This is a genomic window from Bacillus sp. FSL K6-0268, assembly GCF_038005425.1.
Taxonomy (GTDB): domain Bacteria; phylum Bacillota; class Bacilli; order Bacillales; family Bacillaceae_G; genus Bacillus_A; species Bacillus_A thuringiensis_S.
Map to the genome: position 1 here is coordinate 4,546,982 of NZ_JBBOTF010000001.1, position 57,671 is coordinate 4,604,652.

Sequence of the window (57,671 nt, forward strand, 5' to 3'; positions counted from 1 at the left end):
AATTTGATCATAGCACGAAGTAATAAGTGCTTCCAGATCTTTTAAGTCATTAACGTTATCAATAAAAATTCTACTCACTCCCTGTGATTTTGGGGCTTGTTCAACCACAAAATTAGGGCATAGCTGTTTCGTAGCTTCTAAATCGAGTCTTACAACTAAGGATTTTGCATCGCCATCAAGGAAGAGACGTATAAACCATTTTGTGATTACACGATTCATGATACAAAAATAACTAATGGTATCTTTATATTTGAGGTTACTGATATCTCTTTGATGCTCAGTTAAAATCTCTTTAACAATGTTAAATGCGGTTAGTTCATTTTCTGTAGTGAAAACTCTATCTGTTTTGTCTTCTTTGTTAATGTCTTCAATTATTTCGGTAGAAGCAGCTGCAACTAGGCTTGTTTCTATTTTCTCCGATGTTTTTGTTTCTTTTGGTGTTAAACCATCACTGATTATTTCTAATAGTGTTCGATTAATTGCTTTTTTAACGATTGGTCGGAATCGCTCTAAAACGTTATTTGTAATTCTAGTTGAGCTAAAGTCTCTAATTAGAAAACGAAGGAAGTCATCTGAAGGATTTTTAAATAGTTCTTTAATTGTAGAGTTTAAATTGGTCATATAAATAAGCTCTTCAGCATATTTTACGATTTCTTCAGCTTCAAAATTTTCTTTTGTAAAAGTTTCAATCGTTTCAATATCTAAATTAGTTAAATTATCCATGCTGAATGTGAAGAAAGGTTTTTCATCCATCACATTGTCATTTGTTAAATCAGTATAAAACTTGTATTCTACACCATTAGTTAGTACCCCTACTTTGACATCAGGTAAGGCATTGAAATATCTAGATAGTTGCGCATCGTGTTTAAGGAGATTTTCTGTTACAGATTTTGCCTCGATTAAAATAATTGGAACCCCATTTTTAAAAACCGCATAATCGACTTTTTCTCCCTTCTTAGTTCCGAAGTCTGCAACATACTCAGGTCTAACTTCTAAAGGATTAAAAACGTCATAACCTAGTTTTTGAAGAAAAGGAATAATTAATGATTGCTTGGTCATTTCTTCATTAGTTATGTACTCTGTTCGTTCTAAAATTTGGTTAGCTATTTTGTTTATGTCATTTCTGAATTCCATATCAATGTCTCCTCGTTATAAAGTTTAAAAATCTTTAATATTATTGTTATTCCGTGAAAATTCATAATATAACAGAGTTCTTTATGGAAACAGGGAGGTTATTCTTTTTGTTTTAGATGGGAGTATAGGGTATTGGGATTTTTATGTTATGTAGGATATAAAAATAATGGGGGAATTGAAAAAAGCCAATCCACAGGATTGGCTTTTTGTCATTAACGAGAGTAGAACTCTACGATTAATGCTTCGTTGATTTCAGCTGGTAACTCAGCACGCTCAGCGTGACGAGTGTAAGTAGCTTCTAATTTGTCAGCATCGAAAGTTAAGTATTCTGGTACGAAGTTGTTAACTTCGATCGCTTCTTTAACAACAACAAGGCTGTTAGATTTTTCGCGAACGCTGATAGTTTGGTTAGGTTTTACACGGTAAGATGGGATATCTACGCGAGCGCCATCAACCATGATGTGACCGTGGTTTACTAATTGGCGAGCTGCACGACGAGTGCGAGCTAAGCCCATACGGTAAACTAAGTTGTCAAGACGAGCTTCAAGAAGGATCATGAAGTTTTCGCCGTGCTTACCAGGCATTTTACCTGCTTGGTCAAATGTGCGACGGAATTGACGCTCAGTCATGCCGTACATGTGACGAAGTTTTTGTTTCTCTTGTAATTGTAAACCGTATTCTGAAAGTTTCTTACGTTGGTTAGGACCGTGAGGACCTGGTGCGTAAGGGCGTTTTTCTAATTCTTTTCCTGTGCCGCTTAGAGAGATTCCAAGACGACGAGACAGTTTCCAAGCTGGACCTGTATAACGAGCCATAGTTGACTCCTCCTTTAAAAATGTTTTTATTTACGTAAAATAAAAACAGACGTAATCGATATTTACGGGCATTTTGTTTTCATGTACCTTCGCTCCAGCAGCAGGGAGTTACGAGATACACCTCCGTAGAGGAACAAAATACAAACGATAAACTCACATTACAAGGCTGCCTTTTTATTTTACACAAACGCTATTATATCTTTTACCCAGAGTTTCGTCAAGCGAGTACGTTTTTGTTTTATGCATATAAATTTTGGAAATTAATATAAGAAGGAATTTAAAACAATATAAAAGAAGAGATAGAAACACAAATAAAACGCTTACATAAAATGTAGTAAAAACGTTCATCAGTTTTTATTGGTGAATATGCGGGATAAAAACATAAAGGGGATGTTTTTATGAAAAAGAAGCATATGGAGACAGCGTTAATTCATCACGGTTATACACCTGAGGAACATAAAGGAAGTTTAACACCACCTTTATTTCAAACTTCTACATTTACATTTGAGACTGCGCAGCAAGGAGAGGCGAGTTTTGCGGGAGTGGATCCATCTTATATTTACTCCCGGCTTGGAAATCCAACTGTGAAATTATTTGAAGAACGTATGGCGGTGTTAGAAGGAGGAGAAGAGGCACTTGCCTTCGGATCTGGTATGGCAGCTATTTCAGCAACTTTAATTGGTTTTTTAAAGGCTGGAGATCATATTATTTGTTCAAACGGATTATATGGGTGTACGTACGGTTTTTTAGAAGTGTTAGAAGAAAAATTTATGATTACGCATTCGTTTTGTGACATGGAGACAGAGGCTAATATTGAAAATAAAATTCGTTCGAATACAAAGCTTATTTTCGTTGAAACACCGATTAATCCAACAATGAAATTAATCGATTTAAAACAAGTGATTCAGGTTGCGAAGCAAAATGGCTTACTTGTCATTGTTGATAATACGTTTTGTTCGCCTTATTTACAAAGACCGCTTGAGGTTGGTTGTGACGCTGTTGTGCATAGTGCGACAAAATATATTGGTGGCCATGGTGACGTTGTAGCGGGTGTAACGATTTGTAAAACGAAAGCGTTAGCTGAAAAGATTCGCCCGATGCGAAAAGATATCGGCGGTATTATGGCGCCGTTTGATGCGTGGTTATTATTACGCGGGTTAAAGACGTTAGCAGTAAGAATGGATCGTCATTGTGATAATGCAGAAAAAATTGTATCGTTCTTAAGAAAACATGATGTGGTAGAAGATGTTTGGTATCCAGAAGGGGAGTTAGCATCTCGTCAAATGAAACGCGGGGGCGGTGTTATTTCTTTTTCAGTAAAAGGCGGAAAAGAAGAGACGCAAGCGTTTATTAATGATCTTCACTTTATTACAATTGCGGTAAGTTTAGGCGATACAGAAACATTAATTCAGCATCCAGCAACGATGACGCACGCTGCGATTCCGGCTGAACTAAGAAAAGAAATGGGCATTTTCGATAATTTAATACGCTTATCGGTCGGTTTAGAATCGTGGGAGGATATCGTTTCTGATTTAGAGCAGGCATTAAAGAAAATATCTACTGTTAATCAATAAAAAAAGAGTGAGCTATCGGTTTTGTACAGGACGTACTAAGTCGATAACTCGCTCTTTTCTTTTTACATATGTTTTAGGAGTGTCTCCACAAACTTTTCTAAATAGCGCTGATCTACTTCATCAAAACGATTTTTTTCAGGACTATCAATGTCAAGTACACCAATGACAGCTCCTTCTTTCACAATCGGTACAACGATTTCCGAATTAGAAGCACTATCGCAAGCGATGTGACCTGGGAATTGGTGAACGTCCGCTACAAGCTGAGTTGTTTTCGTTTCAGCTGCTACGCCGCAAACGCCTCGTCCAAATGGAATGCGTACGCAAGCAGGCATTCCTTGGAACGGTCCAAGGACAAGCTGATTTCCTTCTGTTACATAAAAGCCAACCCAATTAACGCGATCTAAAAATTGGTTTAATAATGCGGACGCATTTGATAAGTTTGCGACTACGTTTGATTCGCCAGTTAATAACGCATCCAGTTGTTTAATTACTGTCTCATATTGCTGCACGCGAGATCCTGCATAACTTTCTTTAGTAAACATGGAAACAGCTCCTTTTTTATCGAGATGTGTAAAATATTAGCAAAATACGATGTATTTCACATGACTTTGTCGATAGAAAATTAAAGGAATTTGTCTTAAAAGTCAAGAAATTTAAACTATAGCTGTTCATTGAGAGGAAGTGAGCGCATGAAGCAGACGAAACAAAAAGTAATTGATGCGGCAATATCGTTGTTTAATACGAAAGGTTATGATGGAACGTCGGTGCGAGACATTGCAAAGCGAGCGGATGTGAATGTAGCGAATATTTCATATTATTTTGCTGGGAAGCAAGGTTTATTAGAACAGCTTATTACTGATTTTTTAGAAGGGTATATTCATGTGATTGAAATTTCGTTTGAACAGAGAGAGTATTTGTCGGCTAAAGATGTGATGGTGCAAATGGTGCGTGGGATGTTACGATATCAATTTGAAAATAGAGAACTAACACGTTTCTTCTACCGAGAGCTTTCGCTTGATACGACATTAATTCGTGAAGTGATGACCGTTTATTTTTCTAAAGAAAGATATTATATAGAGCAAATTATTAGGCAAGGACAAATAAAACAAGAATTTCAGAAAGTATCATTTACAATGTTTATGACGCAATTAAAAGGCATGATAAATATGCCGTTTTTATATCCACAATATATATCAGAAGTACTGCATTCTTTCCCGTCTGAGACATTTTTCATAGAAATGTACACGAAAGAGATTGAGCAATGGATGGAACAAGCATTATGTAAAGCGAATATGTACCATGAATGGCCAAGAGCTGTTCATATGTGAAGAATCCCCACCTAACGAACTGAGGTGGGGAGTTTTATGTTTATTTTTCTTTGCCATAAATTGTTACATAATAGCGCGATAATTGTTAACGTTGCTCCAGCGATTTCAATTTTATCGACTGTATAACCTCGAAAGATAGAACCGATCAGTGCAAGAATAGGAACTAAATTCATAAATAATATGCCGTTAATAGATGAAATATAGCGATTTCCCATATTCCAGCAAAATACAGCGATAACTCCTGCGATAATCGACATATAAAAGAGCTCAAAACGAACGCTCACAACTTTACGCAGTGACGGCATAGTAACTATATTTGTGTACGTTAAGAAAGTAACAATAACGATGAGTGAAATGGAGCCAAATAAACAAGTTAATGTCGTGTACCTAAGTGGTGACCAGGATTGAAAACGAGCACCTCCGTTTGTATAAATGACCCAGCAAGTAACGCCGCATAGCATTAATATGTTTGTCGATAAGTGGCTTGCAGCTCCAAATAATAAGTGAATATTTCCTTTTGAAATGACAAGCATCACACCAAGTAATGCAACGAACATACAAAGAAATGTGTAGTTTTGTGGGCGACGATTTTTCGTTACCCATTGCAGTGATAAGGCGATCAGTGGCATAAGAGACTGAATCATAGCTGCATGAATTGCTCCGGAAGGTCCAGCAAGTTGTTGTCCGTAGAAAACGAGAAAACCATATCCTGCGAAACCGACTGTCCCGTAAAAGAACAGAGAAAGTGTTCTTTTTTCTAAGCGGAGTGAAGTCTTCCCTTCAGTAATTAATAGCAAAATAAGAAAAATAATAGCTGCTGATCCATAGCGAATCGTTGTGAAGAAGAACGGATCGATAAATTGCAGAGCATTTGGCATTACAGGAAACATAAATCCCCAGGCAGTGACGGCGAGTAAGCATAGAAAGGATCCGAGTAGCATTTGTTTTTTGTTCAAGAGTATCTTTCCCCTTTGCATTTCGTTATAGTAAGTTGATGAAATAAGTATAAAGAGTAATTGTTTATAGGAGGAAATATCGATTTCTTATAACGGTTATAACTTTTTGTTAGAGGTGTGTACGATGGATTTGGAGGCAGTACGATCGTTTATCGAAGTGAAGCATACGCGAAGTTTATCAAAGGCAAGTAAAATTTTACATATATCTCAACCAGCGCTTAGTAAGCAAATTCGAAAGTTAGAAGCGGATTTAGAGGTTACTTTACTTAAGCGTTCTGCGCAAGGAGTGGAGTTAACGGAGGCAGGAGAGTTATTTATAAAAAGAATGCTACCGATTTTGGAACAAATAAATGAAGTGAAAACAGAAATGAGGGGGTATCAAGAGAACCGAAAGTTTTCAATTGGTATACTACCGAGTTTAGCAGAGCATTACATATTAGAGTGTAAAGATGTATTAGGTGATGAGCTCGAAGTAGAGTGGCAAATCGGACATACGGAAGTATTAAGAGATTTATTTAAAGCGCGGGAGATCGACGCGATGTTCATCGATTCAGTAGTAGAAGGTGCTACGTATATAAAAGAAGTGCAACAAGAGAAAATTGTTTGTGTCATTTCAAATAATCATCCGTATAAAGAGAAGAAAGTCATTCAAATAGAAGAGCTGCAAAATGAAAAATTAATTGTATATCCAGAAATATGCGATGTAAGGAAAATGATTATGAACATGTTTCATGAGATAGGTGTAAAACCAACTATAGCTGTGGAAACATCTTACGCAGAACCGATGCTTGCAATGGTAAAAGCTGGCCTTGGCATTACTTTACTTCCAGAAAGGGCAGTAGAGCAGTCTGTAAGGCAGGGAAATGTACATGGAATTTCTGTTGAACCACCACTCATGCGGAAAATTTATTTCGTATCTCATACGAAAGATTGTTTGTTATTACAATCATTTGAGGATAGGTAGTGAGGTAGGCGGAATATTGAGAAAGATTACAATCGCATTGAAAGAAACATGAAATTTTAAAAAAAACTAGGTCAAAAACAAGCCATTACATGGTATGATTAGTACATTGTTAGTTGTTAAATATAGGGGAATTCCCTTTTTATACATAATGCCTTCCATTTCATAAACGGAACGGACAAAAAAAGAGATATAACTAGGAGGCTTTTTTGCATGGATTCTATCCTGACGATCGTTATCATTGTAGTAAGCTCTATTCTAGTGCTGCTCATGATAGAGCTTGTGATAAGAAATCGTTCATATAAAGATATTGAAGCACTGGAGCAGTGGAAACAAGAGATAAAAGATAAACCTGTGGCAGATGAACTAAAACGGGTAAAAGATTTAAACATGACGGGTCAAACAGAAGAACTGTTTGGTAAATGGCGTGAAGAATGGGATGAAATTGTATCAACAACCCTTCCGAAAGCTGACAAAGATTTAGCGCAAGCGCGAAAATTCGCCTCGCAATTCTCCTTCCGAAAAGCAAAGCATGCGATGAACGAATCCATAAGTGGTTTAGATGACGCTGATAATCGTATTACAGGTGTTTTAAATGAATTACAGCAATTGTTAGAAAGCCATGAGAAAAATAGCTCGGAAATTGAAGGGTTACGTGATACATATCGTAGTATGAAAAAGAGTGTTCTTGCTCATAGACATATGTATGGGGCAGCAGAGCAGAAAATCGAAGAGATGCTAGACGCTGAATCTAATAAATTTAAAAGTTTTGAAGAAGCAACAGATAATGGTGACTACTTAAAAGCGAGAGAAATTGTTATTAGTTTAGAAGAAGGTTTAGCTGGTTTAGAAATCATTATTCACCAAATTCCAGATTTATTAGTAGAGTGTCAAGCGACGCTACCAGTTCAACTGGAAGATTTATTACAGGGTCATAATGATATGGTAAGACAAGGTTATGTATTAGAGTATTTGGAAGTCCCTAAAGAAGTTCGTGATATGACGACACAACTAAACACATGTTTAATGGATATACAGGAGCTTCATATAACAGAAGCGGCTGAAAAAGTGGAAGACTTAAAAACTCGTTTAGATGGTTTCTATGATCAACTTGAGCAAGAGGTGCATGCGAGACATTATGTGGAGCAAAAAACACTTTCTGTTTATGAAGACTTAGAAGAAATACGTATCGAAACGATTGAAACGAAAACAGAAACACAACTTGTGAAACAAAGCTATCAATTGCAAGATAAGGATATTGAATCTCAAAAAGTAATTGAAAAGCAAATGCACATTTTAACGAAACGTTTTGAAATGCTACAATTACGCGTTGCTGAACAAGATATTGCCTTCTCTATTATTCGTGAGGAACTAGAAGAGGTTTATGAGCAATGTGAAACGTTAAAAATACTTCATGCAGAATATAAAGAGATGCTGCAAACGATGCGTAAAGAAGAGTTTGAAGCGCGTGAGAAGTTACAAGAAATGCGAAATACTATTTTCGAAACGAAACGCTTTATGCAAAAGTCGAATTTGCCAGGTCTTCCAGAGAGTATTATGGAAGATTTAAAAAGAGGGCAAATGGCAATGCAAGCTGTATATGAACAATTAGAAGTGAAGCCGTTAAATATGAACGCTGTAAATAGCAGTTTAGAAGAAGCATACACAACTGTGAACGGTGTAGCTGAAATGACAGAAGAGTTAATTGGACAAGCGTATTTAGTTGAAAAATTAATTCAATACGGTAACCGTTACCGCAGTCATGATGAAAGCCTTGCAGAAAGCTTAAATTATGCGGAGAAATTATTCCGTGAATATCAATACGATGCAGCTTTAGAACAAGCAGCTTCTGTACTAGAGCAACTTGAACCTGGTGTTGTTCAAAAAATAGCTGAATATGTAGACAATGAACAAACCCTTTCATAAAGGGTTTGTTTTTTTGTGTAATTTTGCAGGCGATGTTGCTATAATGAATAGCGGAATACAGTAAGGTTATTCGTTTCAAAATAAAGTGAAACTGTAATCAGTGGGGGGATCTCACTAATTATTATTATTCACTAATCGGGATAAAACGGAACCTTTGCGTAGTCTTAGCGTAATGACACGTATTTATGATATGATTATATGATGTGATAGCGCTGAAAGGGGAAGAACCATGATCTATTTTGATAATAGTGCGACGACGAAGCCATATCCAGAAGCCCTTCAATCGTACGTGACGGTTGCTGGGAAATATTTTGGTAATCCTTCTTCTATTCATTCGCTTGGAGGAGAGGCAGAGCGTCTATTAACACAATCAAGAACGATTGCAGCGCAGCTTCTTCACGTTAAACCTTCTGAAATTATTTTCACATCAGGTGGAACGGAAGGAAACAACCTTGCGATTAAAGGGATAGCAATGAGGAATCGTTCGCGCGGCAAACATATCATTACAACAAATATTGAACACGCGTCTGTGTTTGAGGCATATAAGCAATTAGAAGAACTCGGATTTGATGTAACATATTTACCGGTTAACGAGCACGGTGTTGTATCGGTAGAGGATGTAAAACGAGCAATTCGTGAAGACACGATTCTTGTATCAATTATTCATGTGAACAACGAAACTGGAGCAATTCAGCCCGTTGCTGAAATTGGAACTTTATTATCGAATCATCCGAAAATAAGATTCCATGTAGATCATGTACAAGGGATAGGAAAAGTACCGCTTGATTTATATGCTTCTCATATTGATCTTTGCTCAATATCTGGACATAAATTCCACAGTGTAAAAGGAACGGGTCTTCTTTATATACGTGATGGCGTAAGATTAGATCCGATTTTATCAGGTGGTCAACAAGAGCTTAAGTATCGCTCTGGTACAGAGAATTTACCTGGCATTGTAGCGATGGTGAAAGCACTTCGCATGACAATGGAACAAGTGAAAGAAAAGGTAGCTCATTTGCAAGGTTTACAAGCGGAGCTTGTCAGCTTCTTTAAAGAGATGGAAGATGTGACGATTAATACATCGCTTGCATATGCAGCACCGCACATTTTAAATGTATCATTTGTTGGTTTAAAACCAGAAGTAGTCGTTCATGCTTTAGAAGAACACGGTGTATATGTGTCAACGAAATCAGCTTGTTCTTCAAAAGCAAATGAAGTAAGCAGAGTGTTAGTGTCGATGGGAGTGCCGCATGCAGCAGCTGCAAGCGCTATTCGTATTAGTTTGGCACCAGATAACACGATGGAAGAAGTAAAACAATTTGAAGGTATTGTAAAAGAGACAATGCCAAAATTATATGAAGTGATGAGGTAAAGAAATATGATGACATATGAATATATTTTAGTGCGTTACGGAGAAATGACGACAAAAGGTAAGAACCGTTCTAAATTTGTAAGCACATTAAAAGATAACGTGAAGTTCAAACTGAAAAAGTTCCCAAACATTAAAATTGATGCAACGCATGACCGTATGTACATCCAGTTAAACGGTGAAGATCATGAGGCAATCTCTGAAAGATTGAAAGACGTATTTGGTATTCATAAGTTTAACTTAGCGATGAAAGTACCATCAGAATTAGAAGACATTAAAAAAGGTGCATTAGCAGCTTTCTTACAAGTAAAAGATGATGTGAAAACATTTAAAATTACAGTGCATCGTTCTGATAAGCGCTTCCCAATGAAGACGATGGAGTTACTTCCAGAAATCGGTGGGCACATTTTAGAAAATACAGAGGATATAACAGTAGATGTTCATAATCCAGATGTGAATGTACGTATAGAAATTCGCAGTGGTTATAGTTATATTATGTGTGGTGAGCACATAGGAGCTGGCGGTTTACCAGTTGGCGTTGGTGGAAAAGTAATGGTACTTCTTTCTGGTGGTATTGATAGCCCGGTAGCAGCGTACTTAACGATGAAACGCGGCGTATCTGTGGAAGCAGTTCACTTCCATAGCCCACCTTTCACAAGTGAGCGTGCAAAACAAAAAGTAATCGATTTAGCACAAGGGTTAACGAAATACTGTAAACGTGTAACGCTGCACCTTGTTCCGTTTACAGAAGTGCAAAAAACGATTAATAAAGAAATCCCATCTAGCTATTCAATGACGGTTATGCGCCGTATGATGATGCGTATTACAGAGCAGATTGCTGAGGAGCGTAACGCACTTGCAATTACAACTGGTGAAAGTCTTGGACAAGTAGCAAGCCAAACATTAGATAGCATGCATACGATTAACGAAGTAACAAACTACCCAGTTATTCGTCCGCTTATTACGATGGATAAATTAGAAATTATTAAAATTGCTGAAGAAATCGGCACGTATGATATTTCAATTCGTCCATACGAAGATTGCTGTACAGTATTCACACCAGCTAGCCCGGCGACGAAGCCGAAGCGTGAAAAAGCAAATCGATTTGAAGCGAAATACGATTTCACACCGTTAATCGAAGAAGCTGTAGCGAACAAAGAAACAATGGTATTACAAACGGTTGAAGTAGTGGCGGAAGAAGAAAAATTTGAAGAACTTTTCTAAAACCATAAATTACCATATCTAAAACGTGTATGAAGTCATGTTGTTTATCACACTCTATACTCACAAGGAGGTGATACAACATGTCACGTAGCACAAATAAATTAGCGGTTCCTGGTGCTGAATCAGCATTAGACCAAATGAAATACGAAATCGCTCAAGAGTTTGGTGTTCAACTTGGAGCTGATGCAACAGCTCGCGCTAACGGTTCTGTTGGTGGTGAAATCACTAAACGTCTAGTTTCACTAGCTGAGCAACAATTAGGCGGTTACCAAAAATAATCCCATATGATGGCTTAGAAAGAGCGGGTTCTCTCGCTCTTTCTTTTTGTTGTTCATATTAGTATAAATTCATTTCGACAAAAGCATAAAAAAATTGTCAAAAGAAGAGGGTTCAAAATTTACTGAAAATTCTTTATTATATAAGGGAGGCATAAAGAAAAAGGAGGATGTTTATGAAGAGAGAGGAATTGTTGGCACCACCATCTTATAATTTAGTTTCAGAAATAGAGAAATATACAGACGATAAAGAGAAGCTTGCTTTAATTTGGCAAGATGATAAAGGGAATAGACGAGAAGTTACATATTTTGAATTAATGCAAGGTGCAAATAAAATTGGAAACGCTTTTATAAAAAGTGGCTTACAAAAAGGGGACAAGCTCCTTATTATGATGCCGCGTTTAATTGAAGCGTACATGACGTATATCGCTGCGATTAAAGCAGGATTTGTCGTAATTCCAAGTTCGGAAATGTTGCGTAAAAAAGATATCGAATATCGAATTGGACATGGCGAAGTAAAAGCGATAGTAAGCTATGAGCCGTACATTGGACAGTTTGATGATATAGAAGCAATGGAATCTCTTCAAAAATTCGTCCTGAGCGAGCAGTCAGTAGACGGATGGATCAATTTAAAAACAGCATTAGAAACAGAAAGTGACATGTTAGAAATGGCGAAAACAGATAAAGAAGATATGGTCTTTTTATCTTACACGTCAGGGACGACAGGAAACCCGAAAGGTGTCGTTCATACTCACGCGTGGGCATACGCTCATTTACGTACAAGCGCCCCGAATTGGCTCGGAATTGAAGAGAATGATGTTGTATGGGCAACGGCTAGTCCAGGGTGGCAAAAGTGGATTTGGAGCCCGTTTTTAGCAACTCTCGGTTCAGGGGCAACAGGATTTGTGTACAACGGCAAGTTTGAACCGAAAACGTATTTAAATTTATTAGACGATAATAAGGTGAATGTGCTTTGTTGTACACCGACTGAGTATAGATTAATGGCAAAGGTAGAAGATTTAAGCCAGTACAATTTAGAGGCGTTACATAGCGCTGTATCCGCAGGTGAGCCGTTAAATAGAGAAGTTATTGGAACGTTCCAAAAGCACTTTGATATTACAGTAAGAGACGGCTATGGGCAAACGGAAAATACACTACTTGTTGGTGTAATGAAAGGGATGGATATTAGACCAGGATCAATGGGGAAACCAACGCCAGGTAACCACGTCGATATCGTAAATGAGGAAGGTATTCCAGTTAAAGTAGGCGAAGTTGGTGATATTGCAGTTCACATTGAAACGCCGGCACTCTTTAAACAATATTATAAAGACGATGAGCGTACAGCGATGCAATTCCGCGGTGATTATTATATTACAGGTGATAAAGCGAAGAAAGATGAAGATGGCTACTTCTGGTTTGAAGGGCGTGGTGATGATATCATTATTAGCTCTGGTTATACAATCGGGCCGTTTGAAGTAGAGGATGCGCTTGTAAAACATCCTTACGTAAGAGAATGTGCGGTTGTCGCAAGTCCTGATGAAATTCGAGGAAGTGTCGTGAAGGCATTTATCGTATTAAGAGAGAATATAGAAAAGAACGAAGAAACATTAATTCCAACACTCCAACAACACGTCAAAGAACTCACTGCACCATATAAATACCCTCGCAAAATTGAATTTGTAGATGAACTACCAAAAACGATTTCTGGAAAAATTCGCCGTATTGAACTTAGAAAACAAGAGATGGAGATTCCGTCAAAATAATTTTGAAAACAGTGAAGTAAATAGTTGAATGAAATGCAAAACAATGATAATATAAAAACGAACACAAGTTCGATTTTATAAACTTAAAAAAGAGGTGTCCGTATGATTTTAGGTATTAATCCGTACTTAGTTTTAGATGGTAGTGGGCAAGAAGCTGTACAGTTTTATAAAGAGGCTTTAGATGCAAAAGTAGAAGTCATGCAAACTTTTGGTGACATGCCTGAAAATCCAGAATACCCGATTCCAGCTGAAGCGAAAGAGCGCGTTTTACACGCTACTTTAAAAGTTGGTAATACGGATCTTATGATTTCTGATACATTCCCAGGTCAAGGGCATGCAATCGGATCTCAAGTAACAATCGCAATTCAAATTAGTAATGCAGAAAAAGCAAAAGAAGTATTCGATAAGTTACAAGAAGGTGGAGAGGTTATCATGCCACTTCAAGAAACATTCTGGAGCCCAGCATACGGACAAGTAAAAGATAAATTTAATATTGAATGGCAAGTTACAACGTCTACTACTGAACAAAAGTAATTTTTAGAAAAGCACCATGTTTTGAAATGGTGCTTTTTTTTATACAATAAAATAAAGGAGATGGGATATATGAGAGAAATTTGGTATGGCGGCATCATTTACACAATGCGAGAAAAGAATGAAAAAGTAGAAGCTATTTATGTTGAAAATGGCATAATCGTTGATGCTGGGAGTAAGGAAGAATTAGAAAGTAGATATTCAAACGTTAAGTTGCAGGACCTAAAAGGAAAAACAATGATTCCGGGTCTCGTTGATAGCCATATGCATCTTATTGGGCATGGGGAGAGATTACTCCGTCTAGATTTATCAAATTGTACATCTTATGGTGAAGTGCTTACTCTTGTTCAGAAGCGAGTGGAAGAAGCACCAAAGGGATCTTGGGTTATTGGAGAAGGATGGAATGAAAATAACTTTACAGATACGAAAGATGTTCATGCGCGTGATTTAGATGAAATTTCGAAAGAACATCCCATTTTATTAAAGCGAGTTTGTCGTCACGTTACATGGGTGAATTCATACATATTGCAAGAAGCGAACATAACAGAAGCGACGCAAAATCCAAAAGGCGGGAAAATTGGCAGGGATTCATCAAATAAGTTAACAGGACTTTTATATGAACAAGGGCAAGAATTAATTAAACACGTTCAGCCAGAAATTGATGAAGCTTATTTACAAAGAGCTCTGCAAACAGCGATTAAAGATTGTTGGCAATATGGACTTGTTGGCGGGCATACGGAAGATTTAAATTACTATGGTGGCTTTAGAAAAACGCATAATGCGTTTTCTCACGTTATAAAAGAAATGCCATTTAAAGCACATTTGCTCGTTCATCATGAAGTAGCACAAGAACGAAAAGAATATGAAAATGAACATTATATTGAATTTGGGGCAATGAAAATTTTTTCTGACGGTTCTTTTGGCGGAAGAACAGCATTATTAAGTGAACCGTATGAAGATGCGAAGGAAACGAATGGGGTTGCAATTTTCTCACGTGAAGAACTTGCAGAATTAGTGAAGAAAGCACGAGACTTACATATGCCAGTTGCGATTCATACTATCGGTGACTTATCGCTTGAATATGTCATTAATGCACTCGAATTATATCCACCAGCAAAAGGGTTACGTGACCGTATTATTCATTGTCAGCTTGCTCGTGAAGAGTTGATTGAAAGAATGAAAAACTTGTCGGCTATTATCGATATACAGCCGGTCTTTCTTTCCTCAGATTTCCCGTCAGTCATTGAAAAACTAGGCGAGCGTCGTCTTCGTTATGCATACGCTTGGAAGACGTTACTGGAAGCAGGATTACGCTGCAACGGTGGGTCTGACGCACCAATTGAACAAGTGAATCCATTTTTAGGCATATATAGCGCTGTTACACGTAGAAGTTTTATTGACGATGTATGCTATATGCCTGAGGAAAGATTAACGGTATATGAGGCTGTTTCTCTATTTACAACAGGAAGTGCCTATGCAATCGGAAAAGAAGCGAAGCGAGGGCAAATTATAAAAGGATATGAAGCAGACTTTACGATATTAGACCGTAATATTTTTGAAATTGAGGCAGAAGAAATGAAAGAAGTACAAGCAGAAATGACCGTAATAGATGGCCAAGTTGTCTATAGAAAAGGTATGTAAAAATATATGAGCGATTATTGAAATATATCGACTTACCGACAAAAATAGCAACTAATAGTTAGAGAAATAAACAACCGCAGAATTATGGAATTCCATAATTCTGCGGTTGTTTTAATTCTATAAAAACGTTCTTTGTACTTTTTCCCAGAAAGAGTTGTTTTTTAATTTAACTGTTTTAATTTGTTTATCGCTTAAGCGTACAACAGCTTTTTCCACTTGTTTAATGCTAAGCGCTTCGTTATCCATGCCGATAACAGGATAATCGTTACCGTCTGGTCTTAGTTTTAAAGTTAATGTACGTTCGTGATTTAAAATGAACGGAGAACCGAGCGTACGGTAAGTGTTGTTGTTTAAAGATGCTAGTTCGCTTACTTGGAAACATGGAATAAGTGGGTCAACAACTGCACCATGCAATGATTTATTGTAAGCTGTACTTCCTGTTGGGGTAGAAACTACTAAACCGTCCCCTCTAAATGTTTCGAAGTATAAATCATCAACGTGAACATCTACAACGAATGTTTTAATAATGCTAGAACGTAATGAGAACTCATTTAAACAATAGAAAGATGTACCATGATCTACATCTACCTGAATTGTTGGATATTTGCGCACTTCAATTTCATTTTTTGTAATTTCTTGAAGGGCTGTATCAATGTGATCAATGTGAAAATCGCAGTAGAACGAAGTTTCATCTTTCGTAGAAATCCCTGCGTATAAGCAATCTTCTCTAAAACCAGTTTTACGAACGGCTTGTAAGAAGGTTGCATCATCTCCAACACTGACGATAGCGTTTGCATTTTTTGGATGATCTAATATGGTAAATCCATTCTCTTCTAAAATACGATAGATTGGTTTCATTTTTTCAACGAGCGTTGCTTTGTCATCACCATAAAAGAAAAATAAATTGCGACGATCTGCCATTATGTATCCCTCCACTGCAGTTAAATTTTCTGTTTTTCGTGCTGCATATCATTAGAGTCCGTTCCCTGATGATATGTTCAAATAATATATTTCGATATAAATTGTCAAAATACCTTTTTATTTTTAGAAAAATTTTTATATTCAATCTTATAAAACTCTGTTTAACGATGAATAAACTTGTCGATAATGGGTATGGAGTGAAAGGATGATACGTATGAAGTGGCTCGTAATTGGAATAATAATTCTTCTCCTTTTTATTTTGCTTATACTATTGTCGAAAATATCGCTTAAGGTGACATTTTTATATTCAGAAATGGAAAAGCAATGTTTATTTCAAGTGAAAATATGGATGATTCGATATACATTTGATGTGTTGGAAAGAATTGAAAAACAGCAGAAAAAGACAGGACAGAAAATCGAAAAAGCTGAAGAGGACGGCGGACTAGATAATAAAATTATGGCGCAACTTGACAGTATTGGGGAACTGATAAAAAGGCTTCAAAAAGTTCATACTATCGTTAAAGATTTTCTCAAACGAGTGAAAATCAATGGTTGGAAATGGCATACGCAAATTGGAGCAGGCGACGCAGCTAGTACTGGAATTGTCACTGGATATGCATGGGGGACAAAAGGTATGGCTGCTGGAGTTGTCGGACAATATATGCATATTGTCGATGTACCAGAATTTGAAATTACTCCTGTTTTTCAAGGGAAGGGATTTGCATCAAGATGCGAGTTAACAGCATCTTTTCGTATATTCCGCACTATAAAAACAGCGATGAAATTGCTCATATTTATGAGGCAGCAAAAATCTGGTATGACAGAAAAATCTGTTCAAGCATAGGGGGGATATAGAATGGACCATCCAATTCAAGGTTTAATGACAACAGCAATGCAGCATTTAAAACAAATGACTGATGTAAATACAATTGTTGGTGACCCAATTAAAGCGGCAGATGGAAGTGTAATTCTTACTGTTTCGAAAGTAAGTTTCGGATTTGCTGCTGGTGGAAGTGAATTTGGTAGAGTAGAACATTCAGGCCGTCATCCATTTGGCGGGGGAAGTGGTGGAGGAGTTTCTATTAATCCTGTTGCCTTTCTTGTTATAAATGGAGATGGTGTGAAAGTATTGCACTTAGATAAACAAACACACGTCATCGATAAAATAATTGAATTAGCGCCACAAGCTGTTGATAAAGTGAAAGAAATGATGGATAAACGAAAAGAAGATGATCCTGAATTTCAAATTTAACGAATAAAGAAGCTAATCAATAGGTTAGCTTCTTTTATTTTTTTGTAAATAAAGCGATTTTATTTGCATTATCGATAGGGACAAACTATCATTTACATTGTACATATTTTGTTTAAATAAGGGAGGATTTTCAAGTGGCAAACGTAACTTTTAAAGGTAATCCAATGACTTTAGTTGGAACAGAAGTTAAAGTTGGCGATCAAGCGCCAAACTTCCAAGTATTAGCAAACGACTTATCTCCAGTAAGTTTAGAAACATACAAAGGCGAAGTAAAATTAATTAGTGTTGTACCTTCAATCGACACAGGTGTGTGTGATGCACAAACACGTCGTTTTAACCAAGATGCAGCAGGTATTGAAAACGCAAAAGTATTAACAATTAGCGCTGATTTACCATTCGCTCAAAAACGCTGGTGTGCAGCAAACGGTTTAGAAAATGTTGTAACACTTTCTGACCACCGTGACCTTTCATTCGGTGAAGCTTACGGCTTAGTAATGAAAGAACTTCGTTTACTTGCTCGTGCAGTATTCGTAGTAGATAGCAATGACAAAGTAGTTTACGTAGAATACGTAGGCGAAGGTACAAGCCATCCAAACTATGAAGCAGCATTAGAAGCAGCTAAATCTGCAAAGTAATGTGAAGGAAATGACCTCTTATAAAGAGGTCGTTTTTTCTCATATATCGCTACGTAACGGTGCCGATATATGAGAAAAAACGTTATATCATATATAACTTGAGAGGGAGCTCTTTACAGGAGGTCGCTTTTTCTTTTTGGAAAAAATCACTTTGTGGTATGATATAAGTTATGTGTAAAAGAGAGAAGGAGGAATGTACGTGAGTCAGACAGTGGAAACATTATTTTCTATTTTTGATTCTTCTGCGGTAGTTTTACGTAAAGAATTAGATGTGACATATTTAGAGGCGCTTGTAGAAACAGGTGATAACTTGTTTGAGGGAGCGATTTTACAAGAGGAATTATCCGAATCAGCAATTGAAAGGCTGAATCGTGAATATAGTACGTTTAATGAAGAAACATATAAAGGTGAAGAAATTCGTAAAGCATTTCAGTTAGCCATCTTAAAAGGAATGAAAGAAGGCGTACAAGCGAATCATGAAATGACGCCTGATGCAGTTGGGATGTTCATGAGTTACTTATTCCATAAATTTATGCAAGGTCAAAACGAAATTACAGTTTTAGATCCTGCAATTGGAACAGGAAATTTAATGACTACAGTGTTTAATAGCGCCAAAGAAGGACTAACAATGAGTGGATTTGGTGTAGAAGTGGATGAAGTGCTAATTAAACTTGCTTTAGTAAATGCAAATTTACAGAAGCATGCAATCGAATTCTTCCATCAAGATGGACTAGCACCACTTTATATCGATCCAGTTGATGCAGTCGTTTCAGACTTACCGATTGGTTACTATCCAAACGAAATCGGTGCCAGTGAATATAAATTAAAAGCAGATGAAGGAATGTCGTATGCTCATCACTTATTTATTGAACAAAGTGTGAAACATACGAAAGAGGGCGGGTACTTATTCTTCTTAGTACCAAACTTCATTTTTGAAAGTGATCAGGCACCAAAATTACATGCATTTATTAAAGAAACATGCTTTATTCAAGGGTTATTACAGCTTCCTGTTTCCATGTTTAAAAACGAGAAAAATGCAAAAAGTATATTTGTTCTCCAAAAGAAAGGCTCTAATGTAACAATGCCAAAACAGGCGTTATTAGTGGAGTTGCCTAAATTCTCTAACATGAAGGCGATGGAGAACATTATGGATCAATTAAATACTTGGTTTGCAACACATAAATAAAGCTGGGTATATGTAACAGAGTTAGTGATTCATGTAGTACAGTTTTATATAATATGTCATATTTTTAAATATATACTAGATTTAACTGAATTTTTTTGAAATCTGTAATATATATTTTTTCTTGGTGTTACAATTTTTTCACTTGAAATATATGTCGGACGATGTTTAAATTAAAATCGTGAGTATAAAATTTGCTAATGATGAAACGTTTTCATATTTAGTAAATTTGATTAGATAAAATCGAGCGGTTTGTGGAAACATCCACACAACTACCAAGAGAAAAAGGGGCGAAAGACTAGATGTCAAAAATCATCGCGATTAACGCAGGAAGCTCTTCCTTAAAATTCCAATTATTTGAAATGCCAAGTGAAACAGTATTAACAAAAGGTTTAGTAGAACGTATCGGTTTAGAAGATAGTATCTTCACTATTACTGTAGATGGCGAAAAACAAAAAGAAATTACAAACATCCCAGATCACGCAGTAGCAGTTAATATGCTTCTTAAAAAATTAACTGAAAACGGAATCGTTAAATCTCTAGATGAGATTGGCGGTATCGGTCACCGTGTTGTTCACGGCGGCGAAAAATTTGCTGACTCTGTTTTAATTACTGATGAAGTATTAGCTGATATCGAAGAATTAAGCGATTTAGCACCACTTCATAACCCAGCAAACGTTGTTGGTATTAAAGCATTCCGAGAAGTATTACCAAACGTACCAGCAGTAGCAGTATTCGATACAGCATTCCACCAAACAATGCCGGAATCTGCATTCCTATACAGCTTACCATATGAGTACTATGAAAAATTCGGCATCCGTAAATACGGTTTCCACGGAACTTCTCATAAATATGTAACTGAGCGTGCGGCTGAATTATTAGGTCGTCCAATTGAAAGCTTAAGCTTACTTTCTTGTCACTTAGGTAACGGTGCAAGTATCGCAGCAGTAGAAGGCGGTAAATCTATCGATACTTCTATGGGCTTCACTCCACTTGCTGGTGTAACAATGGGTACACGTTCTGGTAACCTTGACCCTGCGTTAATTCCATACATCATGGAAAAAACAGGCCAAACAGTAGAAGAAGTAGTTAACGTATTAAACAAGAAGAGTGGTATGTTAGGTCTTACTGGTTACTCTAGTGACCTACGTGACATCATTGCGAAAGAAGAAGAAGGCGACCACCGTGCGAAAGTAGCACTTGATGTATTCGTAAGCCGTATCCACAAATACATCGGTTCTTACACAGCTCGTATGAAAGGTGTAGACGCAATCATCTTTACAGCTGGTGTAGGTGAAAACAGTGCGATTATTCGTGAGCGCGTATTAGAAGGCCTTGAGTACATGGGCGTATACTTCGATGTAAAACGTAATAACGTATTCGGTGAAGAAGCATTCATCAGCTTCCCACACTCTCCAGTAAAAATTATCGTAATTCCAACTGACGAAGAAGTTATGATTGCTCGTGACGTACTACGTCTTGGAGATATTGGTTAATATATAAAAAGAAAGACGAGATCCTATAGGATTTCGTCTTTTTTCTTTTGGATGTATTTTAAAACACCATCCGGATATAATATTTTTTCTTTCTGAATGAATGCCTTAATAGGAATCCATTTCGCATACGTTACTGCTTGCTCATCTTGTATATTTAATATTTCCATTTCATATAGTGAGATAATATGAAGTGACCTCCTAGATTATCAAGTCAGGGATTTTAGCCCATAATAATGAGTGAAACAAACAGTATAACTGGGTTTATACCCTATGATAATAGGAGGCCACTATGGAAAATATAATCTATATTGGGATGGATGTCCATAAGGAAAGCTTTAGCTTATGTGCACTGCACGGAACAACTGGGGAAATTGTAAGAGAAGCACGATGTGCTTCAAATGTATCTCTCGTAAAAAAATTCGTTGAGAAACTGAAAACAAAATATGGTGAAGATATAAACATTAAAGCTGGATATGAGGCGGGTTGTTTAGGGTATTCACTTCATAATCTTCTTGAACAAAACGGGATTGATTGTGATATTTTAGCTCCAACAACAATGTATAGTTCATCTAAAAATAAAATGGTGAAAAATGATAAATTCGATGCCAAAATGATCGCTCTTAATTTAGCGAATGGCACTTATAAAGAAGTATATGTTCCAGAAGAAGAGGATGTTGCCGTGAAAGAGTATATCCGCATGCTAAGTGATTTTAAAACATCATTGAAGAAGATGAAACAACAGATAAAATCATTCCTTTTAAGGCAGGGTTGTGTGTATGAAGGGAAATCAAGCTGGACAATCGCTTATATGAAATGGTTAAAAAATCTTGATTTACAAGGATTGTTTAAAGAAACGTTGGATGAATATCTATTACAGTATGATGTTCTAGTTGATAAAATTGAGCGCTTTAGTCTGAGATTAGAAAAATTATCTCATAGTGAAAGATACGAAGAACCAGTCGCGAAGTTAAGATGCTTAAAAGGGATAGACACAACCGCAGCAATGATTGTTCATATAGAAATTGCAGACTTCACTCGTTTTCCCACAGCTAAAGCATTTATGGCTTATCTAGGATTGACGCCAAGCGAAAGTTCAAGTGGAGAGAAAATCAGTCGAAGTTCGATTACAAAACAAGGAAATTCGACCGTTAGGTCTACACTTGTAGAATGTGCAAATGCGCTGGTAAAAGGAACAATCGGATTAAAATCGAAACGAGTGAAAGCAAGACAAAAAGGGCAACAAAGCGAAGTAATTTCCTATGCAGATCGGGCAGTAGAAAGGTTACAAAGAAAATATCATCGCATGATGTATCAAGGGAAGCCCAGAAATGTTGCCCTTACAGCGATTGCAAGAGAACTTGGGTGTTTTATCTGGGGATTAGAAACAGGAAAAATTTAAAAAATTAAAAAGGGATATGAAGGGGCTGCATTCATAGTTAGAGATCCAAAGTATCAATCGATTGATGGTATAGATGAGCTTCAGAGATAATGAATTACAGGTCTGGCTATCTATGTTGACACCTTTCTGGCACAGCTGAAGTTCTGATAAACAAGCTATTTATTAGAATGTGAAAAGATGTGAACCACGTAATGAGATTATAAGAGCCTAACGACGGACCATTAACCTGAGGTAACCAATCCACGAATAACAGAGTGGTTAACTGTCGATAGATCTTATTTCTGAAGCTTTTGTATGCCATCAAGAAAAATATTATGGGTGAAAAACTATTGACAAAGGTCACTTCATAACAGGTGTCTAATAAACGCAAAGAATATAGTTGAATGATTTCATGACCAATGCCCCCATCTAGATGAAAGACATTTTCTAAGCAACCTAAATAATTGGTGATTTCTATCTCCGTATGAAGCTCTTCTTTAAACTCCCGAATAACAGTATGTGCTGATTTTTCACCAAGTTCAATGGAACCGCCAAGAGGACGATAATATGTTTCGCCTTCTGTATAATATTCTTGTACGAGAAGGCGATCTTGATGTACAGCAAGACCGAAAGCTTTTGCACGTGGATACATAATAGAATCACTCCTTATTTGTTTTGTATAAGGAAGATTATAATGTATGGTGTGATAAAAGTATTCTGTATTTAAGTGTGCGGTCTAACTGTAATTCCATCAAATAAGTCTTTCCAAAATGCTTCATTGTATTGGTATACATCCATAATCGGGCATTTCATAACGCAAGTATGTTGTAATCCCCAATCTTCTTGAGTGATAGTTGGTATATCGGCAGGAATTAGTAACAGGACAGAGAATGTATGTGTAATTATTTGAGATGAAATTTGTTCTAGGGAACATGCTTCTTCGTATGTTCCTCCAGTTCGAATAAATAATATGGATTCTGCCGTTTCAATTGTAGTTAGAAAACGATTAGTTCGATGTTCGTAGTTTAACTTAATTTCTGTATAAGAAGGCCAAGTAGTTGGTGTGTTTACATCTGTTTTAAAGTCATGACAGGAGTCAATTTCATAAAGGTTGCCCCTTCATCTTAATTTTGCATCATCATCCCAAAATGAGATGAAGGATAAATTTTCTTAATTTAAAAAGCGGTCAAATCGATTTTGGAATAATAAATTTACTTTCGCTAATGAAGGACTTAGCATAAAATCAATAACGCCAAAAAATGGTGATAATTCTAATTGATATAATGCCCAAGTAGGGCAGCAGTTTTTTTCTAAGCTGAATTCTGCGTTATAATTTTGTTTTAGATTGGATAGATTCATGTGAAGCATCTCATCCTTTTTGCTATTATTTTATGTCACTCATAAAGGGTATATAAAAAGAGATATACAAGCATATTTGTAAAGAATAAGCAGAAATATGTTACAATAGAAAAAAATCGAACGAGGTGGTTGTTACGATGCGATCGAAGCGAGAACAAGCCATTTTAGACAATATAAAAGAATGGGAAGCGCAATTAGTTGAGCAAGAAGCGACCGATTTTCAAAAAGTGTTTGATAAATGGTTACATACTACAGTTGCGAAATTACCTGAGAAAAAGCGAAAAGAATTCTTCACGAAAGCAGATGGATGGCTCTTTCATTTGCATGCATTTATTCAAAGTTCACAAGCACAGTTAGATGCACGTAATCGGATTTTAGGAACATCGAGATTATTTGATGAATCGATTGAACAGCTTGAAGATTTGAAAGCATTATCTATTGATCAGTTAACATACATAGCAGAGCAGCAAACAGCACGTCATCGTCTATATTCGTTTGTGCAAGGCGGGGCGACAGGTGCTGGAGGTTTATTATTATTAACGGCAGATTTTCCGGTTATGATCGCGTTAAATGTGAAGGCAGTCCAACTTATTGCAACATCATTTGGGCATGATGTGAACAAGCCTTATGAAATGATGCTTGCGTTAAAGGTGTTTCATGCGTCATTACTACCAGGAAGACTTCAGCAATACGCATGGTACAATTTATTGCAAGAGCTGGAGCAAGAAGATTCGTTCTTTTATGAAGGAGACGAAGCAGTGTTGCAAACAGCTTCTACTGAAGTTGTGTTAAAACAAATTTTGAAGACATTTTCGATTTATGCTCTTCGTCGTAAATTATTCCAAGGTATTCCGGTAATTGGAATGGCAATTGGATCTACAGTGAACTATCGTTTAACAAGAAACGTTACTGAATTTGCAAATAGATTTTATCAAGTGCGCCATATAGTCGAGAAAGAAAAAAGAGCATAAAAAAAGCGAGAGGCCGAAGCCTTTCGCTTTTTTAATTTGTTGCATGTTTTTTGGACATTGGAACAGATACTGGCTGCTTTTCTGCTGTTTTTTCTGTTTTTGGATAATAAATTAAATCCAATGTTTTTGCCTGTACGGCAATCGAAAGAATAGTAAAAGCAATTTCTGTCCAATTTAAATAATATAATGAAAGCGCAAGAACAATCGCGTCAAAGACGAAGAAAATTTGCCCAATTGTAAAACGAGTTCGTTTACTTAATACAATTGTTAAAATATCGTCTCCACCGGTTGCACCGCCAAATCGCAATATAAAACCGAGTCCAATACCAGCTAACGCACCGCCAACTATTGCAGCTATAAATAAATTATTTGATAAATCTACCGTAAATGGAGAATAATTTTCCATTAAGGAATAAAATAATCCGAATGAAATAGAACCTAAGAATGAATAGCCAACCATTTTTCTACCCAAAAATGAAGCACACAGTAAAATAATTGGGATATCCATTAATACAGTTGAAATAGATGGTGAAATATCATAAAAGTTTTGAATGAATAGTGCAATTCCTACAAAGCCACCTTCTGTTAAGTGGTTTTGGAAGTGAATGTGATATAGCGCTGCTGCTAAAATAAATGAACCGATTAAAACCATAAAAATTTCTTTAATAATTTGCCGACTTTGGATGTTCCTCATCGTTATTCCTTCTTTCCGTAGTTAGTAGTCCTTTTTGTGTTGTAAACTAACTACGAGCTCACATGTAGCTTTCAGTTAGTTTACGAAAAAACTAACTACGCTATATGTCGCTGAAGAAATAACGAATAATCCTCTCGTCCATCAATTCTCCCTACCTTCGTTTTAGTTTAAGTCTTAAAACGACTAAACAAAACGTGGAGTAGGATTCGTCATTTAGCAATCCTGCTCTTCTTTGTTTTGTTTAGTTAGTAACAATTAAGTCCTAAACAAAACGCTATGTGTAAGAAGAGTCTTTTTTTTGCCAAATTATCCTTCGGGCAATCATAATTTCCCCACTCTCGTATTTTTTTCGCTAGACTAAAGTATCTGAGCTGAAAAATACGCTATGTGTATGATTCGTCAATACGATGCCACATGCTCCTTCGAGCGATCATGATATCAAAATCCCTTCCTTCAAGATTTATACTATTATATCATACTTTTAAAAAATGTATGCGGATGGAAACCGACAATAAACGGAGGGAATCTACAAAAAATGTTATGTTTAAATATTTTTGTAGCAAAGCCTAAGTTATTTCAGAGGATTGGACAGTTTGTAACGGTTTGTCCAATAAGCAAGAAAAAAGGGTTTTATTCCGTTGTGTTCTTTTCATCACTTTTATCTTTAAAAAACGAATCTCAACTAATTACACTTAAAAAAGTTAAAGCGATAATAACGAAAGCACGCATAAGCTTTAGACCTCCTTTTGTACATAGTATATGAATCATTCGATTCGAAATGTGTCATTTTTTTTACAACTCTTAACTATTATGAGAGTATATTAATATAGATAGATGAAGGGGAGAGTGAAGATATGCTAAAAGACATGTTCAAAAGAAAAGAATTAATATGCGTTTCATGTCAGAAAAAAATTCAATATGAAGAAGAACTTGTTGCTTTTGTAAAGTTGCCGAAAGAAAGAAGTATATTAGTTGGTCCATTTGATGTGTGTTTGGCGAAAACAGCACAAGAGATATATTGTAAATCATGTTACGACAAAAAAGCATGACCCAAATTAATTGAGGGGCATGCTTTTTTCATTGGTGTGCTTTCCCCTCAGATACATTTTGAGTGAGTCGATACCAAAGCCAAAGGTCATTAATGATGGAAGCAAGATCGGCAATTTCTGAATTTAGTTTACAAGAAACTTCGAAGTCTTCTTCGTTATTTAAATGATGTTGTTTTGTATTAATATAGTGCTCAAGTTCTTTTATACGATCAGGAATTTTCCCGCGAATTTGTTCCCATTTTAGTAAAATAGCATGCTGCATTTTTTCGGGGATATCTTCCCAATCTTCTTGTAAATGCGGAATTTCAATTCCTAGATGATTATCGTATAAGAAATACTTTTCCATAAGTTCACCCCCGTTTTCCTGCTTATATTGTACAGAAAAACAGAAAAAAGTTCGACGAAATTGTTTGAAAAAATTTGAAAATGACTCTTGATACATTTTGTAAAAGGTGTTAAAGTTTGAATTATTATAAAAGAAAATGAATATTTATTCTTTAGGGGGATGCAAAATGGAGAAGAAAAAAGTTGTATTAGCATATTCCGGAGGTCTTGATACTTCCGTTGCAATTAAATGGTTACAAGAGAAGAATTATGATGTTATCGCACTTTGTTTAGATTTAGGGGAAGGAAAAGACTTAGGGTTTGTGAAAGAAAAGGCACTTTCAGTTGGTGCAATTAAATCATATATGGTGGATGTCCAAGAAGAATTTGCGAATGAATATGCATTGATGGCGATGCAAGCACACACATTATACGAAGGGAAATACCCTCTTGTCTCTGCATTATCTCGTCCGCTTATTGCGAAGAAATTAGTAGAAATCGCAGAACAAGAAGGTGCAACTGCAGTTGCACATGGATGTACAGGAAAGGGAAATGACCAAGTTCGTTTTGAAGTTTCTATCCAAGCATTAAATCCTTACTTAGAAGTGATTGCGCCTGTACGTGAATGGAAGTGGTCACGTGAAGAAGAAATTGCATATGCAAAAGAAAACGATGTACCAATTCCGATTCATTTAGATAGCCCGTTTTCAATCGATCAAAACTTATGGGGACGCAGCAACGAATGTGGAATTTTAGAAGATCCATGGGCAGCACCACCAGAAGAGGCATATGAGATGACATTAGCATTAGAAGATACACCGAATAAACCAGAGTTTGTAGAAATCGGATTTGAAGCAGGTGTACCGACGACTTTGAATGGTACTGCATATTCACTTGCAGAATTAATTAAAACGTTAAATGCACTTGCTGGAAAACATGGCGTTGGACGTATCGATCACGTAGAAAATCGTCTTGTCGGTATTAAATCTCGTGAAGTATACGAATGCCCAGCAGCAATGACGTTAATCACTGCACATAAAGAGTTGGAAGATTTAACACACGTAAAAGAAGTAGCACATTTTAAACCAGTGATTGAACAGAAAATAACAGAACTTATTTATAACGGTTTATGGTTCTCTCCTTTAAAACAAGCGCTTCATGCATTTTTACAAGAAACGCAAAAGAATGTAACAGGTACAGTGCGTGTAAAATTATTTAAAGGTCATGCGATTGTAGAAGGACGTAAATCTGAATACTCTTTATACGATGAAAAATTAGCAACATATACTGCTCAAGATGAATTTAATCATGATGCAGCAGTTGGATTTATTTCATTATTTGGTTTACCGACGAAAGTATACAGCCAAGTGAATCAAAAGAAGGTGGAAGCGTGAGCAAACTTTGGGGCGGACGTTTTACGGAAGAAGCGGAAGCGTGGGTTGAAGAGTTTGGAGCATCCATCTCCTTCGATCAACAATTAGTAAATCAAGATATAAAAGGGAGTATTGCACACGTAACGATGCTAGCAAAGCAAGGCATCGTTACGAAAGAAGAGGCAGAGAAAATAAAGATAGGTCTTCAATATTTATTAGAAGAAGCGAAACAAAATAAATTACATTTTTCGATTGAAGCTGAAGATATTCATTTAAATATTGAAAAGATGTTAATTGAAAAAATCGGTGAAGTAGGAGGGAAACTTCATACAGGCCGAAGTCGTAACGATCAAGTGGCGACAGATATGCATTTGTATTTAAAAGAAAAGGTAGAACATATTATAAAAGCTACAAAACAATTGCAAACTGTTCTTGTTCACCAAGCAGAAAATAATATTGAAACCATTATGCCGGGCTATACGCATTTGCAGCGTGCTCAGCCGATTTCATTTGCTCATCATATTCTTGCTTACTTTTGGATGTTAGAGCGTGATGTGAATCGTTATGAAGATTCATTAAAGCGTATTAATATCTCCCCATTAGGAGCAGGAGCGCTAGCTGGGACGACATTCCCGATCGACCGAGAATATAGTGCGGAACTTCTTGGGTTTAATGGAATCTATGAAAATAGTTTAGATGCAGTAAGTGATCGTGATTTCATACTGGAGTTTTTAAGTAATTCATCTATGCTCATGATGCACTTATCACGTTTTTGTGAGGAACTTATTTTATGGAGTAGCCAAGAGTTTCAATTTATTGAAATGAGCGATCAATATGCGACAGGTAGCAGCATTATGCCGCAAAAGAAAAATCCGGATATGGCGGAACTAATCCGTGGTAAAACAGGCAGAGTATACGGTAATTTATTCAGTTTACTTACAGTAATGAAAGGATTACCACTCGCTTACAATAAAGACTTACAAGAAGATAAAGAAGGAATGTTTGATACAGTCAAAACAGTAGAAGGATGCCTTCATATTATGGCGGGCATGCTTGAAACGATGACTGTAAACAAAGAAAAAATGGGGCAAGCTGTGACGCAAGATTTCTCCAACGCAACAGAAATTGCCGACTACTTAGCAAACAAAGGACTACCATTCCGTCAAGCTCATGAAATTGTTGGGAAGTTAGTGCTACATTGCACACAAAAAGGAATTTATTTATTAGATGTCCCGCTTGAAACATATCAAGAAATGAGCTCTTTATTTGAAGAAGATTTGTATGAAGTTCTTTCACCATATGCGGCTGTAAAGCGTCGTAATAGTGCTGGTGGGACAGGGTTTGAACAAATCAAAAACGCTTTGGAAAAGGCGAAGGGGTTAACGAAAGAAGTTATTAAGAATTGAGTTGGGAAGTACGCCAGTCTAGTAAAGTCTGGCGTACTTTATTTTTTACTAGCATTTAAGTTACAATGTAGTAAAAAATAACAATTTAGGGGAAGTCTATGAAAAAAATAGTGTTTATCATTGTACTGGTAATTAGTTTAATTGCAAATGCTAAAGTGTTTCTTTTGGACAAATATATGTATGTTGGTGAAAAAGAAAAGCGAGAAGAAGCGATTATCGCAACGATGTGGCATTTGCAAGATAAAGGATATAAAGAAAGTGATATTGCATACATAAAACCGGCCTTTTATAGCAAAATGGATTCGTATGGAATGAATGTGCAGTTTAAAGATGAACCAAATGAATCATATACATATAGAGTTTTAAAAGATGCGAAAACAAATAAACTAACTGTACACCAAGATAGCAATGAGCAAGGTGGTATGGGCGAGAAGCATCAAGAGCTTAAATAAAGAAAGAAAACGACTGATGGCATTCGCCTGCAGTCGTTTTTCTTTTAATCATACTTATGTCGATCTTCTGTAATTCGAATATACTCAATATCCATCAAATCACGAAGTAATGCACCATTACTTAGTTCAACGCCATGTTTTTCTTTAAAATGAGTGCGAATCTTATCTAGCATTTCAATTTCTTTGCCGTTCACGTCTAAAATAATGCGTTCAGAATCATCCATATAGCATCCTCCTTTTTTACACATATATATTTTGTCCGTCTATTTCTAAAAAATGTATGTTAACGTAATGTTAGGAAATAAGAAAGGGATGGAAAATGAGACGTATTTATCCCGCATTAACGGGCAGTAAGACCCCCACCTCAAAATTTAGCGAGAGCAAAGAAGTTAGGTGGGGATCAACTGCCCGTAAAAGCCCGATTGGTTCAACTAATAATCAGTGGGGGATGAACAAAACCCCCCACTGATTAAAGTTTCACTTTATTTTATAGGGCTAATTTTGTACACGCTAATTGTATTGTATGTTGCATTCCCAAACGTATTTTCATTTGGAAATGTAGAAACAGTACACGTTGCGATATTTATTTTTTCTCTATTTGTAGTAGATTGCTGTATTTCAATATGGCTTTCGAAAAGAAAACATGTACAAGATAAAAAAGAAATGGAACGGAAAAAGAGAAAACGTTCATTTTGGATGATGACGTACTGTTTGTCTTTAGTGCTTACTGCTGCTTTTTTTAGTGAGCATATTCCATTAGAAAGATTAAATATTGGGTTTGGAGCGTTCGTATTCGCATACTATTTTTTTATGCACTTTCTTCCTTATATGAAAGAAAAGCGAGGAGAAGAGGAAGACCCGCTTGTAGAAGAGGCGAGAGAACAAGAGCATAAGAGAATAGAAGGGGATATAAAGAAACTTGGAGAACAAAAATGGTATTTAAAATCAAAAATCATATATGTTCTTTGCTTCATTACGCCGCCAATTGGCTATTTGTACGTCTTCTTACTTCGTAAAAAAATGACAGAAGATGCAAAGTAAGCATACTTAACGGTTGCGACGATTATGATGGCATTATGGTCTTTGAAGTTTCTTCCTCCCTATGTATTAGCAATTACTGTTGTTATTGTGGCTTGTCTTGTATTTATAGTGAAATATGTGAAATGAAAAACACCAAGCCCATGTGGACTTGGTGTTTTATCTATAAATTAAAGATCACCTTGCTCCTCATCACCACGAACAACAAGGACATCGCATTTCGCATAGCGAATAATATGTTCAGAGACGCTACCGATTAGGAAGCGTTCAACAGCATTTAAACCAGTCGCACCACACATAATTAAATCTACTTTATGGTTTGGAGCGATTTCTTTTGAAATTTTAGATTTAGGGTTACCAAATTCTAATACAGTTTCAATTTTTTCAAGACCAGCTTCAAGCGCAGTTTTTTTGTAGTCTTCTAATAAGTCTTCTGCAAATAGATTTGCACGTTCAGCAATTGCACGGCTATAAGCCTCTACTGCTGAGTACGCTTTTACATCAACGATATGAGCGATTGTTAATGTTGCATTGTTGCGCTTTGCGACTTGAATTGCTTTTTTAAAGGCTTTTTCTGCTTCTTTAGAACCATCCACCGCGATTAAAATATTTGTATATGTATTATTCATAGTAAATTCCTCCCAATCTGTTTTATAACTGTTTACAACTTAATTATAAAACAAATTTTGGTAACGTGCTTGCCAGAAACGTTACAGAATTTTGAAAACTCTGTTTCAATTCATTTTAGTTGTAATTGGAGCGAGAACTTGTTACATATGAAGTATAGCAATTTAAAAGGAGGCATGTTTGTGAGACACGCGCTCATTACAGCCGGTACGAAAGGTTTAGGAAAGCAAGTAACAGAAAAGTTATTGGCTAAAGGATATTCAGTAACAGTAACGTATCATAGCGATATCACGGCTATGGAAAAGTTGAAAGAAACATATAAAAATATGGAAGAGCGTCTACAATTCGTGCAAGCGGATGTCACGAAAAAGGAAGATTTACATAAAATAGTAGAAGAAGCGATAAGCCGTTTTGGCAAAATTGATTTCTTAATTAATAATGCTGGTCCATATGTATTTGAACGAAAAAAGTTAGTTGATTATGAAGAAGATGAATGGAATGAAATGATTCAGGGAAATTTAACAGCGGTATTTCATTTATTAAAACTTGTCGTTCCGGTCATGAGAAAACAGAGCTTTGGCCGTATTATTAATTACGGATTTCAAGGGGCGGATAGTGCACCGGGATGGATTTATCGTTCAGCTTTTGCAGCGGCCAAAGTAGGACTTGTTTCATTAACGAAAACAGTTGCTTATGAAGAAGCGGAGTATGGTATTACTGCGAACATGGTATGTCCTGGTGATATTATAGGCGATATGAAAGAGGCAACTATTCAAGAAGCACGTCAGCTGAAAGAGCATAACACACCGATTGGTAGATCTGGAACAGGTGAAGATATTGCAAGAACCATTTCGTTTTTATGTGAGGACGATTCCGATATGATTACTGGTACAATTATTGAAGTGACTGGTGCAGTGGATGTTATTCATAGACATCGATAGAATAAAATAAGATGAAGTTTCAAATAATTGGACAGTTTATCCATTGTGCTGAGAGGTGCGGATAATACTGTCTTTTAATATAAAATTAAATCTATCGGAAAACTTGTATTATTTTTTGTCAAATATTGAGATATTATGTTAAAATATAAGAGCGTAGAAAGCGCTTTAAAAAATGATTCAGGGGTCATTTCATAACTCAAGGGGGAACTAATCATGCGTATCGGTATTCCAACAGAAATTAAAAACAATGAAAACCGTGTGGCAATGACGCCAGCGGGAGCAGTACATTTAGTACAAAATGGTCATGAAGTTTTTGTTCAAAAAGGAGCAGGTTTAGGATCTGGTTTTACGGATGAAGAATACGTACAAGCTGGTGCGAAACTTGTAGAAACTGCTGAAGAAGCATGGAATCAAGATATGGTTATGAAGGTAAAAGAGCCAGTAGCAAGTGAATACGGCTATTTCCGTGAAGGTTTAATTTTATTCACATACTTACACTTAGCTCCAGAACCAGAATTAACGAAAGCATTAATCGATAACAAAGTTGCATCAATCGCATACGAAACAGTACAATTAGACAATCGTTCTTTACCATTACTTGCACCTATGAGTGAAGTAGCTGGTCGTATGTCCGCACAAATCGGTGCACAATTCCTTGAGAAAAACAAAGGCGGTAAAGGTATTTTACTTGCAGGCGTTCCAGGGGTAAAACGCGGCAAAGTAACAATCATCGGCGGTGGTCAAGCTGGTACAAACGCAGCTAAGATTGCAGTAGGTTTAGGTGCGGATGTAACAATCATCGACTTAAGTGCAGAACGTCTTCGTCAACTAGATGACATTTTCGGTAACCAAGTAAAAACGTTAATGTCTAATCCATACAACATTGCAGAAGCTGTTAAAGAATCTGACCTTGTTATTGGAGCAGTATTAATTCCAGGTGCAAAAGCGCCAAAACTTGTAACTGAAGAAATGATTCAATCAATGGAACCAGGTTCTGTCGTTGTAGATATTGCGATTGACCAAGGTGGTATTTTCGAAACAACTGATCGTATTACAACTCATGACAACCCAACTTACGAAAAACATGGCGTTGTTCATTATGCAGTTGCTAATATGCCAGGTGCGGTTCCACGTACGTCAACTCTTGCATTAACAAACGTAACAGTACCATATGCAGTACAAATTGCTAACAAAGGCTATAAAGATGCTTGCCTAGGCAACTCTGCATTATTAAAAGGTATTAACACATTAGATGGATATGTAACATTCGAAGCAGTTGCAGAAGCTCACGGCTTACAATACGCTGATGCGAAAGAGCTACTTGAAAAAGCTCCTGCTTTATCATAATAGAAATACATTTGAGACCTTCCTTTTCATAAGGAGGGTCTTTTTTATATGGGGAAATAACATGTGAATAATTGTTATTTATCCCGCATTAACGGGCAGTAAGACCCCCACCCAAAAATTCAGCGGAAGCAAAGAAGTTAGGTGGGGGATGAATAAAACCCCCACTGATCAAAGTTTCACTTTATTGGTGTAAATCGATTTTTATTATGATAATTTAGAATTATATAATAAAAGAGGGGATTCAATGGGGAGTAAAAAAAGGAAGCAAAAGCAAGCTAAAAGACAAAAGTACATAAAGAAAAAACAGGAACAGAACATACCTTTTTCACAGAAAGTAGTCATTACGATAGAGAAATCATTTCGGTATATTTGTATGGCTCTGTATGTAATTTTGTGTATGTATTCATTTGGAGTGTTTTACAGTTTTGAGATAACTCCTAATATTATTGAGAGTATTTTAGTATTTATCCTTGTTGCAATAGAATTAGTCTTATTCGTTATATTTTTTGATACAGTATGGCCTAGTCATGAAAGTAAAAAAGATAGAAAAAGAAGCAAAAAATCTTCATACACTTCAAGCACATCAAGTGGATTCGGTCACTACAGTAGTAGTGATTGTAGTAGCTCAAGTGATGGTGGAGGTTAAGTTAATTTTTCAGAAGAACGACTAACGAAAGGATGGGATGAAATATGGAAACTGTGAACTTAATAGAATTAACAAAAGACATTCAAGATCAACATAAAAACTTCGTCGTTTCAAATATAAACAGTCATTGTTTACGAATCGCTGTATTTACTGGTGAATATGATTGGCACTATCATTCTAATTCGGATGAATTATTTATTGTGCTAGAGGGAGAATTACTTATTGATTTTGAAGATGGAGAAACAGCGGTTTTAAAGCCAAAGGATTCTATTTTAATTCCAGCATGTACGATTCATAGAACGAGAGCATTAAAGAGAACGGTAAATCTTTGTTTTGAACATATAGAGGCTGATACGATTAAAGTGGAGCAATTATGAAAAAATTATCTGTAGCCGATTATAGAAAAGTTCTTCCGGTTTTAGAAGGTAATACAAGAACGACGACGTTTGCTTATGCGGTATGTGATCAAATGATAGATGGTGAGGTTTTTATAAACGGGCAATTAACAGCAGGATTAATTATTACAGCTAACGGTATCTATTATTTATTTGGTGATACGGATGATCAAAATTATAACGAAGAGTTATTTTCATATTTAAAAACGGCTATTGAAAAAACAGAGAAGAGATTTACACTGTTCACTTCGAGCGAAGAATGGGAAATGATGATAGAAGAGCGTTTTAGTAATGTACTTCGGAACATCCCGCGAATGAAATTTCAAAGCGTAACCTTTGAAGAGAAACAACGAGATTTTAACAAAAATACATATGAAGTGAAGCGTATTGATATAAGAGATATAGAGCGAAGCAGTGAATTTAAAGAGGAGTACTACAAAGAGTATTGGGGATCAAAAGAAACGTTTTTGAACAGTGGTTTTGGATTTTGTATAGAACAAGATGGGATAATTGTAGCTGAATGTGTCTCAATATTTAACGGGAATGGTTTTGCTGAAATAGATATTGCAACACATGAAGCGCATCAAGGGAAAGGATTAGCTCAAGCTGTTGCGACAAGGTTCATTGAACATTGCATGCAAAATGATATTATACCGAGTTGGGATTGTTATGTAGACAATATTCCTTCGGTAAAATTAGCTAGTAAATTAAATTTTTATCATCCAATAGAATATAGTTTGTTTGTACGTAAGAAAACGGGGGAATAAAAATGAATGTAGAATTAACGAGATTTAAAGTTAAGCCTGGTAAGAGTCATCGAGTAGATGAATGGATGCAGCTTCTTAATGATAATATGAAAGAAGTACTTTTGACATTAAATGACGAAAAGATGTACGTTGAGACAATTTTCCGGGAAATAAGAGATGGAGAAGAATACTTATATTGGTATTCTGTGCAAGGAAAAGGTGGGACTCATGTCGAAAATTCTCATCATGAAATTGATAAAAAGCACTTAGCATTTTGGTATGAATGTATCGATGAAGAAGCACCGTCTATTGATATGAAAACAGAAGTTGTTATGATTCAAGATGTTGTGAAGGAAGCGATGAAATAATAGAATAGTATTTCAGAGAGAAGCGCATCAAAATGGATGTGCTTTTTATTATGAAACAATTTATAAAAGCTGCATTTGGATATCTTTAAGTGAAAATAAAGAGGGATATCGAGAATATTTTAGGATAAACTATAAAGTGAAACTTTAATCAGTGGGGGTCATCCCCCACTGATTATCAGCCCTCACCAATCGGGCTTTTACGGGCAGTCCGCCCCCCACCTAATTTCTTTGCTTCCGCTGAATTTTGATGTGAGGTCTTACTGCCCGTTAATGCGGGATAAAGAAATAAAAAACACCAAACCAAAAGACTTACCAATATACGGTATAGTCGTAACAGGAAAAACAGAGGATTTACAAAGTTTACAAGGGTCACCGTATATTAAGGCTGCTGTAAGAGGTGTAACAGTTGAGAAATATTGATTACAAGTAATTAATGTGAATAATCAGAAAATTTATGTTATAATATGGGAAAAGGAGGTTTATATGAGGCAAATACATGGAGCAATTTATATTTACATAACAATGTTTTTCGTGGCGATATCCTATGGATTGGGGCACGTGTATTCGCATCCTATACTAACTTTTTTAAGTGGAGCATGTATGGCGTTTGCGCTTCTTGTCCACCTTTTCTCAGTTTGGATCGTGAAATTTCAATTAAATATTAGTGAAATAGAAGAAGGCACTTTTTGAGTGGCCTTCTTTTTTAATAATATTTTGGAAGCTCTTGTAGCAATTTTTCAATTTCGTATTCAGTTTCTTTACATATAGACATTGTACGTAATCTGAAAAATAAGCTACGTAAGAAAGATTTTGTATTTCCATATAGAAACTCGTACGATTCAATAGGTAGTACTTGTTTTTGGACCGGTAATTGAGCTGCTAAGTCACGAAGGGCTAATATGAGTATTTCTTCTTTTAGGTCATTTTGCAGCATTGCGACAATCGGATAAACGAGACGCTCGTCTTCTTCATATTTGTAGTAGATAGAATGGACAAAAACTTTGTTTAACAAAGTTTTTAATATCTCTTCGTAATGTAAAGTTTCTAGTTTAGGATTATGAACAAGCGCCTCAAATGTATCGGAAGCATGAGCGATACTATGTGCCCAGCCGTGGTCTGGAACATATCCGCGGAAATCATGTTCATTGTTCATATATAGAATTAATTGATCTTTTACATTTGAAATATCAGTTTGTGATAAGAAATTATGATTTGTATCTGCATCTATAATGAGCGCAATTAATAAGGTGGTAAATGCGCGAGTAAATACAGCATCTTCGTCATCTGAATGAATTTTATACAATAAATATTTTTCACCGATGCTTTCTAATAATAGTTTCTGTAATTGTGTGTGTGAAAGGTAGCGATTTTTGATGAGATGATAAAAAGTAGAGTAGATGAGTTTGTCCCTTAAATAGCTATCAGTATCGCCAATATGTTCAAGCATATTAGAACTTAAAGAATCAATGTTAAGTGTGTTATCCAGTATGTAATTATTATTACGAATTTCTTCTAATTGTTGTTGTAACATATAAATCCTCCTATTTTAGAAAATTCTGTATTTAAATAGTATAATAAAAGGAAGGAATAGGCAATGAAGTGAAACTTTAATCAGTGGGGGATTCCCCACCTAACTTCTTTGCTTTCACGGAATTTTGATGTGGGGATCTTACTGTCCGTTAATACGGGATAAATAAGTGTTTTTGAATGGAGGGGGCATTATGAAGAGAGCATTATTCTTTTTCATTAGCATTTTCTTTTTAGGGAGTTGTTCGATTTGGTATGTTACTTTTTCTAGCGAGAGCAAAAGTTGGACGGGACAATATAAGGGCCATATTAAGGACGACAGTGAAGATGGAGTGTTTACGTTTCAGTACAAAGGCGGAGATGGGAATACAAAATTTAAAAATTTAGAGATTGCTATTAATGGAGCCTTTAGCACAATGACACAAACGTCAGAAAATCATAAAGGAGCAAAGATTGAAATGAAATTATCTTGTGTAAGTTGTGCGCCTTTATCTAAAGATGAACCGATAGAGGTTTTGATTAAATGGGATGATAAGTATGAGGAGAAGATGGTGTTAAATTTGAAATAGCCTAGAGTAAGGAGTTAAAAATGAATAGGCATATGAAAAAATTAATGTTTATAAGTGTATTTCTAATCATATTATCAGCGTGCACTACAAAACAAGTAGAGGTAAAAAAAGTACCTAAAGAAGGGTATATCATATTAAGAAATGACACGGTGTTTTTTGCCGATGATAAAACGTTTGAAACAAAAGTAGAGTTGCAACATTATATAGAACAACAAATGAATAAAGAGCATCCATCACATATAGTCTTGAGCTTTAAGGACAAAGACGCATATAAACAGTTAAAAACAGGGGATAAAATAAAAGTATGGTTTTCTCAAATACTTGAAAGTTATCCAGCAAAAATGATTGTAGAGAAATTTGAAATAGTAGAGAAATAGAAAAAGGCAGCAACCAAGCTGCCTTTTTTGTTATTTTACAAATTGTAATTCTTTCGGGAACTTCGTTAAAATTTCTGATCCGTCTTTTGTGATGTAAATATCATCTTCAATACGAACGCCACCTACGTTTGGTACGTAAATACCTGGCTCGATTGTGAAGACCATACCTTCTTTTAATGGAGACTCGTTGCCAGCTTTTACATCTGGATATTCGTGTACGCTAATTCCAAGTCCGTGACCAAGGCGGTGCGGGAAGAAGTCACCGTAACCTGCATCTGCGATAACAGAACGAGCAGCGTTGTCGATTGCGCCAAGTGTAACACCTGGTTTACATGCTTCAACTGCTTGTAGTTGTCCAGCAAGTACAGTGTTGTAAATGCGAGTTTGTTCTTCAGAAATCTCGCCGAATGCTACTGTACGTGTAATATCAGAGCAATAACCTTCAATGATTACACCTAAATCAAATAGTACGAAATCACCGCGCTTCATTTTGTTTGCACCAGGAATACCGTGTGGAAGAGCAGAGTTTGCACCCGCTAATACCATCGTATCAAATGACATTTTATGTATGCCTTTTGTTTTTAATTCGTGTTCAATAATTGCTAATACTTCTAGCTCGCTACGGTTTTCTTTAATTGCATTTACACCAACTTCAACAGCGTAGTCCGCCATTTTAGCTGCTTCGCGTAAAATAGAAAGTTCTTTTTCATCTTTAATTAAACGAAGTTCGCGAACTTTTTCCTCAGCTGATTTGAAAGCTGCATTTGGGAATAATTTCGTTAATTCTTCGTAGCGCTCTACGTTTAAATGTTCTTTTTCAATTGCAACTGCATTTGCATTGATGCCGCGGTCTTTAATTGCTTTTGCAATCATATCCCATGGTCTGTCAGTATCAGTAAATCCGATAATTTCATGTGCCCAGCCAGCGTTACGTGCTTGACCTTCTTCCATTTTAGGACAAATTAAAATAGGTTCTTTTTCTTGGAATACAAACATACCAAGTAATCTTTCATGCGGTTCACAGTGGAAGTTCGTCATGTAGAAGACGTTCGGTGTAGAAGTTAAGAACGCAGCTTCTACGTTTTTTTCTTTTAGCCATTGCATTAAATTTTCTAATCTAGCATTCATCGATTGGCACCCCCGAGATATTTAATTACAAATATAACTTTAACTCGGAAGAAAGCGTTATGACAAGTAAATAGATGTTAGAAAAGACAGGGAATAGAGAAATCATGTAGAATAAAAAGTGAGAATGTGAATAGGGGAGGAATGTAATAATGAAAGTATCTTATCATGGACATTCAGTTGTGAAAATTGAGGCGAATGGAAAAGTTATTTTAATTGACCCGTTTTTAACAGGTAATCCGAAAACAGATTTAAAAGCTGAAGATGTAAAAGTGGATGCAATCCTTTTATCGCATGGACACGGTGATCATGTTGGAGATACAGTAGAACTTGCGAAGAAAAATAATGCAGTTGTTGTAGCGCCATTTGAACTAGCAACATTTTTAAGTTGGCAAGGTGTAAATACACATCCGATGCATATTGGTGGTTCACATGAATTTGACTTTGGAAAAGTGAAGTTTACACAAGCATTCCACGGCTCTAGTTATATTGATGAAGCAAATAAGACGATTACATATACAGGTATGCCAGCAGGTATTTTATTTACAGCAGAAGAGAAAACAGTGTACCACGCAGGAGATACTGCACTATTCTCTGATATGAAGTTAATTGGGGAATTAAATAAAGTTGATCTAGCATTTTTACCAATTGGTGATAATTTCACAATGGGACCAGAAGATGCTGTACTAGCGGCAAAATGGATTAATTCGAAAACTGTTGTACCGATGCATTACAATACGTTCCCAGTTATTGAACAAGATCCATATCAATTTGTAGAAAAGCTACAAAATTGTACAGGGAAAGTATTAGAAGCTGGAGAAAGTATTACACTATAGAAAAGAAACCCTTCATTTGAAAAGAAAAGTGAAGGGTTTTTTACGTGTGTAGGACAGCTTTTAATGCTTGTATTTGTTTTGGTGATTCTTTTCTTTTTGTACGTGGTTGTTCAGGTGTTTCATTCAATTCCATTGCAACTTTTTTCCCATCTACGAAAGCTAAAAATATAGCACCTACAACCTCTAAAAATTTTTTCATCATGTGTACGCTCCTTTGTTTTATTTCTTGTCTTCATTGTATAGGGAATCAAGTGGGCGAACTATCGAATGAGATGACAATAGCATTACATTGTTGTAATAGAATGACTGGTGGAATGTAAGGGTCATTTTGTTATAAAAAAAATAGTACAGGTATGCAAAGAGAGAGTGTAACAGTTTTGAAAATATAGTATACTGAAAGTACAACACATGAAGAATTTAGGGAAAAGAAAGTATGGTGAAACCATTTGGCTACCAAGCATAACCAAATTTTAGAACATATTAATAGCCTGCCAGTAGGCCATAAAATTTCTGTAAGACAAATTGCGAAAGATTTGAGTGTAAGTGAAGGGACAGCTTACCGTGCAATTAAAGATGCAGAAAATAAAGGATATGTTAGTACAATTGAACGTGTCGGAACAATTCGAATTGAACAAAAGAAGAAAGAAAATATTGAAAAACTGACATATGCAGAAGTCGTTAACATTGTCGACGGTCAAGTACTTGGAGGCAGAGAAGGACTACATAAAACATTAAATAAATTTGTAATCGGAGCTATGAAATTAGAAGCGATGATGCGCTATACAGAAGCTGGGAATTTACTCATTATTGGTAACCGTACGAATGCACATCAATTAGCGCTAGAAACTGGAGCCGCTGTATTAATTACGGGTGGATTTGATACGGAAGATCATGTGAAGAAATTAGCAGACGAATTAAAGCTGCCGATTATTTCAAGTAGCTACGATACATTTACGGTCGCAACGTTAATTAACCGTGCGATTTATGATCAACTGATTAAGAAAGAAATTGTACTTGTTGAGGATATTTTAACACCAATTGAAGAAACGTTATATTTAAAGCCACATGATACAGTACAGCAATGGCATGCATATAACGAAGAGACAATGCACGGAAGATATCCAATTGTCGATGAAAATAAAAAAGTGCTAGGAATCGTAACTTCAAAAGACATGATCGGTGTAGCGAAAGAAACACCAATTGATAAAGTAATGACAAAACACCCAATTACAGTGAATGGTAAAATGTCTGTCGCAGCTGCGGCACGTATGATGGTGTGGGAAGGAATTGAATTACTTCCTGTCGTTGAGGAAGGAAATAAACTGCAAGGTATCATTAGCCGTCAAGATGTACTTCAGGCACTGCAAATGATTCAACGTCAGCCACAAGTTGGAGAAACAATTGATGATATCGTAACGAATCAATTTATGACGCCAAAAGAAGCGAAAAATGAGCATCTATATCAATTTTCGGTGACGCCGCAAATGACGAATTCAATCGGAACGTTATCGTACGGTGTATTTGCAACAATTGTGACAGAAGCGACAAATCGCGTCATTCGTGCGCAAAAGAAAAGCGATTTAATTGTTGAAAACTTAACAATTTATTTCGTGAAGCCGGTTCAAATTGATAATGTTGTATCCGTTCATCCGAAAGTATTAGAAATCGGGCGTAAATTTGGTAAGGTCGATGTAGAGGTGCATCATGAAGGTAATGTCGTTGGAAAAGCATTACTTATGGTTCAGTTAATTGATAAATAAAAAGATGGAACAAATCGTTTTGATTTGTTCCATTTTTTTTGTTGTTTTAAATTTGAAAGGCATGATTTTAGATGAGAGTTTTAGTGAAATATGTATGGGATGGAGTGGAAAAGTAACACGATAAAAGACAGAATAGTAATTTAATTTTGGTATATATTGTGTTATGATTATATTGTAAGAAAATGGATTTCCGGAAGGTGGTATACATTATGTCGTCAGCCGTACTCTTTTTTGGTAGTATCGCACTATTTTACTTTCTTGTAATGATACCGATCCAATATTTATATTTACAAGGTTTACATGAAAAAAAGGAAAAGACAGGATTATCTCAGCGAGAGCTATATGAAAAAATGTCTTTTGGAGAAGAACAATTACATTTTCACGTACAAGGTAACCCATTTAATATACCATCTGCGTTTGTTGCATATATGATTTTGAAAGTTAAGGGTCGTAAAAAAGCATCACAATATTGATGCTTTTTTTATGTTGCTTCATAGACTTCGGCTTCTTTAACTGCTAATGGTAAGAAGTGTTTGTATTGGCGAAACCCATTAAATACACTTGCACTACCAAATAGAACGAATAAAATACCAACGATAATACGAGCGGTTGAAAGTTCTAAAAAGAATTGGTTTACCCCGAAAAATAAAACGAATGAACCGAGTGCCATTGCGGATTTTCCTGAGAGCCAACCTTTTTCCATTGGGCGGTTTGTACGAAAGTATTTTGTTTTGTAAAAGAGGTACAACATAAATGAGACGATAATACAGAAGACTAATACTGGCATAATGAACACTCCCATCGCTTTGTGAAAAATAATAGAAAAGAAATATCTAAACTTTCTAACTTCTATTATAAAGCAATTGTTCGCATGTATGAAATACTTTCCGTTATAATGGAGGATAAAGCGAAGAAGTTGATTAAAAAGGAGATTATACATATGCATGAGCAAATTTTAGGAGCAATTAAAGAGTTTGATACAATTATTATTCATCGCCACGTGCGTCCGGACCCAGATGCATTAGGTTCACAGGGTGGCCTTGGTACAATTCTACAAGAATCGTTTCCAGAGAAAAATATTTATACGGTTGGGTACAATGAACCGTCGTTAGCGTACTTAAGAGTAATGGATGATATTGAAGATAGTGTATACGAAAATGCGCTTGTTATCGTTTGTGATACTGCGAATCAAGAACGTGTTGACGATCAACGCTATACAAAAGGGAAGATGTTAATTAAAATTGATCATCATCCAAATGAAGATCCATATGGAGATATTACGTGGGTAGATACGGCAGCGAGTTCTACAAGTGAAATGATTTATGAGTTTTACACGTATGGAAAAGATAAAGGATTAAAAATAACAAAAGAAGCAGCTCGCCTTATTTTAGCTGGAATTGTTGGGGACACAGGTCGTTTCTTATTCCCGAATACAACAGCAAAAACACTTCGTTACGTAAGTGAGCTTGTTGATATGGGTGTGAAATTCACAGATTTATACAATGAAATGTATAAGACAAAAGAAAAAATTGCTCGTTTAAACGGTTATATTTTACAAAACTTTACGATGGTAGAAGAAGGAGCAGCTTACATTAAATTAACGAAAGAAGTATTAGAAGAGTTTGATGTACTTTCTTCTGAAGCATCTGGTGTTGTTGGAGCACTTGGCAATATTGATGGATTAAAGGCGTGGGTTCTATTTTTAGAGGAAGACGACGTAATTCGTGTTCGTCTTCGTTCAAAAGGACCAGTTATAAACAAATTAGCAATGCAATATAACGGCGGAGGACACCCGATGGCTTCTGGTGCGAAGGCATCTTCTTGGGAAGAAGCGGATCGTCTTTTTGCTGATTTACGTGAGATTTGTAAATAAGAGAGTATATGTTAGAACGAAAAGAAGGAGCGGCGCTAAAGCCCTCCTTCTTTATTTTTCTTTCTCTATAGTAATGCTAATTTCAAGCACTGTATCAAAAGATATTGTATCGACTTTAAAACGGTATAGCCGATCGTAATGTTTGTACGTCTTGTTTTCGATTACCTTTTTGAGTAGGTCTTTATTTTTTGCGATACTTTGAATGTTTTTCGTTAAAAGATGCTGGAGATCATTATGGATAGATGTAGTCATATTTTCGAGTGTAAGATTGTCTAAATCGTATTTTTCTCGATTGATAAGTTTTATTTTAATCTCTTGAATGGTTAAGAGCCGTTTATTTTCAGTGTTCAATTTTTCTTGATCTTCGAGAAGGACGTGGAGTTTTGCTTCTTGTTTTTCTATAATTTCTCTTTGTTCTGCTATTTTACTAGCTTGTTCTTCTTGAAAAACACCGTATATGTACAAAAAAATAAACCAGCTCAACACGCCTCCAACAGCAGCACCAGCTAATACTAAGTACCATCTTTTTGCTGTATTGGCACTTGGTACTCTCATACATGTTCCTGCGTTAGCCATTTAATAATAATGAGACCTGTTTGCATACCACCAGTTGCGAAAAAAATAAGGAGAATTTGTTTTACGATATCTTTCATATCTCCGCCAAAGAAACTTCTTTCAAAGCTATAAAAGGTATCGAATGTTCCGCCGATTGCTGCAACGAGTGCCCAAATTCTTAAATTTTGGGCGAATTGATTAATGTAAGTTAGAGCTGGTTTTCCGATAAGAAACGCACCAAATCCACCAATTAATGAACCGCCAAGTATAACCCCAAAGGCAATAAAATAACTAATAATAAGCAGAGAGAAAAAAGTATGTTCTCTTACATCCATCGTCATTCCCCTTTCTTCTTCATATATATGGACAAAGTATAAGAAGTATGTTTTGATTTCCGCTTTCCTCATCACCTATAATAAAAGTAGTCAAATAGGTAAAGAGAGGGTACAACAGTGAAGTTTGTGCATTTACAATGTCAAACCGTTTTTAGTTTATTAAAAAGTGCTTGTAAAATTGATGAGCTTGTAGTCAGGGCGAAAGAACTTGGTTTCTCATCGCTGGCTATTACGGATGAAAATGTTATGTATGGCGTTATTCCGTTTTATAAAGCATGTAAGAAACATGGTATACAGCCTGTTATTGGATTAACCGCTTCTATTTTTAGTGAAGAAGAAGAAAGGTCTTATCCGCTTGTATTACTTGCTGAGAATGAAATAGGCTACCAAAATTTATTAAAGATTTCTAGCAGTATTATGACAAAGTCCAAAGAAGGTATCCCTAAGAAGTGGCTTGCGCATTATGCGAAAGGATTAATTGCTATTTCACCAGGTAAAGATGGCGAAATTGAGCAATTATTACTAGAAGACAATGAGAGTCAGGCTGAAGAAGTAGCTCGAACATATCAAAATATGTTCGGCCATTTTTATATGAGTTTGCAGCATCATGCAATTCAAGATGAGTTGCTTTTACAAGAGAAGCTACCTGAATTTATTAGTAGGGTTAATATTCCAGTCGTTGCAACAAACGATGTGCGTTATATCAATCAAAGTGACGCACTTGTTCACGAATGTTTACTATCTGTTGAAAGTGGAACGAAAATGACTGATCCAGATAGGCCGAGGCTGAAAACAGATCAATATTATTTAAAATCATCGGATGAAATGGAAGCACTATTTTCCCATGCGCCGGAAGCAATCCAAAATACAATAAAAATTGCAGAGCGTTGCCAAGTAGAAATACCGTTCCATGTAAATCAACTTCCGAAGTTTCCTGTTCCGTCTAACGAAACGAGTGATATATACTTGCGTCGTGTTTGTGAAGAAGGTTTGCGGAAACGATATGGTGCGCCGAAAGAAGTGCATATAAAGCGTTTAAATCATGAATTAAATGTTATTTCTCGTATGGGATTTAGTGATTATTTCCTCATCGTATGGGATTTTATGAAGTATGCACATGAAAATCATATTTTAACAGGACCAGGTCGTGGATCGGCAGCTGGTTCACTCGTCTCATACGTATTAGAAATTACAGATATTGATCCGATTGAATACGATCTATTATTTGAAAGGTTTTTAAATCCTGAACGTGTGACGCTTCCCGATATTGATATTGATTTTCCAGACATAAGACGTGATGAGATGATTCGCTATGTGAAAGATAAATACGGTCAGCTTCGTGTTGCGCAAATTGTAACGTTTGGTACGCTTGCAGCAAAAGCAGCAATTAGAGACATTGCCCGCGTAATGGGGCTTCCGCCACGAGATATTGATATATTTTCAAAACTTATCCCATCAAAGCTCGGTATAACGTTAAAAGATGCATATGAAGAATCACAATCACTCCGTGAGTTTATACAAGGGAATCTTCTGCATGAGCGTGTGTTTGAAATCGCAAAACGTGTAGAAGGTTTACCACGTCATACGTCTATTCATGCGGCTGGCGTTATTATGAGTCAAGAACCGTTAACAGGCAGTGTAGCAATTCAAGAAGGACATAACGATGTTTATGTTACGCAATATCCAGCTGATGCGCTAGAAGAACTTGGGTTGCTTAAGATGGACTTTTTAGGGTTACGCAATTTAACGTTACTTGAAAATATTATAAAATTTATCGCGAACAAAACAGGGAAAGAAATCGATATAAGAAACTTACCTCTTCAAGATGAAAAGACGTTCCAATTATTAGGGAGAGGGGATACAACAGGTGTATTCCAGCTTGAGTCAGGTGGTATGCGAAATGTACTTCGCGGGTTAAAACCGAATGAGTTTGAAGATATCGTAGCTGTTAACTCGTTATACAGACCGGGGCCGATGGAACAGATACCAACCTTTATTGAATCGAAACATGGAAAAAGAAAAATTGAATATTTACATCCGGATTTAAAGCCAATTTTAGAAAGAACATACGGCGTCATTGTATACCAAGAACAAATTATGCAAATTGCATCGAAGTTAGCAGGGTTTTCGCTCGGAGAAGCAGATTTACTGCGCCGTGCAGTGAGTAAAAAAAATCGTGATATTTTAGATCAGGAACGTAAGCATTTTGTTCAAGGGTGTTTGCAAAATGGTTATGATGAGACGTCTGCTGAGAAAATTTATGATTTAATTGTAAGATTTGCGAATTACGGTTTTAACCGAAGTCACGCTGTAGCTTACAGTATGATCGGATATCAGCTTGCCTATTTGAAAGCGAACTATACGCTGGAATTTATGACGGCATTATTATCAAGCGCAATTGGAAATGAAGATAAAATTGTACAGTATATACGAGAAACGAAGCGGAAAGGCTTTCACGTTTTGCCGCCGTCTCTTCAGAGAAGTGGTTACAACTTCCAAATAGAAGGGAATGCGATACGTTACAGTTTACTTTCGATCCGAAATATTGGAATGGCTACAGTGACGGCATTATTAGAAGAACGAAAGAAAAAAATGTTCGAAGATTTGTTTGAATTTTGTCTCCGTATGCCGTCAAAGTTTGTAACGGAGCGCAATTTAGAAGCTTTCGTCTGGTCCGGATGTTTTGATGATTTTGGTGTTTCGAGAACGAATTTATGGAAAAGTATTAAAGGGGCATTAGAGTACGCGAATCTCGCACGTGATTTAGGAGATGCTGTTCCAAAATCAAAATACGTACAAGGAGAAGAGCTATCTTTTATTGAACAACTAAATAAAGAGAAGGAAGCACTTGGCTTTTATTTATCAAGTTATCCGACAGCGCAGTATGTAAAGTTAGCAAAAGAATTAGAAATTCCATCTCTCGCTCAGGCGATGCGACACAAGAAAAAAGTACAAAGAGCTATTGTGTATATAACAAGTGTGAGAGTGATTCGTACGAAAAAGTTTCAAAAGATGGCATTTATTACATTCTGTGATCAAAATGATGAAATGGAAGCAGTCCTCTTCCCAGAAACGTATATACATTTCTCGGACAAGTTACAAGAAGGAGCAATTGTTTTAGTTGACGGTACGATTGAGCTAAGAAATCATAAGCTGCAATGGATTGTAAATGGTCTATATCCGCTAGAGGAAATGGATGTTTATGAAGAAAAGAAAGACGCATCTGTTTACGTGAAATTGCCGTCTCAGTATGAGAAAAAGCTTTTAAATCAGGTTACGAAAATATTGTTCGACTATTCAGGTTTTGCGAAAGTACTAATTTATTATGAAAAGGAACATAAAATGGTACAATTATCTCGGAGTTTATCGATTCATCCAAGTGAAGAATGTTTAGGAGCACTTCGTGAAATTGTCGGGGAAGAAAATGTAGTTGTGAAAATATAATGGACAATTTCCCTACACTTCGATTATTATAGTAGTAGTGTTCGTGGTCAGACCACTTGGAGAAATTGATATCAGCAAGAATAATTTGAGGAGAGTGGATAGTTTGTCAACACTTCGTGAAGAAGCACTTCACATGCATAAAGTGCATCAAGGAAAATTAGAAACTGTATCAAAAGTAAAAGTAGAAAATGCAAAAGATTTAAGTCTTGCATATTCTCCAGGGGTTGCAGAACCTTGTAAAGAAATTTATGACGATAAAAGTAAGGTATATGAATATACGATGAAGGGAAATATGGTAGCAGTTGTGACAGACGGAACAGCTGTACTTGGTCTTGGTAACATTGGACCTGAAGCATCTCTTCCAGTAATGGAAGGTAAAGCTGTATTATTCAAGAGCTTTGCTGGTGTAGATGCATTCCCGATTGCCTTAAATACAAACGATGTAGATAAAATTGTTGAAACTGTAAAATTAATGGAGCCAACTTTTGGCGGCGTTAACTTAGAAGATATCGCAGCACCAAACTGCTTCATTATTGAAGAGCGTTTGAAAAAAGAAACAAATATTCCTATCTTCCATGATGATCAACACGGAACAGCTATCGTAACAGTAGCAGGTCTTGTAAATGCACTGAAATTAGTTGGAAAGAAAATGTCTGACATTAAAGTTGTCGCAAATGGCGCAGGTGCAGCAGGTATTGCAATTATTAAACTTTTATATCGCTATGGTGTACGCGACATTATTATGTGTGACCGTAAAGGGGCAATCTATGATGGTCGTCCTACAGGTATGAATCCGGTGAAGGATGAAGTTGCAAAATATACAAATAAGAATCGTATAGAAGGTTCTTTAGCTGATGTTGTACATGGTGCGGACGTATTCATTGGTGTATCTGCAGAAGGTGCATTAACAGAAGAGATGGTTCGTACAATGAATGACGATGCGATTATTTTTGCAATGGCGAATCCGGTTCCAGAAATTATGCCAGAATTGGCAAAAGCAGCGGGCGCAGCTGTTGTTGGAACAGGTCGTTCTGACTTCCCGAACCAAGTAAATAATGTACTGGCGTTCCCTGGTATTTTCCGCGGTGCACTTGACGTACATGCGACACAAATTAACGAAGAAATGAAGATGGCAGCTGTACAGGCTATTGCTGAGCTTGTAGCAGAAGATGAGTTGAATGCAGACTATATCATTCCGGCACCATTTGACGCGCGTGTAGCGCCTCAAGTAGCGGCTTACGTTGCAAAAGCAGCAATGGAAACAGGAGTAGCTCGCCGTCAAGTAGATCCAAATGAGATCGCTGAAAAAACAAAACAATTAGCGCTGATTGGTAAAGAATAAGCGAGGAATTTCCATTGACATCATCAAATACAAAAGTATATCTCGAAATTGTAAAAAAAATCCGTTCCATTATGGAAGAGGATGGATTGGTAGCGGGGGATCGTTTGCCGTCTGAGCGTGAGTTAAGTTCACGCTTAAACGTAGGACGTTCCTCTGTAAGAGAAGCATTGCGTGCTTTAGAACTGGTAGGATTGATTGAAACGAGACGTGGTGAAGGGACATTTATTCGAAACTTTTATGATAACGGCCTTGTACAATTAATTGCTCCGTTCTTACTGCAAGATGAGAAAACAATTCGTGATTTATTACAAACGAAACGATTGCTTGAGAAAGATATGATTCGAATTGTATGTAATTTACCGAAAGAAACGTTTTCTAAAGTACTAAGTAGATTACACCAAGTACTTGAAGGAAATGAAAACTCAATCCCAACGCTTCATCAAACGTTCTTTAAAACACTTATTGAACAAGTCGATAATTATTTACTATATCGCATTTGGATGATCGTAAATGATTACGTAGCAACTCTTTCTTGTAAAGTTTCAAGAAATTCTATCGATATGTATAGAAAGCTTTATGCTACTTTGGAAGAAAAACAAGAAAATGATGCACTAAAAATTTACGATGAATTAGTAGAGAATATACAGTTTCACTCGTAATGTATAAAATTTGTCGAAATGACCATGACACGTTATGACAAACATTCTACCGCTTAGCGGTTAAAGTTAAACGTAAAGAGTGAGGTTATTAGACAGATTGAGAAGATAAGGCTAACATCAAACTTTGGTGTTAGCCCCATTTTCTTCTTACGCTAACCTTAGCTCTCAACGAAGGGGGTCAAATTGTGCTAAGAGATTTATTCGTGAAAAAGAAAAAGTACGCTGCAATACCTTCAGAACAAGTACGAAAAGATGTACCAGATGGCGTTATGACAAAATGTCCGGAATGTAAAAAAATCATGTATACGAAAGAACTTCTAAAAAATTTAAAAGTATGTGTGAATTGTGGATATCATCATCCTATGAATGCATGGGAACGTCTTGATAGTATATTGGACGAAGGGTCATTCCGTGAGTATGACAAAGAAATGGTTTCATTAAATCCACTCGAGTTTCCAGGTTATGAAGAGAAACTAGAGAGCGATCGTAAGAAGACTGAATTAAACGAAGCGGTTGTAACTGGTGAAGGAACAATTGATGACATGCTTGTTGTTGTTGCAGTAATGGATTCTCGTTTTCGAATGGGGAGCATGGGCTCTGTGGTAGGAGAAAAAATCGCCCGTGCGGTTGAAAAGGCGTACGACTTACAAGTTCCATTTATTATCTTTACTGCTTCGGGTGGTGCCCGTATGCAAGAAGGGATATTAAGTTTAATGCAAATGGCAAAAACAAGCGTAGCTTTGAAAAAGCATAGTAATGCAGGAGGATTATTTATTTCTGTTATGACTCACCCAACGACGGGCGGGGTTTCAGCGAGTTTCGCTTCACTTGGTGATTATAATCTTGCAGAACCAGGTGCACTTATCGGATTTGCTGGTAGACGTGTAATTGAACAAACGGTGCGTGAGAAACTACCGGAAGATTTCCAAACGGCAGAATTCTTACTAGATCATGGTCAATTAGATGCGGTGGTGCATCGTGATGATATGAGAGAATCGCTTCGCAAGATTTTAGAAGTTCATCAAGGAGGGGGAATGGCTGTATGGCAGAGCTAGAATTTGAAAAACCAGTTGTTGAGCTAAGAAATAAGATTCGTGAACTGAAAGACTATACGAAAAACAGCCAGATGGACTTCAGTGAGGAGATTCGTATTTTGGAAGACAAGCTAGAAAATTTAGAGGAAGATATATACGGTAATCTGAAAGTATGGGACCGTGTTCAAATTGCTCGTCATGCAGAACGACCGACAACGCTCGATTATATTGAGCACTTATTTACTGATTTTTTCGAATGTCATGGAGATCGTCTATTTGGCGATGATGCAGCGATTGTCGGCGGCATTGCGAAATATAAAGGGATGCCTGTAACTGTAATTGGGCATCAGCGCGGAAAAGATACGAAAGAAAATATTCGCCGTAACTTTGGAATGCCTCATCCAGAAGGATATCGAAAAGCATTACGCTTAATGAAGCAGGCGGAAAAGTTCAATCGTCCTATTATTTGTTTCATTGATACGAAAGGGGCTTATCCTGGTAAAGTTGCTGAAGAACGTGGTCAAAGTGAAGCTATCGCCCGCAATTTATTTGAAATGGCAGGTTTAACTGTACCTGTTATTTGTATCGTTATCGGTGAAGGTGGTAGTGGCGGTGCGCTAGGCCTTGGAGTGGGAGATTACATTCATATGCTAGAAAATTCCACTTATTCTGTTATTACACCAGAGGGTGCAGCGGCAATTCTTTGGAAAGATGCAGGAAAAGCAAAGGAAGCTGCAGAGGCAATGAAAATTACAGCAGCAGATTTGAAAGAATTAGGTGTAATTGATGAAATTATTCCAGAGGCAAAAGGTGGAGCTCACCGTAATCTTTCGAAACAGTCAGAAAATATAGATTTAATGATTAGAAAAACTTTTGAACAATTAAACGGAATTTCGAAAGATGAATTAATCGAAAAACGTTATGAAAAATATATGAAAATTGGGCAAGTTTCGTTTTCAAACGCTTCCATTGGGATAAAATAAGAAAAGCGTGCGTTCCTCTTCGCGAATGCACGTTTTTATTATGAAAAGACACATCTTCTCCATTGTGTTTTTATATTTTTTCGTGTTATTTTATTATAAGGCAAATAATCTTTATGAGGTGAGTACAAATGAAACGTATTGGTGTATTAACAAGTGGTGGAGATTCACCTGGTATGAATGCTGCCATTCGTGCAGTTGTTCGTAAAGCGATTTTCCATGATATTGAAGTATATGGTATTTACCATGGATACGCTGGATTAATTTCTGGTCACATTGAAAAATTAGAACTTGGTTCTGTTGGCGATATTATCCACCGCGGTGGTACGAAATTATATACAGCAAGATGTCCTGAGTTTAAAGACCCAGAAGTACGACTAAAAGGTATCGAGCAATTAAAGAAACATGGTATCGAAGGACTTGTTGTTATTGGTGGAGATGGTTCTTACCAAGGCGCTAAAAAATTAACTGAACAAGGATTCCCGTGTGTTGGTGTACCAGGTACAATCGACAATGATATCCCTGGAACAGACTTCACAATTGGTTTCGATACAGCTTTAAACACTGTTATTGATGCAATTGATAAAATCCGTGACACAGCTACATCTCATGAACGTACATATGTTATCGAAGTAATGGGACGTCACGCTGGTGATATCGCATTATGGGCTGGTTTAGCTGATGGTGCAGAAACAATCTTAATTCCAGAAGAAGAGTATGACATGGATGATGTTATCGCTCGTCTGAAGCGTGGTAGTGAACGTGGTAAAAAACACAGTATTATCGTTGTAGCTGAAGGTGTTGGAAGTGCAATTGACATCGGTAAGCACATTGAAGAAGCAACAAACTTTGATACTCGTGTAACTGTATTAGGTCACGTACAACGTGGTGGATCACCAAGTGCACAAGACCGTGTATTAGCAAGTCGTCTTGGCGCAAGAGCAGTTGAATTATTAATTGCTGGTAAAGGTGGACGTTGTGTAGGTATTCAAGATAACAAACTTGTTGATCATGATATTATCGAAGCGTTAGCTCAAAAGCATACAATCGATAAAGATATGTATCAATTATCTAAAGAATTATCCATCTAATTGACGTAATGTCAGATATTTGGGAACGGTTTCATAATTTTCGGAGGTGCAATATGCGTAAAACTAAAATTGTATGTACTATAGGTCCTGCTAGTGAAAGTATTGAAAAATTAGAGCAATTAATCGAAGCAGGTATGAACGTTGCTCGTTTAAACTTCTCTCATGGTAGCCATGAAGAGCACGGAGCTCGTATTAAAAACATTCGTGAAGCTTCAAAGAAAACTGGTAAAACAGTTGGTATCTTACTTGATACAAAAGGTCCAGAAATCCGTACTCACGACTTCGTAGACGGACAAGCTGAGCTTGTAACAGGTGCAGAAGTAGTTCTTTCTACTGAGCAAGTATTAGGTACTGCAGAGAAGTTCTCTGTATCTTATGCTGGTCTTTATGACGATGTAGACCCAGGTTCTCGCATTCTAATCGATGACGGTCTTATCGAACTAGAAGTAATCGAAAAAGCTGATGGAAACATCCGTACAAAAGTTCTTAACAGCGGAACTGTAAAAAATAAAAAAGGTGTTAACGTACCAAACGTAAGCATTAAGCTTCCTGGTATCACTGAAAAAGACGTAAAAGATATCATCTTCGGTATCGAGCAAAAAGTTGATTTCATCGCAGCTTCATTCGTACGTAAAGCGTCTGACGTATTAGAAATCCGTGAATTATTAGAAGAGCATGGTGCTCAATACATCCAAATCGTACCGAAAATCGAAAACCAAGAAGGTATCGACAACATCGATTCAATCTTAGAAGTTTCTGACGGTTTAATGGTAGCTCGTGGTGATATGGGTGTAGAAATTCCACCAGAAGAAGTACCATTAGTACAAAAACGTCTAATCAAAAAATGTAACGTGTTAGGTAAACCAGTTATTACTGCGACACAAATGTTAGACTCTATGCAACGTAACCCACGTCCAACTCGTGCGGAAGCAAGTGACGTAGCTAACGCAATCTTCGATGGTACAGATGCAATCATGCTTTCAGGTGAAACAGCTGCTGGTCAATATCCGGTAGAAGCAGTAACAATGATGGCTAACATTGCAGTACGTGTTGAAAAATCATTACAATACGAAGATATGTTCAAAAAACGTATTAAAGAGTTCACTCCAACAATTACAGATGCAATTAGCCAATCTGTTGCGCATACAGCACTTGCTCTTGATGTAGCTGCAATCGTAGCTCCAACAGAAAGTGGACATACTGCGAAAATGATCTCTAAATACCGTCCAAAATCTCCAATTGTAGCTGTAACATCTGACGAGCAAGTAGGACGTCGTCTTGCGCTTGTTTGGGGTGTACAAGCGTTTATGGCTGAGAAGCGCGCAGCTTCAACTGACGAAATGTTAGATACAGCAATTCAAACAGGTATGGATGCAGGTCTAATCGGACTTGGAGATACTGTAGTAATTACTGCTGGTGTTCCAGTTGCTGAAACTGGAACAACAAACTTAATGAAAATCCACGTTGTTGGTGAAGAAGTTGCTAAAGGACAAGGAATCGGTCGTAAAGCTGCAAAAGGTAAAGTAGTTGTAGCAAAAACAGCTGCTGAAGCTGTAGCGAACGTAAACGAAGGTGATATCCTTGTTACAACAAGTACTGATAAAGATATGATTCCTGCAATCGAAAAAGCTGCTGCTTTAGTTGTAGAAGAAGGTGGCTTAACAAGCCATGCGGCTGTTGTAGGCGTATCAATCGGTATTCCTGTTATCGTTGGTGTAAACGGCGTAACAGCAACTTTAAAAAATGGCCAAGAAGTAACAGTTGATGCAGCACGCGGAATTGTTTATAATGGACATGCGGAAGTGCTATAAGTAATACGGAGAGAAGGATCGGAGTCCTTCTCTTTTTTTTACACAAAAACGAGATAGAATTAGTTTAAAGCGCCTAGAATTGCTTTTAAAAGCGGTTTGTTATGAGTTTTAGTATGAAAGGGTATCTATATTTCGTATGATGTATATAGGCGTTGTGAGGGTGTTAAAAGTGAGTTGTGAGAGGGGTGTAGAACTATGAAGTGGTTACTATTCTTGTTTATTTTAGTACCGGCGATTGAGATTACGGTCTTAATTGGATCAAGTCATGTAATAGGTTTATGGTCTACGTTCGCTATGATTGTATTTACAGGTGTTGTAGGTGTGTATTTGGCGAAAAGACAAGGATTTAAAGTGCTTGGAGAGATTCAATCTAAGTTGAATAGAGGGGAAATGCCAGGTGAGACAGTACTAGATGGTATTTTTGTATTTGTAGGAGGTATTCTCTTGGTGCTTCCTGGGTATGTGACAGATGTGCTAGGGTTTATCTGCGTGATCCCTATTACGAGAGCTTTATTGAAGCCGCTTGTTATGAAGTGGATGGAATGGAAATTTAGAAAGAACTCTACTATTATCATTCAGAAGTAGCACTTAGATTATAACGATCTAAGTGCTATTTTTTTGTCTTGTAAGAGGAGAGGGGTTTTCTGATTGAGGCTTCGCTTTACTGCGCTATTTGTGGGGGATTTCTATCTCAAAGTTGGGTTGCTCGTAAGTGTCTGATGTGGGGGCGAATGATGAGTGGGGATGAACAAAACGTCCACTTATTATATTTGCTATATAATTTTCGTTTGAACTCTTGTTGTGCTTCGATTAAACGTGTAATTTTTAAATGCTATTAATTTGGATGAATAAGATGGAGAGAAATGCAGCTAAATTAAAGTTTTGCTTTCATATAAAAGGTGGGGATTGTTAGTTGAAGCCTTATTCTATGTAGTTTTGTATATTTATTCATTTACATAAAAAGTAATAAATGTAAGTAATAAATATATATAAAATAGAATAAAAATGTATTTTTGATTAGAAAATGTGTTTTTTATGCAAAAAAACAAGAGGATTATCCTTTTTCTGGGTAATGCTCTTGTTACATGTGAGTAGTGTGAAAAAATAAGTGAAAGGAATAATCAGTGGGAAATTCCCACTGATTACAGCTTGTTTTTTATATGAATTAGAAACTTTTATTTTGAAGGTGAACCTTTAATATATTTCCACAAGTCATGGAAGACATTAGCTTTGTGTAATGTATTAAGTAGTACTAAGGTGACTGGACCGATGATTAATCCTAAAAAGCCAAAAAGCTTAAAGCCGACAAATAGAGCGACGAGTGTTGCTAATGGATCGAGACCGATGTTAGATGAAAGTACTTTCGGTTCCATAATTTGTCTTTGGACAATCACGACGATGTATAAAATGAGAAGACCAATGGCGAATGCGGTATCGCCAGTGAAAAATACGTATATAACCCATGGAACGAAGACTGCGCCTGTTCCTAAATATGGTAGTAAATCTACAACTCCTGTAATAATCGCAATAGTAATGGCGTATGGTACGCGTAATATTAAAAGTCCGATCAGTACAATGACGGTTGTCATAGATACGAGTGTAAGTTGTGCTTTCACAAAACCAAATAAAGCTTTTTTTAAGTCGACAAAAATAGTTTTTCCGTAGCCATGTACACGATTTGGTAGTAATTTTCTTGTTTTTTGAGCAAGACGGTGCCAATCGTAACTAATGAAGAAAGTGGCTAATAAAATGAATACAAGGACAGTTAACGTTGTTGGCAGTGCACTAATGAAATTTGTTAATCCGCTTATAATGGCGGTTAAAAGTTCTTTCATTTGTGTTGTTGCTTCTGTTCCTAAGTTTTGAATGTTTTGTGTAATTGTATAGCGCTGTGGTTCTCCAAGATGATTAAATTTAGAGATTAAATCATCGTAGAGAGGCATAATATGATTAAGTGCAAATTGCTGAGCGAATGTAACGATATCCGGAAACTTTACTGTAACAAGTTGGAGTAAGTATGTTGTGGCAGATATTGCTTCAGTCACAAGATATGTAACAAGTCCAACGATAGCTCCAAATACGAGAATTAAGCTAACGAGTACTGCTAGTGCGCGAGGAAATTGTAGTTTTTGATTAAGGAAATTGACGACAGGATTAATCAAATAAGCAAATGCAAAAGCGATAATAAAAGGATAGATAAGCCCTGACATGTATAGTAATACATAGAACCCAGCTATCGTTGCTACAATGACAAA

At 36.5% G+C, this 57,671-nt stretch carries 59 protein-coding genes and 4 pseudogenes (2 of these 63 running past the window's edge); 44 read left to right on the top strand and 19 right to left on the bottom strand.

Annotation, left to right across the window (positions count from 1 at the left end):
• Both MHI28_RS23715 and rpsD read right to left on the bottom strand, forming a co-directional pair.
• A protein-coding gene (locus tag MHI28_RS23715) for a type I restriction endonuclease (RefSeq protein WP_000395711.1) crosses the window boundary here: on the bottom strand, positions 1 to 1,134 show its 5' portion. It extends 15 nt beyond the left edge of the window; 1,134 of the gene's 1,149 nt are visible here — the first part of the coding sequence; it begins with the start codon at positions 1,132 to 1,134; the stop codon falls past the left edge of the window.
• A gap of 212 nt (positions 1,135 to 1,346) precedes the next feature.
• Positions 1,347 to 1,949: a 30S ribosomal protein S4 gene (gene rpsD, locus MHI28_RS23720; protein WP_000135320.1), complete on the bottom strand. Its 603-nt coding sequence runs from the start codon at positions 1,947 to 1,949 to the stop codon at positions 1,347 to 1,349.
• 398 nt (positions 1,950 to 2,347) lie between these two features.
• Here rpsD and megL point away from each other — a divergent pair, with 398 nt between their 5' ends.
• Positions 2,348 to 3,523: a methionine gamma-lyase gene (gene megL, locus MHI28_RS23725; protein ID WP_000726568.1), complete on the top strand. Its 1,176-nt coding sequence runs from the start codon at positions 2,348 to 2,350 to the stop codon at positions 3,521 to 3,523.
• Positions 3,524 to 3,585: 62 nt separating this feature from the next.
• On the opposite strand, the gene MHI28_RS23730 is transcribed toward megL, so the two are convergent.
• Entirely contained in the window at positions 3,586 to 4,065 is a 480-nt protein-coding gene (locus MHI28_RS23730; RefSeq protein ID WP_000494340.1) for a GAF domain-containing protein, read from the bottom strand.
• A 147-nt stretch (positions 4,066 to 4,212) separates the two neighbouring features.
• Here MHI28_RS23730 and refZ point away from each other — a divergent pair, with 147 nt between their 5' ends.
• Positions 4,213 to 4,851, top strand: a complete 639-nt coding sequence (refZ, locus tag MHI28_RS23735; RefSeq protein WP_000814913.1) for a forespore capture DNA-binding protein RefZ — start codon at positions 4,213 to 4,215, stop codon at positions 4,849 to 4,851.
• A gap of 11 nt (positions 4,852 to 4,862) precedes the next feature.
• Here refZ and MHI28_RS23740 read toward each other — a convergent pair whose 3' ends face one another.
• Complete coding sequence (locus tag MHI28_RS23740) at positions 4,863 to 5,807, bottom strand: DMT family transporter (protein ID WP_340828312.1); 945 nt, start codon at positions 5,805 to 5,807, stop codon at positions 4,863 to 4,865.
• Positions 5,808 to 5,931: 124 nt separating this feature from the next.
• On the opposite strand from MHI28_RS23740, the gene MHI28_RS23745 reads away from it, so the two are divergent.
• The 8 genes from MHI28_RS23745 (at position 5,932) to MHI28_RS23780 (ending at position 15,497) form a co-directional block, all read left to right on the top strand.
• On the top strand, positions 5,932 to 6,771 hold the full coding sequence (locus tag MHI28_RS23745; protein ID WP_000362542.1) for a LysR family transcriptional regulator: 840 nt from the start codon (positions 5,932 to 5,934) through the stop codon (positions 6,769 to 6,771).
• Positions 6,772 to 6,981: 210 nt separating this feature from the next.
• Entirely contained in the window at positions 6,982 to 8,694 is a 1,713-nt protein-coding gene (gene ezrA / locus MHI28_RS23750; protein WP_000377314.1) for a septation ring formation regulator EzrA, read from the top strand.
• A 229-nt stretch (positions 8,695 to 8,923) separates the two neighbouring features.
• Positions 8,924 to 10,066: a cysteine desulfurase family protein gene (locus MHI28_RS23755; protein ID WP_000638973.1), complete on the top strand. Its 1,143-nt coding sequence runs from the start codon at positions 8,924 to 8,926 to the stop codon at positions 10,064 to 10,066.
• 6 nt (positions 10,067 to 10,072) lie between these two features.
• A complete protein-coding gene (thiI, locus tag MHI28_RS23760; protein ID WP_000989271.1) occupies positions 10,073 to 11,287 on the top strand; it encodes a tRNA uracil 4-sulfurtransferase ThiI in 1,215 nt (404 codons plus the stop codon).
• Positions 11,288 to 11,367: 80 nt separating this feature from the next.
• Positions 11,368 to 11,565 (top strand): alpha/beta-type small acid-soluble spore protein, encoded by a 198-nt coding sequence (locus MHI28_RS23765; RefSeq protein WP_000091640.1) that lies wholly within the window; start codon positions 11,368 to 11,370, stop codon positions 11,563 to 11,565.
• 173 nt (positions 11,566 to 11,738) lie between these two features.
• Complete coding sequence (gene mbcS, locus MHI28_RS23770; protein WP_000817728.1) at positions 11,739 to 13,325, top strand: acyl-CoA synthetase MbcS; 1,587 nt, start codon at positions 11,739 to 11,741, stop codon at positions 13,323 to 13,325.
• A gap of 102 nt (positions 13,326 to 13,427) precedes the next feature.
• Complete coding sequence (locus MHI28_RS23775; protein ID WP_000600350.1) at positions 13,428 to 13,859, top strand: VOC family protein; 432 nt, start codon at positions 13,428 to 13,430, stop codon at positions 13,857 to 13,859.
• 69 nt (positions 13,860 to 13,928) lie between these two features.
• Positions 13,929 to 15,497 (top strand): amidohydrolase, encoded by a 1,569-nt coding sequence (locus MHI28_RS23780; RefSeq protein WP_001207086.1) that lies wholly within the window; start codon positions 13,929 to 13,931, stop codon positions 15,495 to 15,497.
• Between the two features lie 117 nt (positions 15,498 to 15,614).
• Here MHI28_RS23780 and MHI28_RS23785 read toward each other — a convergent pair whose 3' ends face one another.
• Complete coding sequence (locus MHI28_RS23785; protein WP_000785183.1) at positions 15,615 to 16,418, bottom strand: NAD kinase; 804 nt, start codon at positions 16,416 to 16,418, stop codon at positions 15,615 to 15,617.
• Between the two features lie 205 nt (positions 16,419 to 16,623).
• On the opposite strand from MHI28_RS23785, the gene MHI28_RS23790 reads away from it, so the two are divergent.
• The 5 genes from MHI28_RS23790 to ackA all read left to right on the top strand — a co-directional run bounded on the left by MHI28_RS23790 (position 16,624) and on the right by ackA (position 20,984).
• Positions 16,624 to 17,262 carry a DUF2953 domain-containing protein gene (locus MHI28_RS23790; protein ID WP_000620652.1) on the top strand — a complete coding sequence of 213 codons (639 nt, stop codon included), beginning with the start codon at positions 16,624 to 16,626 and terminating at the stop codon, positions 17,260 to 17,262.
• A gap of 12 nt (positions 17,263 to 17,274) precedes the next feature.
• Positions 17,275 to 17,670, top strand: coding sequence for a GerW family sporulation protein (gene ytfJ / locus MHI28_RS23795; RefSeq protein ID WP_000350007.1), 396 nt, complete (start codon positions 17,275 to 17,277; stop codon positions 17,668 to 17,670).
• A gap of 134 nt (positions 17,671 to 17,804) precedes the next feature.
• Positions 17,805 to 18,305 carry a thiol peroxidase gene (gene tpx / locus MHI28_RS23800; RefSeq protein ID WP_000024527.1) on the top strand — a complete coding sequence of 167 codons (501 nt, stop codon included), beginning with the start codon at positions 17,805 to 17,807 and terminating at the stop codon, positions 18,303 to 18,305.
• A 199-nt stretch (positions 18,306 to 18,504) separates the two neighbouring features.
• Positions 18,505 to 19,491, top strand: coding sequence for a class I SAM-dependent methyltransferase (locus MHI28_RS23805; RefSeq protein WP_000084365.1), 987 nt, complete (start codon positions 18,505 to 18,507; stop codon positions 19,489 to 19,491).
• A 299-nt stretch (positions 19,492 to 19,790) separates the two neighbouring features.
• A complete protein-coding gene (gene ackA / locus MHI28_RS23810) occupies positions 19,791 to 20,984 on the top strand; it encodes an acetate kinase (protein ID WP_000034583.1) in 1,194 nt (397 codons plus the stop codon).
• Between the two features lie 23 nt (positions 20,985 to 21,007).
• Here ackA and MHI28_RS23815 read toward each other — a convergent pair.
• Positions 21,008 to 21,163 (bottom strand): annotated as a pseudogene (locus MHI28_RS23815) (DNA mismatch repair protein MutT); the annotation flags it as partial.
• 110 nt (positions 21,164 to 21,273) lie between these two features.
• On the opposite strand from MHI28_RS23815, the gene MHI28_RS23820 reads away from it, so the two are divergent.
• Positions 21,274 to 22,383, top strand: a complete 1,110-nt coding sequence (locus tag MHI28_RS23820; protein ID WP_100909858.1) for an IS110 family transposase — start codon at positions 21,274 to 21,276, stop codon at positions 22,381 to 22,383.
• Positions 22,384 to 22,489: 106 nt separating this feature from the next.
• Here MHI28_RS23820 and MHI28_RS23825 read toward each other — a convergent pair whose 3' ends face one another.
• Together MHI28_RS23825 and MHI28_RS23830 are read right to left on the bottom strand one after the other, a co-directional pair.
• The gene (locus tag MHI28_RS23825; RefSeq protein WP_340828313.1) at positions 22,490 to 23,014 is read right to left on the bottom strand and encodes an NUDIX hydrolase; all 525 of its coding nucleotides are present in this window, start codon (positions 23,012 to 23,014) and stop codon (positions 22,490 to 22,492) included.
• Between the two features lie 71 nt (positions 23,015 to 23,085).
• Positions 23,086 to 23,721, bottom strand: a pseudogene (locus MHI28_RS23830) (DUF1796 family putative cysteine peptidase).
• 137 nt (positions 23,722 to 23,858) lie between these two features.
• Between MHI28_RS23830 and MHI28_RS23835 the strand changes: the two are divergent.
• A complete protein-coding gene (locus tag MHI28_RS23835) occupies positions 23,859 to 24,692 on the top strand; it encodes an EcsC family protein (RefSeq protein WP_001256853.1) in 834 nt (277 codons plus the stop codon).
• Positions 24,693 to 24,723: 31 nt separating this feature from the next.
• On the opposite strand, the gene MHI28_RS23840 is transcribed toward MHI28_RS23835, so the two are convergent.
• Entirely contained in the window at positions 24,724 to 25,386 is a 663-nt protein-coding gene (locus tag MHI28_RS23840; protein WP_001244514.1) for a YitT family protein, read from the bottom strand.
• An 854-nt stretch (positions 25,387 to 26,240) separates the two neighbouring features.
• Here MHI28_RS23840 and MHI28_RS23845 point away from each other — a divergent pair.
• On the top strand, positions 26,241 to 26,435 hold the full coding sequence (locus tag MHI28_RS23845; protein ID WP_000910278.1) for a hypothetical protein: 195 nt from the start codon (positions 26,241 to 26,243) through the stop codon (positions 26,433 to 26,435).
• A gap of 28 nt (positions 26,436 to 26,463) precedes the next feature.
• Here the strand turns inward: MHI28_RS23845 and MHI28_RS23850 are convergent, their stop codons facing one another.
• Positions 26,464 to 26,781 carry a hypothetical protein gene (locus tag MHI28_RS23850; RefSeq protein ID WP_000417222.1) on the bottom strand — a complete coding sequence of 106 codons (318 nt, stop codon included), beginning with the start codon at positions 26,779 to 26,781 and terminating at the stop codon, positions 26,464 to 26,466.
• A 166-nt stretch (positions 26,782 to 26,947) separates the two neighbouring features.
• Between MHI28_RS23850 and MHI28_RS23855 the strand changes: the two genes are divergently transcribed.
• The 3 genes from MHI28_RS23855 to MHI28_RS23865 all read left to right on the top strand — a co-directional run bounded on the left by MHI28_RS23855 (position 26,948) and on the right by MHI28_RS23865 (position 29,990).
• Entirely contained in the window at positions 26,948 to 28,153 is a 1,206-nt protein-coding gene (locus tag MHI28_RS23855; RefSeq protein ID WP_000412339.1) for an argininosuccinate synthase, read from the top strand.
• Positions 28,150 to 29,538, top strand: a complete 1,389-nt coding sequence (argH, locus tag MHI28_RS23860) for an argininosuccinate lyase (protein ID WP_000041241.1) — start codon at positions 28,150 to 28,152, stop codon at positions 29,536 to 29,538. Before MHI28_RS23855 ends, argH begins: the two co-directional genes overlap by 4 nt.
• A 98-nt stretch (positions 29,539 to 29,636) precedes the next feature.
• Positions 29,637 to 29,990 (top strand): DUF3139 domain-containing protein, encoded by a 354-nt coding sequence (locus MHI28_RS23865; protein ID WP_000724672.1) that lies wholly within the window; start codon positions 29,637 to 29,639, stop codon positions 29,988 to 29,990.
• 44 nt (positions 29,991 to 30,034) lie between these two features.
• On the opposite strand, the gene MHI28_RS23870 is transcribed toward MHI28_RS23865, so the two are convergent.
• On the bottom strand, positions 30,035 to 30,214 hold the full coding sequence (locus tag MHI28_RS23870) for a hypothetical protein (RefSeq protein ID WP_000342753.1): 180 nt from the start codon (positions 30,212 to 30,214) through the stop codon (positions 30,035 to 30,037).
• A gap of 244 nt (positions 30,215 to 30,458) precedes the next feature.
• Between MHI28_RS23870 and MHI28_RS23875 the strand changes: the two are divergent.
• Positions 30,459 to 31,157 (top strand): annotated as a pseudogene (locus MHI28_RS23875) (hypothetical protein).
• Positions 31,158 to 31,198: 41 nt separating this feature from the next.
• On the opposite strand, the gene MHI28_RS23880 reads toward MHI28_RS23875, so the two are convergent.
• Positions 31,199 to 31,657 carry a universal stress protein gene (locus tag MHI28_RS23880; RefSeq protein WP_001066672.1) on the bottom strand — a complete coding sequence of 153 codons (459 nt, stop codon included), beginning with the start codon at positions 31,655 to 31,657 and terminating at the stop codon, positions 31,199 to 31,201.
• A 147-nt stretch (positions 31,658 to 31,804) separates the two neighbouring features.
• Between MHI28_RS23880 and MHI28_RS23885 the strand changes: the two genes are divergently transcribed.
• The 8 genes and pseudogenes from MHI28_RS23885 to MHI28_RS23920 all read left to right on the top strand — a co-directional run bounded on the left by MHI28_RS23885 (position 31,805) and on the right by MHI28_RS23920 (position 36,788).
• The gene (locus MHI28_RS23885) at positions 31,805 to 32,596 is read left to right on the top strand and encodes an SDR family oxidoreductase (protein ID WP_003280286.1); all 792 of its coding nucleotides are present in this window, start codon (positions 31,805 to 31,807) and stop codon (positions 32,594 to 32,596) included.
• A 213-nt stretch (positions 32,597 to 32,809) separates the two neighbouring features.
• A complete protein-coding gene (gene ald, locus MHI28_RS23890) occupies positions 32,810 to 33,943 on the top strand; it encodes an alanine dehydrogenase (RefSeq protein ID WP_001219401.1) in 1,134 nt (377 codons plus the stop codon).
• A gap of 244 nt (positions 33,944 to 34,187) precedes the next feature.
• Complete coding sequence (locus MHI28_RS23895) at positions 34,188 to 34,589, top strand: hypothetical protein (RefSeq protein WP_000534953.1); 402 nt, start codon at positions 34,188 to 34,190, stop codon at positions 34,587 to 34,589.
• A 44-nt stretch (positions 34,590 to 34,633) separates the two neighbouring features.
• On the top strand, positions 34,634 to 34,966 hold the full coding sequence (locus MHI28_RS23900) for a cupin domain-containing protein (protein ID WP_000450930.1): 333 nt from the start codon (positions 34,634 to 34,636) through the stop codon (positions 34,964 to 34,966).
• Positions 34,963 to 35,751, top strand: a complete 789-nt coding sequence (locus tag MHI28_RS23905; protein WP_000736715.1) for a GNAT family N-acetyltransferase — start codon at positions 34,963 to 34,965, stop codon at positions 35,749 to 35,751. The genes MHI28_RS23900 and MHI28_RS23905 overlap by 4 nt, the downstream gene beginning before the upstream one ends.
• A 2-nt stretch (positions 35,752 to 35,753) precedes the next feature.
• Entirely contained in the window at positions 35,754 to 36,098 is a 345-nt protein-coding gene (locus MHI28_RS23910; protein WP_001100212.1) for a DUF6176 family protein, read from the top strand.
• 279 nt (positions 36,099 to 36,377) lie between these two features.
• Positions 36,378 to 36,518 (top strand): annotated as a pseudogene (locus tag MHI28_RS23915) (anti sigma factor C-terminal domain-containing protein); the annotation flags it as partial.
• Between the two features lie 63 nt (positions 36,519 to 36,581).
• On the top strand, positions 36,582 to 36,788 hold the full coding sequence (locus MHI28_RS23920) for a hypothetical protein (protein ID WP_001248905.1): 207 nt from the start codon (positions 36,582 to 36,584) through the stop codon (positions 36,786 to 36,788).
• A 13-nt stretch (positions 36,789 to 36,801) separates the two neighbouring features.
• Here MHI28_RS23920 and MHI28_RS23925 read toward each other — a convergent pair whose 3' ends face one another.
• Positions 36,802 to 37,629: a DUF2785 domain-containing protein gene (locus MHI28_RS23925; protein WP_000941472.1), complete on the bottom strand. Its 828-nt coding sequence runs from the start codon at positions 37,627 to 37,629 to the stop codon at positions 36,802 to 36,804.
• A 190-nt stretch (positions 37,630 to 37,819) separates the two neighbouring features.
• On the opposite strand from MHI28_RS23925, the gene MHI28_RS23930 reads away from it, so the two are divergent.
• A complete protein-coding gene (locus tag MHI28_RS23930) occupies positions 37,820 to 38,194 on the top strand; it encodes a hypothetical protein (protein WP_000816730.1) in 375 nt (124 codons plus the stop codon).
• 20 nt (positions 38,195 to 38,214) lie between these two features.
• The gene (locus MHI28_RS23935; RefSeq protein WP_001079383.1) at positions 38,215 to 38,571 is read left to right on the top strand and encodes a DUF3221 domain-containing protein; all 357 of its coding nucleotides are present in this window, start codon (positions 38,215 to 38,217) and stop codon (positions 38,569 to 38,571) included.
• Positions 38,572 to 38,601: 30 nt separating this feature from the next.
• Here the strand turns inward: MHI28_RS23935 and pepQ are convergent, their stop codons facing one another.
• On the bottom strand, positions 38,602 to 39,699 hold the full coding sequence (gene pepQ / locus MHI28_RS23940; protein ID WP_000994037.1) for a Xaa-Pro dipeptidase: 1,098 nt from the start codon (positions 39,697 to 39,699) through the stop codon (positions 38,602 to 38,604).
• Positions 39,700 to 39,848: 149 nt separating this feature from the next.
• Here pepQ and MHI28_RS23945 point away from each other — a divergent pair, with 149 nt between their 5' ends.
• Positions 39,849 to 40,532, top strand: coding sequence for a metal-dependent hydrolase (locus MHI28_RS23945; protein WP_000868923.1), 684 nt, complete (start codon positions 39,849 to 39,851; stop codon positions 40,530 to 40,532).
• A gap of 40 nt (positions 40,533 to 40,572) precedes the next feature.
• Here MHI28_RS23945 and MHI28_RS23950 read toward each other — a convergent pair whose 3' ends face one another.
• Positions 40,573 to 40,734 (bottom strand): hypothetical protein, encoded by a 162-nt coding sequence (locus tag MHI28_RS23950; RefSeq protein WP_000976014.1) that lies wholly within the window; start codon positions 40,732 to 40,734, stop codon positions 40,573 to 40,575.
• Between the two features lie 244 nt (positions 40,735 to 40,978).
• Between MHI28_RS23950 and MHI28_RS23955 the strand changes: the two genes are divergently transcribed.
• On the top strand, positions 40,979 to 42,292 hold the full coding sequence (locus tag MHI28_RS23955) for a CBS domain-containing protein (protein ID WP_000201579.1): 1,314 nt from the start codon (positions 40,979 to 40,981) through the stop codon (positions 42,290 to 42,292).
• A gap of 209 nt (positions 42,293 to 42,501) precedes the next feature.
• Positions 42,502 to 42,765: a DUF3949 domain-containing protein gene (locus MHI28_RS23960; RefSeq protein WP_000093045.1), complete on the top strand. Its 264-nt coding sequence runs from the start codon at positions 42,502 to 42,504 to the stop codon at positions 42,763 to 42,765.
• An 8-nt stretch (positions 42,766 to 42,773) separates the two neighbouring features.
• Here MHI28_RS23960 and MHI28_RS23965 read toward each other — a convergent pair whose 3' ends face one another.
• Complete coding sequence (locus MHI28_RS23965; RefSeq protein WP_001144782.1) at positions 42,774 to 43,079, bottom strand: YtpI family protein; 306 nt, start codon at positions 43,077 to 43,079, stop codon at positions 42,774 to 42,776.
• 153 nt (positions 43,080 to 43,232) lie between these two features.
• Between MHI28_RS23965 and MHI28_RS23970 the strand changes: the two genes are divergently transcribed.
• Complete coding sequence (locus tag MHI28_RS23970; RefSeq protein WP_000545134.1) at positions 43,233 to 44,165, top strand: DHH family phosphoesterase; 933 nt, start codon at positions 43,233 to 43,235, stop codon at positions 44,163 to 44,165.
• A gap of 51 nt (positions 44,166 to 44,216) precedes the next feature.
• Here the strand turns inward: MHI28_RS23970 and ytrI are convergent, their stop codons facing one another.
• Positions 44,217 to 44,720 (bottom strand): sporulation membrane protein YtrI, encoded by a 504-nt coding sequence (gene ytrI / locus MHI28_RS23975; RefSeq protein WP_001265736.1) that lies wholly within the window; start codon positions 44,718 to 44,720, stop codon positions 44,217 to 44,219.
• Positions 44,717 to 45,130 carry a YtrH family sporulation protein gene (locus tag MHI28_RS23980; RefSeq protein ID WP_002005839.1) on the bottom strand — a complete coding sequence of 138 codons (414 nt, stop codon included), beginning with the start codon at positions 45,128 to 45,130 and terminating at the stop codon, positions 44,717 to 44,719. Before MHI28_RS23980 ends, ytrI begins: the two co-directional genes overlap by 4 nt.
• A gap of 42 nt (positions 45,131 to 45,172) precedes the next feature.
• Between MHI28_RS23980 and dnaE the strand changes: the two genes are divergently transcribed.
• From dnaE to MHI28_RS24020, 8 genes are all read left to right on the top strand, one after another.
• Entirely contained in the window at positions 45,173 to 48,499 is a 3,327-nt protein-coding gene (gene dnaE, locus MHI28_RS23985; protein WP_000673723.1) for a DNA polymerase III subunit alpha, read from the top strand.
• Positions 48,500 to 48,632: 133 nt separating this feature from the next.
• Positions 48,633 to 49,841 carry an NAD(P)-dependent malic enzyme gene (locus MHI28_RS23990; RefSeq protein WP_161635086.1) on the top strand — a complete coding sequence of 403 codons (1,209 nt, stop codon included), beginning with the start codon at positions 48,633 to 48,635 and terminating at the stop codon, positions 49,839 to 49,841.
• Positions 49,842 to 49,855: 14 nt separating this feature from the next.
• Positions 49,856 to 50,500, top strand: a complete 645-nt coding sequence (locus MHI28_RS23995; RefSeq protein ID WP_000204446.1) for a FadR/GntR family transcriptional regulator — start codon at positions 49,856 to 49,858, stop codon at positions 50,498 to 50,500.
• Positions 50,501 to 50,685: 185 nt separating this feature from the next.
• Positions 50,686 to 51,555: an acetyl-CoA carboxylase, carboxyltransferase subunit beta gene (gene accD / locus MHI28_RS24000; protein ID WP_000942858.1), complete on the top strand. Its 870-nt coding sequence runs from the start codon at positions 50,686 to 50,688 to the stop codon at positions 51,553 to 51,555.
• A complete protein-coding gene (gene accA, locus MHI28_RS24005) occupies positions 51,543 to 52,517 on the top strand; it encodes an acetyl-CoA carboxylase carboxyl transferase subunit alpha (RefSeq protein ID WP_340828314.1) in 975 nt (324 codons plus the stop codon). The genes accD and accA overlap by 13 nt, the downstream gene beginning before the upstream one ends.
• A 128-nt stretch (positions 52,518 to 52,645) precedes the next feature.
• A complete protein-coding gene (gene pfkA / locus MHI28_RS24010) occupies positions 52,646 to 53,605 on the top strand; it encodes a 6-phosphofructokinase (protein ID WP_000821157.1) in 960 nt (319 codons plus the stop codon).
• Between the two features lie 53 nt (positions 53,606 to 53,658).
• A complete protein-coding gene (pyk, locus tag MHI28_RS24015) occupies positions 53,659 to 55,416 on the top strand; it encodes a pyruvate kinase (RefSeq protein WP_001232667.1) in 1,758 nt (585 codons plus the stop codon).
• Positions 55,417 to 55,611: 195 nt separating this feature from the next.
• Complete coding sequence (locus tag MHI28_RS24020; protein WP_000871640.1) at positions 55,612 to 56,001, top strand: FxsA family protein; 390 nt, start codon at positions 55,612 to 55,614, stop codon at positions 55,999 to 56,001.
• 590 nt (positions 56,002 to 56,591) lie between these two features.
• Here the strand turns inward: MHI28_RS24020 and ytvI are convergent.
• Positions 56,592 to 57,671: the 3' portion of a sporulation integral membrane protein YtvI gene (gene ytvI / locus MHI28_RS24025; RefSeq protein ID WP_001081375.1), read on the bottom strand. It continues 39 nt past the right edge of the window; the window shows 1,080 of its 1,119 coding nt (coding positions 40–1,119); its start codon lies beyond the right edge, outside the window; it ends in the stop codon at positions 56,592 to 56,594.

Bases quoted from the DNA above. Each gene is read 5' to 3' on its own strand.
- rpsD (WP_000135320.1), bottom strand. From the start codon at position 1,949: ATGGCTCGTTATACAGGTCCAGCTTGGAAACTGTCTCGTCGTCTTGGA.
- megL (WP_000726568.1), top strand. From the start codon at position 2,348: ATGAAAAAGAAGCATATGGAGACAGCGTTAATTCATCACGGTTATACA.
- MHI28_RS23730 (WP_000494340.1), bottom strand. From the start codon at position 4,065: ATGTTTACTAAAGAAAGTTATGCAGGATCTCGCGTGCAGCAATATGAG.
- refZ (WP_000814913.1), top strand. From the start codon at position 4,213: ATGAAGCAGACGAAACAAAAAGTAATTGATGCGGCAATATCGTTGTTT.
- MHI28_RS23745 (WP_000362542.1), top strand. From the start codon at position 5,932: ATGGATTTGGAGGCAGTACGATCGTTTATCGAAGTGAAGCATACGCGA.
- ezrA (WP_000377314.1), top strand. From the start codon at position 6,982: ATGGATTCTATCCTGACGATCGTTATCATTGTAGTAAGCTCTATTCTA.
- MHI28_RS23755 (WP_000638973.1), top strand. From the start codon at position 8,924: ATGATCTATTTTGATAATAGTGCGACGACGAAGCCATATCCAGAAGCC.
- thiI (WP_000989271.1), top strand. From the start codon at position 10,073: ATGATGACATATGAATATATTTTAGTGCGTTACGGAGAAATGACGACA.
- MHI28_RS23765 (WP_000091640.1), top strand. From the start codon at position 11,368: ATGTCACGTAGCACAAATAAATTAGCGGTTCCTGGTGCTGAATCAGCA.
- mbcS (WP_000817728.1), top strand. From the start codon at position 11,739: ATGAAGAGAGAGGAATTGTTGGCACCACCATCTTATAATTTAGTTTCA.
- MHI28_RS23775 (WP_000600350.1), top strand. From the start codon at position 13,428: ATGATTTTAGGTATTAATCCGTACTTAGTTTTAGATGGTAGTGGGCAA.
- MHI28_RS23780 (WP_001207086.1), top strand. From the start codon at position 13,929: ATGAGAGAAATTTGGTATGGCGGCATCATTTACACAATGCGAGAAAAG.
- MHI28_RS23785 (WP_000785183.1), bottom strand. From the start codon at position 16,418: ATGGCAGATCGTCGCAATTTATTTTTCTTTTATGGTGATGACAAAGCA.
- MHI28_RS23790 (WP_000620652.1), top strand. From the start codon at position 16,624: ATGATACGTATGAAGTGGCTCGTAATTGGAATAATAATTCTTCTCCTT.
- ytfJ (WP_000350007.1), top strand. From the start codon at position 17,275: ATGGACCATCCAATTCAAGGTTTAATGACAACAGCAATGCAGCATTTA.
- ackA (WP_000034583.1), top strand. From the start codon at position 19,791: ATGTCAAAAATCATCGCGATTAACGCAGGAAGCTCTTCCTTAAAATTC.
- MHI28_RS23820 (WP_100909858.1), top strand. From the start codon at position 21,274: ATGGAAAATATAATCTATATTGGGATGGATGTCCATAAGGAAAGCTTT.
- MHI28_RS23825 (WP_340828313.1), bottom strand. From the start codon at position 23,014: ATGTATCCACGTGCAAAAGCTTTCGGTCTTGCTGTACATCAAGATCGC.
- MHI28_RS23835 (WP_001256853.1), top strand. From the start codon at position 23,859: ATGCGATCGAAGCGAGAACAAGCCATTTTAGACAATATAAAAGAATGG.
- MHI28_RS23840 (WP_001244514.1), bottom strand. From the start codon at position 25,386: ATGAGGAACATCCAAAGTCGGCAAATTATTAAAGAAATTTTTATGGTT.
- MHI28_RS23845 (WP_000910278.1), top strand. From the start codon at position 26,241: ATGCTAAAAGACATGTTCAAAAGAAAAGAATTAATATGCGTTTCATGT.
- MHI28_RS23850 (WP_000417222.1), bottom strand. From the start codon at position 26,781: ATGGAAAAGTATTTCTTATACGATAATCATCTAGGAATTGAAATTCCG.
- MHI28_RS23855 (WP_000412339.1), top strand. From the start codon at position 26,948: ATGGAGAAGAAAAAAGTTGTATTAGCATATTCCGGAGGTCTTGATACT.
- MHI28_RS23865 (WP_000724672.1), top strand. From the start codon at position 29,637: ATGAAAAAAATAGTGTTTATCATTGTACTGGTAATTAGTTTAATTGCA.
- MHI28_RS23870 (WP_000342753.1), bottom strand. From the start codon at position 30,214: ATGGATGATTCTGAACGCATTATTTTAGACGTGAACGGCAAAGAAATT.
- MHI28_RS23880 (WP_001066672.1), bottom strand. From the start codon at position 31,657: ATGAATAATACATATACAAATATTTTAATCGCGGTGGATGGTTCTAAA.
- MHI28_RS23885 (WP_003280286.1), top strand. From the start codon at position 31,805: ATGAAGTATAGCAATTTAAAAGGAGGCATGTTTGTGAGACACGCGCTC.
- ald (WP_001219401.1), top strand. From the start codon at position 32,810: ATGCGTATCGGTATTCCAACAGAAATTAAAAACAATGAAAACCGTGTG.
- MHI28_RS23895 (WP_000534953.1), top strand. From the start codon at position 34,188: ATGGGGAGTAAAAAAAGGAAGCAAAAGCAAGCTAAAAGACAAAAGTAC.
- MHI28_RS23900 (WP_000450930.1), top strand. From the start codon at position 34,634: ATGGAAACTGTGAACTTAATAGAATTAACAAAAGACATTCAAGATCAA.
- MHI28_RS23905 (WP_000736715.1), top strand. From the start codon at position 34,963: ATGAAAAAATTATCTGTAGCCGATTATAGAAAAGTTCTTCCGGTTTTA.
- MHI28_RS23910 (WP_001100212.1), top strand. From the start codon at position 35,754: ATGAATGTAGAATTAACGAGATTTAAAGTTAAGCCTGGTAAGAGTCAT.
- MHI28_RS23920 (WP_001248905.1), top strand. From the start codon at position 36,582: ATGAGGCAAATACATGGAGCAATTTATATTTACATAACAATGTTTTTC.
- MHI28_RS23925 (WP_000941472.1), bottom strand. From the start codon at position 37,629: ATGTTACAACAACAATTAGAAGAAATTCGTAATAATAATTACATACTG.
- MHI28_RS23930 (WP_000816730.1), top strand. From the start codon at position 37,820: ATGAAGAGAGCATTATTCTTTTTCATTAGCATTTTCTTTTTAGGGAGT.
- MHI28_RS23935 (WP_001079383.1), top strand. From the start codon at position 38,215: ATGAATAGGCATATGAAAAAATTAATGTTTATAAGTGTATTTCTAATC.
- pepQ (WP_000994037.1), bottom strand. From the start codon at position 39,699: ATGAATGCTAGATTAGAAAATTTAATGCAATGGCTAAAAGAAAAAAAC.
- MHI28_RS23945 (WP_000868923.1), top strand. From the start codon at position 39,849: ATGAAAGTATCTTATCATGGACATTCAGTTGTGAAAATTGAGGCGAAT.
- MHI28_RS23950 (WP_000976014.1), bottom strand. From the start codon at position 40,734: ATGATGAAAAAATTTTTAGAGGTTGTAGGTGCTATATTTTTAGCTTTC.
- MHI28_RS23960 (WP_000093045.1), top strand. From the start codon at position 42,502: ATGTCGTCAGCCGTACTCTTTTTTGGTAGTATCGCACTATTTTACTTT.
- MHI28_RS23965 (WP_001144782.1), bottom strand. From the start codon at position 43,079: ATGCCAGTATTAGTCTTCTGTATTATCGTCTCATTTATGTTGTACCTC.
- MHI28_RS23970 (WP_000545134.1), top strand. From the start codon at position 43,233: ATGCATGAGCAAATTTTAGGAGCAATTAAAGAGTTTGATACAATTATT.
- ytrI (WP_001265736.1), bottom strand. From the start codon at position 44,720: ATGAGAGTACCAAGTGCCAATACAGCAAAAAGATGGTACTTAGTATTA.
- MHI28_RS23990 (WP_161635086.1), top strand. From the start codon at position 48,633: ATGCATAAAGTGCATCAAGGAAAATTAGAAACTGTATCAAAAGTAAAA.
- accA (WP_340828314.1), top strand. From the start codon at position 51,543: ATGGCAGAGCTAGAATTTGAAAAACCAGTTGTTGAGCTAAGAAATAAG.
- pfkA (WP_000821157.1), top strand. From the start codon at position 52,646: ATGAAACGTATTGGTGTATTAACAAGTGGTGGAGATTCACCTGGTATG.
- pyk (WP_001232667.1), top strand. From the start codon at position 53,659: ATGCGTAAAACTAAAATTGTATGTACTATAGGTCCTGCTAGTGAAAGT.
- MHI28_RS24020 (WP_000871640.1), top strand. From the start codon at position 55,612: ATGAAGTGGTTACTATTCTTGTTTATTTTAGTACCGGCGATTGAGATT.